This window comes from Mesorhizobium yinganensis, assembly GCF_040081985.1.
Classification (GTDB): Bacteria; Pseudomonadota; Alphaproteobacteria; order Rhizobiales; family Rhizobiaceae; genus Kumtagia; species Kumtagia yinganensis.
In genome coordinates, this window is sequence record NZ_JBEBMH010000018.1 from 55,970 (window position 1) to 111,765 (window position 55,796).

Here is a 55,796-nt window from a genome sequence, read left to right on the forward strand (position 1 = left end):
CAGGTCGTGGCCGGCCGAAAACACCTTTCCCTTCGCCGCGATCACCACCACGCGCACCGAAGCGTCGTCGCGCGCCCGGTCGATCTGCGCCTGCAAGGCGGCCATGATCGCCAGCGACAGCGCATTGGCCGGCGGGTTGGCCAGCGTGACACGCAACACACCGGCGTCAAAAGAGGCGGTCACCGGCCCCTCGGCGACGGTCTGTCTGATCGCGACGATCTCGGCCATGTCGATCTCCGTGGCTGGCACCTGTCCCATGTGAAAATAGCGGCCCGGCGGATTGATTGACAGGGCCGTCCGGTATTTTCTGGCGCCCTCGCCGCTGCCGCGCATTCCGCCAGCCAGTCCGATGTCCGCCGAGGGAGGAAAAATGCCGGCAAACACAGCGCTGACCCCGGTGATGACGGCCGGCGAGATCAACGACCTGCTGGTGACAGTCTATCCGCAGCTCAACGAGGGACTCCGCGCCTATGAGGCGGTGTCGGTCTTCCCCGGAGGCTGCACGGTGCGGCTCAACGCGGACCAGCGGCATCTGCGCCCGGGCGACACCGTATCCGGCCCCTCGCTGTTCACCCTGGCCGACATTGGCGGTTACGTCTGCGTGCTCTCGCATGCCGGGCCGGACGCGCTGTCGGTGACAACCAACCTCAACATCAACTTCATGCGCAAGGCGCCGGCCGGGCCTGTCGACGGCCACTGCCGCATCCTGAAGCTCGGAAAAAGCCTGATGGTGTTCGACATCGACATGACCGCGGGCGGCGAGACGGTTGCGCATGCGACCGGCACCTATTCGATCCCGCCGAAGCGGTGAAAAAACCGGTCAGCTTCGCTGCAGGGCCAAGTGCGTGCCCAGCCCGACGAGGATCGCGCCGCCGGCCCGCTGCATCAGTTTTTGCGCGCGGCTGGACTGGCGCAACCGCGAGATGACCGCGCTGGCAAGCATCACGCCGACGACATCCGCGAACGAGAACATCAGGTTGACGATGGTCCCCAGCACGACGAACTGGATCCATACGGGCGCGCCCGAGGCGTCGATGAACTGCGGCAGGAACGCCATGAAGAAGATCGCGGTCTTCGGATTGAGCACCTCGACGGTGACGCTCTCGAAAAACGCACGCCGCGCCGATTTCGGCGCGGCGCCGGGCACCGCGACCTCGCCCCGCGTGTTGGCGCGGAACAATGAGATGCCCAGCCAGATCAGATAGATGGCGCCCGCAAGCTTCACCGCCATGTAGAGCATCGGCACGGCATGGAACAGCACCGACAGCCCGGCCGCCGCGGCCAGAACATGCACATAACCGCCGATATGGATGCCCAGCGACGCCATCAGCCCGGACCAGCGCCCCCCCGCCAGCGTGCGGGCCGCCGCATAGAGCATGGCCGGACCGGGAATGAAGGCGAAGATCGCCGTCGTCGCCAGGAAGGCGATGAGAATTTCAGTCGATGGCATTTTTTGCGTCCCGCGGGCGATCCTGCAATGACGGGTCCGTTACAGGTCTCGACGCCTCATAGCTTAAAATTCGTCGCTCGTGTTGGAAACCTTGAGACCGGCCCCGTCCATCCGGTACAAGACTGAAGCCAATCCAATCGAGACCGCGTTTTCGGGTTCTTCCGGATGCTCATTCCCCTTTTCTCCCAAAACTGCGACCTGGTCGGCTGGATGCAGCCGCAAAAATTCCTGTTCGACGCGGACATGGCCTATACGGCCTTCATCACCAACGGCCATGCCTGGTCGGCGCGTTCCGGCCGCTGGATCGGCCCGGTCATCGGCCCGCATGTCTTCGACACAGATGGCCAGCCGGTTGCCTGGAACCCCGGCGCGCCGCTGCGCGGTTCCGGCCGGCCGCTGAGGCCGGTCAACGTGGTTCGTGCCGTCAGCCCCGTGCGCCCGCCCAAGCCGGTCGCGCCGCCGCGGCCGCTGACGGCTCCTTCCCTGCCCGGCGGCTGGTCGCAGTTCAGCTTCGCCGAATGGCTGGTCTCGGCCGATCCGAAACCGATGGAAATTACCGAAATAGAAATAGGAGAAACAGTCGTCGCGGAGGTTGCGAAGAAGACGGATGAGATGGAGCAACGAAACGATACCAGCTCGATCGGGTCCACCTCCCTATAGCGCGAACGCCGTTCCCTGCCGGTCTCCGCAGAAACAGTATTGAACCGAGCTTGGACTATGCTATCGCTTGTACATGTTCAAATCGTTGTTGACTTCCTTTTTGGCTCTTGTCGGAGGGACCGCCACGGCGCCCGCTCAAAGTGCCTTGAATCATGAAGCATTGGAAGAACTTGCGAGGCAAGGTGTTTTTAAGGCTCAGTACGTGATCCCGCTTCAATTGGAGGATCACCCTTTGTTCGTGCTTCTCAAACAGCAGGGATTATTCGATCTTACCGGGGACATGAACCAACTGATGCTCCCTGTGGAACGAGATCTAGCGGCTAGGATGGGGGTATCGCGATACGCAGCGACACCACTGCCATCTTATTTAGAAGGGGTGAGGACACAGCTCGACAAAATTTGGGCGGCATCGCTCGCAAACGATACGGGTCCGCAAAGTCAGGCCGCGTTGACACGGGCCACGAAGGAAACTGTCGAACTGCAATCCGTGCTAAAAGCCGCTCTAGCAACGGGGCATCTCTATGTAGCCGACTGATATTGTCTGCGGTAAAATAATACCTCTTTTTTCATATATCTGATTTTAAAGCGTTTTTGACTTTCATCGGCCCATTCTCAGACTTGACGCGAAAACAGCCCTCGCCTATAGACCGCCCTGTAAACAGCGGTCCACGGGCCGCCGTTTCGTTTTTGGTCGACGGCCCGCCCGTCGCGCCAAAACAAGCAACAAGAAACGCCTTCCCCGTGAAGGTCCCAACGAAAGCAGACACAATGAAAACCTTTTCGCAGAAGCCCGCGGAAGTGGTGAAGAAGTGGGTGCTGATCGACGCCGAAGGTCTGGTCGTCGGCCGTCTCGCCTCCGTCGTCGCCAACCGCCTGCGCGGCAAGCACAAGCCCACCTTCACCCCCCATGTCGATGACGGCGACAACGTCATCATCGTCAATGCCGACAAGGTCGTCCTGACCGGCAAAAAGTTCACCGACAAAGTCTATTACTGGCACACCGGCCATCCCGGCGGCGTCAAGGAGCGCACCGCGCGCCAGCTTCTGGAAGGCCGCTTTCCCGAGCGCGTCCTGGAGAAGGCGATCGAGCGCATGATCCCGCGCGGACCGCTCGGCCGTCAGCAGATGAAGAATCTCCGCGTCTATAGCGGCGCCGAGCATCCGCACGCAGCACAGCAGCCCGTCGCCCTCGACGTCGGCGCGCTGAACAGCAAGAACAAGAAGGTTTCCTGATCATGGCTGAGCTCACCTCGCTCGCAGACCTCGGCACGGTTGCCGCCACAGCGCAGCCCGCCGCCCCCTCTTACGTCCAGAAGCTGGACAAGCAGGGCCGCGCCTATGCCACCGGCAAGCGCAAGGACGCCATCGCCCGCGTCTGGGTCAAGCCGGGCTCCGGCAAGATCATCGTCAACGACAAGGAATTCGCAGCCTATTTCGCGCGCCCGGTCCTGCAGATGATCCTGCAGCAGCCGATCGTTGCCACCAACCGCGGCGGCCAGTTCGACGTCGTCGCCACCGTCACCGGCGGCGGCCTCTCCGGCCAGGCCGGCGCGGTGCGCCACGGGATCTCCAAGGCGCTGACCTATTACGAGCCCGGCCTGCGCGGCGTGCTCAAGAAGGGCGGCTTCCTGACTCGCGACAGCCGCACCGTCGAGCGCAAGAAGTACGGCAAGGCCAAGGCCCGCCGCAGCTTCCAGTTCTCGAAGCGCTGATTTTTGCGGGGTTCGCCCCGAACGTCGCGATCGACCTCGAAAGCCGCCCGCCTGGGCGGCTTTTTCGTTTGAGCCCAGGCGCTTGGCTCGCATTTGGAACAAGTCTTGCTTCGCACTCCGCCGAGAGGCGATTGTCCCGATCCGGGACAGTCGTGAGCATCCTGCGGGGGTCGGCCTTGATCGTATCGCTTCAATATCTGCGCGGCATCGCCGCCATGATGGTCGTGGTCTTCCACGCCTTCGACGTGTTCGCGCGCTTCGGCGCCGGCGACGAGACGGAACAGTTCATGGTCGGGCTGGCCGGGGTCGACATATTCTTCGTCATCAGCGGCTTCATCATGTGGACCATGGCCGAAAAGGCCTATCCATCGCCGGGTGAATTCATCCGCAAGCGGCTGATCCGCATCGTCCCGCTCTACTGGGCGCTCACCCTGTTCCTGGCGGCCGTCGCGCTGGCCAAGCCCGACCTGTTGTCGACGGCGGTGTTCGACCCGGCCCATTTCGTCGCTTCGATGCTGTTCATCCCGTGGCCCCACCCCAAACTCGATGCCGCGGTGCCGCTTCTCATTCCCGGCTGGACGCTCAACTACGAGATGGCTTTCTACCTCATCTTCGCGGTCTGCCTGTTGATCTCCAAGCGCTGGCGTCTGCTGTCGCTGGTCGGCGCGCTGACGGCGCTCGCCGCAATCGGACCGTTCATGCCGCAAGGCGGCGCTCTCGGCTTCTACACGGATACGCTCGTGCTCGAATTCGCCACGGGCGCGCTGCTGGCCTGGTTCTGGCTGCGCGGCTTCACGATGACGCCTGCGATGTCGCTGGCGCTCGTCATTGCCGGCTTCATCCTGCTATGGCTCGGTGTCGGCTCGACCCTGCCGCGCATCGTCAGCCTGGGCCTGCCCGCGACGATGGTCGTCGCCGGCATGGTCTTCGCCGAAGCGCGGCTGCGCAAGCGGCCGTTCCAGCCGCTGCTGATGATCGGCGACGCCTCCTATTCGATCTACCTGTCGCAGGGTGTGGCGCTGGCCGTGTTCACCAAGCTGTGGACCACGGCCGGGTTCGGCGGCGACGGATGGCAGGCCGCTGCTTTCCTGGCGATATCGGTGCTGATCATGACCGTCGGCGGCATCGTGCTCTACCTGCTCATCGAAAAGCCGATGCTGGCCTGGATGACCTACCGGACGGGACGCCGCAACCGGGCAGGCTTGCGGCCGGGTCTGGCCAAAGCGGCGCGTTCCAGCCGCTCGGCTGCATAGCGGGTTCGTAGGTGGCTTGACTCCCCCCGCCGGCAGCGGCACGGGCCAATGTTTTTGTAAGACTTCGCCTCTAGGGTCTGGCGACGATCAGCCCGGATGACGGCACGATGGACATCGCGATCGTCGGCACGGGTTTCGTCGCCGACTACTATATGACGACCCTTCCCAACCATCCCGGCCTCCGGCTTGCCGGGGTCTTCGACCGCTCGCCGGCGCGGCTCGGCCAGTTCCGCGCTTTCCACAAGGTTCGAGGGTACGAGTCGCTCGCCGCGCTGCTTGCCGACCCGCAGGTCAGAATCGTCGTCAACCTGACCACCCCGGAAAGCCATTTCGAGGTCTCGCGCGCAGCTCTTGAAGCGGGCAAGCACGTCTATTGCGAAAAGCCGCTGGCGATGGATTTGCGCGACGCCGCCCATCTCGTCGATCTTGCCGAACAAGAAGGCCTGACGCTCGCGACTGCTCCCGCCAATGGGCTGAGCGATGCCCATCAACTGGTCGCCGCCGCGCTCGCCGAGGGCCGCATCGGCACGCCGCGCCTCGTCTATGCCGAGATGGAAGACGGGCCGGTCTTTCGCGACAAATGGGCGACCTGGCACTCGCGTTCGGGGGCACCGTGGCCCGGCCTGCACGAGTTCGAGATCGGCTGCACGCTGGAACATGCCGGCTACGCCCTGTCATGGCTGGTGTCGCTGTTCGGCGCTGTCGAATCCCTCACCGCGTTTTCGGCCGTCACCTTTCCCGACAAGGGACCGGAAACGGAAAAAATCACAATGGCGCCCGACTTTTCGGTCGGCTGCCTTTCCTTCCGCTCCGGCGTGGTCGCTCGCCTCACCTCCGGCCTCGCCGCGCCGAAAGATCGCTCGCTGACGATTTTGGGCGACAAGGGTTCGATCACGGTGCGCGACCTGTGGGACAACCGCTCCGCCGTCTTCGTCGAGGAGACCGGCGCGCCGCGAAAGCTGGGCACGCGCATCGTCACGCGGCTGGAGGCGAAGCTTGGCCGCTTTATTTCGTGGAAGCCGACGCCCGGCCAGCGTTTGCCCTATCCATCCGCCTCACGCGCCGCTCTGCCAAATTTCCCCTCGCAGATCGATTTCTGCCGCGGCATCGCCGCCCAGGCCCAAGCCATCGAAGCCGGCGAGCAGCCGTTTTTCGCCGGCCGCCGCGCGCTGCACATCACCGAACTGGCGCTGGCGCTCAACAACGCGAACACCCTGCCGCAGCCTTACAGGATCGTGACCGAGTTTTAGGTCGTCTGCCCGTAGACTGTTAAGCCGACAGGACAGAAGGGGGACGCTGTCCCGCCAACCTCTACATCAGCCCGACAACATCACCGGCAAACGGCCTCGTCAAAATTCAATTCGTCAGAACATACGGACGCCGGAACCCGTTCTGCTCCAGCCACTCGATCGCAGCCTTCGGCTCATCCGTCTGGATGACCGTCGCGCCGTGCTCGGCCCAGAAACCGAAAACCTCTTCGGGAAAACCGGCCTGCACGGCCAGTTCGTCGCCGCGCCCCCGTCCGGTAAAACCGCTCGGCAGGTTGACGATCGGATAGGTGTTCACCCACAGATGCCAGTCGCCGCGCGCCGCCACCGCGCGCATCCGCGCCGAGAAAAGCGCGCCGCCATCGTCCGGCAACCGCCGCCGGTCGCCACGCCAAGTCACCATCTCAACCATGTCGGCGGAAAATGCCCGCGTCACCGTCTCGACGAAACGCGGGTCCTCGACCGCGTCGTCGGCGATGATCGGCATGAACCGGAACCCCGGCCCCGCATCCGCCACGGCCGCCTTCACCGCCGTCAACCGCGTGGCGGAAAAAATATTCTCCTTGAGGATGAGTTCACCTTCCATGCCGAGCCCACGCGCGACCGCGACCATGCCGGCGATATGATCAGCACCGAGCTTGTTGTCGATGTTGACCAGCACCTGGCCCCTGGTCACCTCCAGCATCTCGGCCAGCGTCGGCACGACTTCCTCCGTGACCTCGCCGCTGCCCTCGACCTTGAGATGGCACCTCCTCAAATCGGCGAGCGTGCGCGCCGCCACCTCGCCCTTGCAGTCGGTCGTGCGCTCCAGCCCGCTGTCGTGCATCACGACATATTCGCCGTCTCCGGACATGCGCACGTCGAGTTCGACGATCTCGACCCCGAGCCCGATCGCGTAGCGCACGCCGGCCCTCGAATTCTCCGCCCAGCGGATGACGCCGTTTTCCTTCCAGCCGCCGCGATGCGCGACGACCATGACGTGATCGCGCCAGCGATTGGCATTTTCATACCGGTCGAGAATCTGCTGTACCCGCCCGCCCTCGGCCAAAGCCGGTATTGGCAAGGCGGCGAGCAGGCCGAGGGCCAGGGCGGCGATGAAAGGGCGGCGCACTTCGATTCGCTCCCGGTTCATGCGGATTGCGGCCAGATAGCCGCCAGCCGTGACAGGCCGGTGAATGCAGCCGGCTTACGACGGCGCGGGATGTGTCGAGATTCAGGTCAGGCTCAGTCGAAAATGGTGGCGGTCGGGGTCGCGAAGCGACGAGCGGAGCGTACCTCAGTACGTGAGCACCGGAAGCGCAGAACGCCGCCATTTGCAGGCCAGCCTCACCTGAATCTCGGTACATCCCGGCAATTTTTCGGTTGCACCGCCGTCTTATTCCGCCAATACCTTGCCGCGCGAAACACGAGGGAGATTTGAAAGCATGACGGGATCCGGCATCGATCACGCCTTCACCGCCCGCTCCAACACCGGCCGCGCCGGCGATCCGACCTATGCGGGAGCGCTCTCCTTCATGCGGCGGCACTACACGAAAAACCTCAAGGACGCCGACGCCGTGGTCTGGGGCATCCCGTTCGACGCGGCCGTCTCCAACCGCCCCGGCGCCCGATTCGGGCCGCAGGCAATCCGCCGCGCCTCGGCGATCATGGACAACGACCCGCAATATCCGTTTCACCGCGATCTGTTCGAAAACCTGGCGGTGATCGACTACGGCGACTGCCGGCTCGACTACGGCAACCACCAGAAGACGCCGGCGACCATCGAGCGCGAGGCGGCGAAGGTCCTGAAGTCCGGCGCGTTCCTGCTGACACTCGGCGGCGACCACTACGTCACCTGGCCGCTGCTGAAGGCCCACGCTGCCGTGCACGGACCGCTGGCGCTGGTGCAGTTCGACGCCCACCAGGACACCTGGTTCGACGAGGACAGGCGCATCGACCACGGCTCCTTCGTGGCGCGCGCCGTGCGCGCCGGTATCGTCGATCCGGACCGTTCGATCCAGATCGGCATCCGCACCCACGCCCCCGACGATTTCGGCATAAAGATGCTCTTCGGCCATGACGTCGAGGAGATGCGGGCTTCCGACATCGCCTACGCCATCGTCGAGCGCACCGGCGGCCACAAGGTCTATGTCACCTTCGACATCGACTGCCTCGATCCCGCTTTCGCGCCGGGAACCGGCACGCCGGTGGCGGGCGGGCCGTCTTCGGCAAAAATGCTGTCGGTGCTGCGCCAGCTCGGCCAGCTCGATATCGTCGGCGCCGACGTGGTCGAGGTTGCGCCCGCCTACGACCATGCCGATATAACGGCCATCGCCGGCTCGACGGTGGCGCAGCACTATCTCGGGCTGCTCGCCGAGCGGAAGGCAAGGCTGGCCGACATGAACAACAACAACGGCGTGCACCAGGGCCACGGAATCTAGGGTCTTCGGGTTTCAGGCGCTACGGACCTGAGCCTCATACATCCCTGATCGAACTTCAGGACTCGAACGGAACCGCAGGAAATGAAACCGAAAATCTTCATCGACGGTGAACATGGCACGACCGGCCTGCAGATCCGCGCGCGGCTGGCCGGCCGTGGCGACCTCGAGGTCATCTCCGTTCCGGTCGAGCGCCGCAAGGATATTTCCGCGCGCGCCGAGTTTCTGAACGCCGCCGATGTCGCGATTCTCTGCTTGCCCGACGACGCCGCAAAGGAAAGCGTGGCGCTGATTGAGAACGACACCACACGGGTCATCGACGCCTCGACCGCGCACCGGGTCGCCGCAGGCTGGACCTACGGTTTCGCCGAGATGGACAGGGAGCAGGCAAAAGCCATTGCCACCGGCAAGCGCATTGCCAATCCCGGCTGCTGGCCGCAGGGGCCGATCGCCACGCTGCGCCCGCTGGTCAAGGCCGGCCTGCTGCCCGCCGATCTCGCTGTCTCGATGAACGGCATTTCCGGTTATTCCGGCGGCGGCCGCACCATGATCGAGGACTATGAGAAGCAGGGCGGGGACGCGCCCGAATTCTTCCCCTACGGCCTCACCTTCCAGCACAAGCACGTGCCGGAACTCAAGAAATATGCTGGACTTTCCCGCGACCCGCTGATGCAGCCGGTGGTCGGCAATTTCGCGCAGGGCATGATCACCATGGTGCCGCTGCAGCTCGGTACGTTGGAGCGCGTGCCGAAAGGCGCGGAGCTGCACGCGGCAATCGCCGACCATTATGCCGGCCTCGACGGCGGCGACGTCGAAGTGGCGCCCTTCGCAGCCACCGAGCGCCTGCCGGAGATCGATCCAGAGCGCTACAACGACACCAACACGATGAAACTCTACGTCTTCGCAAACGACGCCAAGGCGCAGGCCGTGCTGCTGGCCGTCTACGACAATCTGGGTAAGGGCGCGTCGGGCGCGGCGGTGCAGAATCTCGACCTGATGATCGGGGCATAGGCGGGCCGCCTTTGGACGTTGCCTTCTTCCCCACTTCCTGGCACCTCTCCGACCCCGTCCTCATCGCCGAAACCTTCTCCAGCCGCATCTGGAAGGTTTTTCGCGCTGACGGCTCGCCGGCGGTCGTCAAGGCGCTGAAACCCTTCGACGATGTCGAGGACGAACTGCGCGGCGCGCATCTGCTCAAATGGCGCGACGGACACGGCGCGATAAGGCTGTTCGGCTTCGAGGGCCGGCAGATGCTGGTCGAATATGCCGGCGAACGGCATCTTTCCGCTGAAATCGATGAAGCTGGCGACCATGCCGCCACCGAAATCGCCGCCGAAGTCATGGCCAAACTGCACGACCCGTCGGTAGAACCGCCGCCCGCCGAACTGCAGCCGCTGCGCGACCGTTTCGCCGCGCTGTTCGACAAGGCGAATGCCGCCTGCGATGGCAAGGCGAGTTCGGAGGCAGTCGCCGACAAGTCCGGCCTCTACGCCGAGGCTGCCGCGACGGCTGAACGCCTTCTCTCGGACCCGCTGGACATCAGGCCGCTGCATGGCGACCTGCACCACGACAACATCCTGCTGTCGCCGCGCGGCTGGCTGGCCATCGATCCCAAGGGCGTGCTCGGCGACCCCGGCTTCGACGCCGCCAATCTGTTCTACAATCCGCTCGAACGCGACGACCTCTGCCACGACGAGAATCGCATCGCGTTCATGGCCAAGGTGTTTGCCAGGACGCTCCAGCAGGACGCACGGCGAATCCTCGACCACGCCTTCGCCTATGGCTGCCTCTCCGCCGCCTGGCATGCCGGCGACGGCAACACGCTCGACGAGGAGCGTGAGCTTTCGGTGGCGCGGGCCGTACGGATTGTGTCGGCAAGGATGTGAACATCGACGGGCTTGCCAAGCCGGACCGCGAGCGCTGCGAACAAGCCGACGGCCGTACAATCTTCACGAACCACTACAGCAAGTGCAAAAAACCTACCGCTCCACCGGCAGCGGACACGCGCCCTTCGTGCCTCGCCAATGCGCGGCCGCAAAGCCGAGCGCGATCAGCGCAAGCCCCTGATGGGTCAGCGCGGCATGCAGATCGACCTGCGTCAGAAGCGTGGCGATACCCACCGCCGCCTGGAGCAGCACAAGATGGAACAGGACGAGCGCACGGCGGGCATGCATGGTGCCGGGCTGCACACGGCGGGTGGCGATCATGTGCCAGAGGGCCGCGGCCAGCACGATATAGGCGCCGAGCCGGTGGATGAACTGCACCGTCTTTGGATTTTCGACCAGATTGCGCCAGATCGGCTCGATGATGAAGAGGTCGCCGGGGACGATGCGGCCGTCCATCAGCGGCCAGGTGTTGTAGGAAAGCCCCGCATCCAGCCCGGCGACCAGTCCTCCGAGAAAGATCTGGACCAGGATGAGCAAGATCAAAATGCCGGCAAAATGCTGGGTCCGCCGGTCCGCGGGGGGAGCCGAATGCGGCGCCAGCCCGCGCGCAACGAGCATGGTCGCGGCGAAGATGATCGAGGCGACGGTCAGGTGAGTTGCGAGCCAGGCCGGGTTGACGCTGGTACGGCCGGTGAGCCCCGAAGCCACCATCAGCCAGCCGATGACGCCCTGAAGCCCGCCAAGCAGGAAAATGCCTGCCAGCTTCGGCGCCAGCCCGCGCTCCAGGCGGCGCGTCGCCCAGAAGAAGGCGAAAGGCAGCGCGAAAAAGATCACGCCGGCCCAGCGCGCCAGCAGCCGGTGTGCCCATTCCCACCAGAAGATGCGCTTGAAGCCCGCCAGATCCATGTCCGCGTTCAATTCCTTGAACTGCGGAATCTGCTGGTATTTCAGGAACTCCTCCTGCCACTCCGCCTCGCCGAGCGGCGGGATCACGCCGTGGATAGGCTTCCACTCGGTGATCGACAGGCCGGACTCGGTGAGCCGCGTGGCGCCACCCACCACCACCACGGCAAAGATCACCACCAGCGCCACATAAAGCCAGCCACGCACCAGCGCGCGGTTGCGCAGCAGCCGGACCCGATCGGCTGCGGGATTGTCGGCGAGAGGAATTGCAGTCATCGGCGGACGATCCGGCCTCGATTTTTCGCGCGAGTGGTGGACCAGCAAGCCGCGTCATGCAAGCCGGGCCCACGCGACAAGCCGTCGCGTGCGGCTTTTGGTGCCTAGGACCAGTTGCGCCGGCTGCCTGGGCGGCCTATCCAGCGGAAGGGAAAACATATGCCGATCCGCCTCAAAAAACTCATCGGTGCGATCCTGCTGGTCGCCCTCGTCATCGTTTATGCGCTGGTCGCCACGATGATCGCCGTGGCGCAGCTTTCGGAATCCGGGCCGCTGGTGCATCTCGCTTTCTTCCTGTTCGGCGGACTGCTGTGGATTCTGCCCGCCATGGGCATCATCAAATGGATGATGCTGCCGCCGCGGCCCTGACGGACCAGAGCTATCCGACCTCCCCGATCTGTCATCCGGTCGCACCGCCTTTGGTGTGGAAATTCTTGCGTCGAGCATTCCTTCACCATTTGCGGTTAGGGTCTGGCGGTCGCGGAGGGTCGCGACGCGGAGCCGGTCTTGCCCCAACTTGAGCGCGAAGGATCGAAGGATGGCTGACGCCGTGGCCGCGGCGCAGGTTCCAGCCGGCGCCTCGCTCTCGGCGCCGCGCAGCAATGCGCATGAGATCGACATCCGCATTTCAGGTGCCTCCGTTGAAGCGTTCGCGCAGTACGGGAAGCTTGATTCCTGCGCAATTGGCACTCCGGCCCAATCCCTCGCATGGGTCAGCGCCTGGGTCGCCACGGCCGCACCCGATTGTGTCTTCGCCACAATCGTCGAAGCGGGAGACCCCGTCTTTTCGCTCGCTCTGGAAGTCGTCCGCAAAGGCCCCTGCCGCATCGCCCGTTTCATGGGCGGCACCCACGCCAACGGCAATTTCGCCCTCGCATTCCCGCGCTGGCTGGCTGGCGAAAAGTCAGCCGAGATCAATGCGCTGATGACGGCGATCGGCCGCGACCGGCCGGATATCGATGTGGTCGTGCTGGAGCGCCTGCTGCCGGAATGCAGCGGTTTCGCCAATCCCCTGCTCGCTCTACCATGCATCAACAGCCCGAACATCTCGCTGGCAGTCAATCTCGAAGGCGGCTTCACTAAACTGGTCGCGGGGCCGAGCGGCAAGCGCAAACGCAAGAAACACCGGACCCAGGCGCGCAAATACGAGTCGGCCGGCGGTTTTCGCCGCATCGAGGCAAATACGATTGACGAAGTCGACCGGCTGCTCGACGCCTTCTTCGCGATGAAGGCATCACGCTTCCGGAAGGCAGGCATCGTCAATGTCTTCGCCGAGGCGGAGGTGCAAAACTTCTTCCGAAAACTATTCGGCGATGCGCTTCCCCGCACGCCAAAACCTTTCGCCCTGCATGGGCTGGAGGTCGGCGGAAAACTGCGCGCAGTAACCGGGGCGAGCCTGTCCGGCCAAAGGCTGATCTGCGAATTCGGCTCCATCGCGGACGACGAGATGATGGTCGCCAGCCCCGGAGAATACCTGTTCTTCGAAAACATCAGGGAAGCCTGCGAACAGGGTCTTGCCGTTTACGATTTCAGCGTCGGCGACGAACTCTACAAGCGACTGTGGTGCGACATCGAGATCCGACATTTCGACGTGCTTGCTCCACTGACGGTCAAGGGCCGGATGACTGCCGGCTCGATGCGGCTGACCGCCGGGTTCAAGACGTTCGTCAAGAACAATCCGACCGTCTGGCGGCTTACCAAGCTGCTGCGCAGGCGAACCATCGGCAGGAAACCCGCCCCACCCGATTCCGACGAGGATTGATCCTCAGGCGGCCGTGCGGTCCGGCTCGGGCGGATTGACGTAATCGGCCGGCGTGACCAGCGTCAGCCCCTCATAGCCACTGGCCGCGAGGTCGTCGCGCGCCGCCAGAACGTCTTCGGCCGGCTCGATGACGCTCACCAGAACCTCGGTTCCTTCCGAGACCAGCCGGCGGATGCTTTCCGCGCCGGCCGGGCCGCATTCGACGATCACCACGTCGTAGGCGGCGGAGAGCGTGTCCATGATCGCCGGCAGCCGCTCCACCGAACGCATGGCCTTGCGCTGATCGGCTGTGCCGACGGGAATGACGTGGCAGTCGGAATAAAGGTCGGAATGGATGACGTCGATGAACTTCGCCTCGCCGGCCAGGAGATCGGTGATGCCGGGAAGTTCTTCTTCGCCCAGCATGGGCCGCGACGCCGCGCCCATCGCGGTCAAATCGACAAGGAGCACACGCAGTCCCGCATCCGCCACGCCGCGCGCCACCATGACCGCGCTCGCCGCCGCCTCGTCGCCTTCCGGCGAAACGAACAGAGCACGCGAGGCGCCGCCGGCAATCAGCATCTCGGCGGCTTCCTGCGCCGAGACCTGGCCATGGCTCTGCCCGCCGTCGATCTCGCCGCCCTCTGACCCGGCGACCGGCGCCTCGACCGGCATGGGCTCCGGCATACGGATCTGTTCGACGGGTTCGAAATAGGCGCCCTCCGCGGGCCGCATGGCGCGGCCGGAGAACAGTTCGCGTAGCAGGATGCCAATGCTCATCAGCAACAACGAAGCCGCGAAAGCCGCGCCGACGATCGGCACGACCTTCGGGAAATACGGATCGACGGGCGTGACGGCGCGCGAGAAGATGCGCGCATCGGCTGGCAGATAGTCGCCGTCACGGCGCGAGGCCGCCTCGCGGTAGCGTGTCAGGTAGGATTCCAGCAGTTCGCGCTGCGCGGCGGCCTCGCGTTCCAGCGCCCGCAACTCGACCTCCTTCTCGCCGACGCGCGACGATTCGGCCTTGAGCCGATTGAGCTCGGCAACCAGTTGGCCTTCGCGCAGCCGCGCCGATTCGGCCGTGCTTGACAGGCTCTGCAGGATCTTCTGCGCCTCGGCTTCGACCTGGCGGTCCAGATCGGCCAGTTGCGAACGCAGCGCCCGGATGCGCGGGTGGTTGTCGAGCAGCGTGGTCGAGAGGTCGGCGATGTCGGCCCGCAATTGCACCTGGCGCTCGCGCAGCCGCTGGATCAGGTTCGATGACACCACGTCCGGAAAGGCGTCGAGCGAGCCGTTGCGCAGGGCCAGCCGCACGCTCTCGGCATTGGCCTCCGCGGCCGCGCGGTTGGCGCGCGTGCGCGAGAGCTCCGTCGAGAGTTCGGCGAGTTGCTGGGTGGCGAGCGCGGCGTTGTTCTGGCCGATCAAGAGATCCGACTGCGAGCGATACGCCGCAACCCGCGCCTCGGCTTCCTTCACACGCGCCGTGAGCGCCTGGATTTCCGGCTCCAGCCATTCGGTCGCGGCGGTGTTGGACTGGAGTTTTGCCTCGCGGCTGAACTGCAGATAGGCGTCGGCGATGGCGTTCGGAACGGCAGCCGCGAGTTTCGGATCCTCCGAGGAAAACTCGATGGCGATGACGCGCGAATTCTCGACCCGGTAGACCTTGAGTTTTTCACGGAAGGCTTCCAGCACCCGCTCTTCGGCGGGAATCTCGCCGGGGTCGCTCTTCAGGCCGGCGAGAACCAGCAGCCGCGTGAAAACCGACTGCCCCGCGGCCGCGTCGAATTCCGGCAGGCTGGCGAGGTTGAGCTTCTTGGCGACCTGAGCCAGCAGATCGGTCGAGGTGATCACCTCGACCTGGCTGAGCACGCCCTCCTGGTCGAGCAGCGGCCCGCCGCCGGCATCCTGGCCGCTCGGGCGCGTGAACACCGATTCGCGCGTCTCGATGAGCAGCCGCGTCTCGGCCTTGTAATAAGGCGTGGCGAGGGAGGCGAGGACGAATGCCACGGCCGAAACCACGATGGCGACCAGCAGAATGATCTTCCAGGCCTTCGCCATGCTGGCGAAGAGCTTTCCGAGGTCGACATCGACATCCCTGGCGCTCGAATTCACGGCTGACATACGTCCAACTCCGGCTGCCCGTCAGATGCGACCGTAAAGAACTATGGTAACTCACGCGTTAAGATATGGTCTACACGGCGCATTGGCCACCGGCCCGCCCCGCCCACGGCGAGGCCAAAAATGCTCGCCTGACGGAGTCGTCACGGGGCACCTTTACGCCGTGTTAACCCTAACCATTCGATAACGGCGGACATCCGAATGCGCCTGAAAGTTAAGGCGCTGACCGAGGGCAGTTCGTGGCCATGAAGACCTTCATCTTACCCGTGCTGGCCCTGGCCTTGGCCGTCGGCGGCTGCTCGGGTTACCGGCCGACGCCGTCGGCCTTCCATGCGGTATTGAACGAGCCTTACCGGCTCGGCGCCGGCGACCGCGTCCGCGTCACCGTCTTCGAGCAGGACAGCCTGACCAACACCTACAGCGTCAACTCCGCCGGCTTCATCGCCTTCCCGCTGGTCGGCTCGGTCCCGGCGCGCGGTAGCTCCGTGCAGGAACTGGAAGCGGCGCTCGCCGCCAAACTGCGCGAGGGCTTCCTGCGCGACCCCGACGTCTCCGTGGAAGTCGACCAGTACCGCCCCGTCTTCGTCATGGGCGAAGTGGGCGCGGCCGGACAATATTCCTACGTCCCCGGCCTTACCGTCCAGAAGGCTGTGGCCATGGCCGGCGGCTTCACGCCACGCGCCAATCAAGGTAGCGTCGACATCACCCGCGACATCAATGGAAAAGTCATGACCGGACGTGTCCTCACCTCGGATCCGCTGATGCCGGGCGACACCGTCTACGTACGCGAACGCCTGTTCTGACCGGGCGACGCGGCGCCCGTGGCTCCTCCCCTCCGGATCGTCCACTGCTTCCGGTCGCCGGTCGGCGGAATCTTCCGCCATGTCCGCGATCTGACCGAGGCGCAGGTCGCCGCTGGGCACAAGGTGGGCATCGTCTGCGATTCCAACACAGGCGGGGAATTCGAGGAAAAACTGTTCGCCGGCATGATGGACCAGTTGGCGCTGGGCATCCACCGAACGCCGATACAGCGGCACATCGGCCCCGGCGACATCGCCGCGGCCTGGAGAACATTTAGGATCATCAAGGAATTGCAGCCGAACGTGATACATGGGCATGGCGCCAAGGGTGGCGTCTACGCCCGTCTGTTCGGCTCACTGTTGCGGGTTTCCAGGTCTCGCGTAGCCCGCCTCTATTCACCGCATGGCGGAAGCCTGCACTATGACGAGAACACGACGACGGGGAAGGTGTTTTTCCTGCTGGAGCGGCTGATGAGCCGCTTCACCGACCATCTGCTGTTCGTCTCGGAGTATGAGCGGCGCGCCTATCGCCGCAAGGTCGGCGAACCGCCGATCCCCAATACCCTGGTCCATAACGGGTTGCGCGCCGCCGAGTTCGCACCGGTCGCACCGGTCGCCGGCGCCGCCGATTTCCTCTACATCGGCATGATGCGCGACCTCAAAGGTCCCGACCTCTTCATCGATGCGCTGGCCCAGGTGGAGATGCGCACCGGGCGGACGGTGACGGCCGAGATGGTGGGCGCGGGCGACGATCTGCCGAAATATTACGAGCAGGTGGCGCGGCTGGGGCTTTCGGAGCGTGTCCGCTTCCATCCCCCGATGCCGGCCCGCGAGGCATTCGCGCTTGCCCGCACCATCGTCGTGCCGTCGCGCGCCGAGGCGATGCCGTATGTCGTCCTGGAGGCGCTCGCCGCCGGCATGCCCATGGTGGCGACGGGGGTCGGCGGCATTCCGGAAATATTCGGTGCCGATTCGCCTGCGCTCGTCACCCCGGATGCGGCGGAACTCGCAGGCAAGATGGTGCAGGCGCTCACCGAACCCGACTTATTCGCGGCGTCGATGCCATCCAGCGACGAGTTGCGCGCCCGCTTCGGCGCCGACGTGATGGCGGCACGCATCGAGCAGGCCTATCGCGAGACGCTTGCCGCATAGCTCAGTCGCACGATCGTCATTGCCAACGGCGCCGCACTTCCTCAAACTGTCCCCGTAACTTCAAGGGATTATTAGGTCGCGGCCGCTAAGGTCGGGCAATTCCTCGCGGACAATTCAATGGCAAAGATCGATCCAGCCGAGCGCTTCTCGCCGGACGCCGTACGTAAGGCTGAAGGCGGTGAAAAGAAGCCGGGACCCGTAAAACTCGGCAAGATCGCGCAGCAGGTCGCCGCCCAGTACCGGCGCGATACCATGTCGCCTGTGATGGTTGCCGGCGTCCTGCGGCTGGTCGAATTCGCAATCCTCTTCGTCTCAGGCATGGCTCTCTTTGCCTACTATGTCGGCCTGTCGACGCATCTCTACTGGCACTATCCGGTGATCATCGCCTGCGTATCGCTGGCGACCGTCATCGGCCTGGAGTTCTTCGATTGCTATCAGGTGCCGGCGCTGATGCGGCCTACGAAATATGTGGGCCGCATCGCTCTTGTGTGGGCCGGCGCCTTCGCCATCGTCGCGATTGCCGGCTTCGTGTTCAAGATTTCCGAGGATTTCTCGCGCCTGCTCTTCGGGCTCTGGTTCGTCGTTGGCCTCGGCCTGTTGCTTGCGGTGCGGATGGTCATGGCGAGGATGATCCGGCGATGGGCGCGCAACGGGCGCATGGAGCGCCGCGCGGTGATCGTCGGCGGCGGCAACGCGGCCGAGGGCCTGATCCGCTCGATCGAGCAGCAGCCCTACAACGACATCCGCATCTGCGGCATCTTCGACGACCGCGACGACAAGCGCTCGCCGCCGATCGTCGCCGGCTATCCGAAGCTCGGCAACATCGCCGAACTGATCGAGTTCGCGCGCATCGCCCGCATCGACATGCTGATCGTGTCGCTGCCGCTCACGGCGGAAAGCCGGGTGCTGTCATTGCTGAAGAAGCTGTGGGTGCTGCCGGTCGACATCCGCCTGTCCGCCCACAACAACCAGTTGCAGTTCCGGCCGCGCTCCTATTCCTTCATCGGCTCGGTGCCGCTGCTCGACATATTCGACAAGCCGATCAACGATTGGGACTCGGTCGCCAAGCGCGCATTCGACATCATCTTCTCGATCGTCGGCATCATCGTCTTCTCACCGATCATGCTCTTGACGGCCATCGCCATAAAACTCGACAGCAGGGGTCCGGTGTTCTTCAAGCAGAAGCGCCACGGCTTCAACAACGAGGAGGTCGAGGTCTACAAGTTCCGCTCGATGTATGTCGAGCAGTCCGACCCGACGGCCAAGAAGACCGTGACCAAGAACGATCCGCGCGTCACGCGCGTCGGGCGTTTCATCCGGAAAACCTCGATCGACGAGCTGCCGCAGTTCTTCAACGCGCTGTTCGGCAGCCTGTCCCTGGTCGGCCCGCGCCCGCACGCGGTGGCCGCGCAGTCGCATAATCTGCTCTATACCGAAGTCGTCGATGGTTACTTTGCCCGCCACCGCGTAAAGCCCGGCGTCACCGGCTGGGCACAGATCAATGGCTGGCGCGGCGAGATGGACACCGACGAAAAGATCAAGATGCGCACCGAATATGACCTCTTTTACATCGAGAACTGGTCGCTCTGGCTCGATCTGAAGATCCTCGTGCTGACGCCCATCCGCCTGCTCAACACGGAAAACGCCTATTGAGCACGGTCGTCCAGCCCGTCTCCGCGGGCGCGGTCAATGCCAAGCTGGTCCAGCTCATCTCGGCCGGCGCGGTGGCGCTCGGCATCCTTTTGTCCGGTTTCGTCATCAACGAGCCGGCGCCCTACGAAATCTACATGGCCGGCCTGATCGCGGTGTGGGCGCTGTTCGGCCTGCGCATCTCGCGCACCGTCGCGCCGCTGCTGGTGCTGCTGGTCGTCTTCAACATCGGCGGCATGATCTCGATGACGCAGATGGACGATCTGGCGTCGACGCCGCTGTACATCGCCGTCTCGCTGTTCCTGGCCTTCACCGCGGTGTTCTTTGCCTCGGTCACCGAAGCGCAGCCGGGGCTTTACCGGGTGATCTTCGTGTCCTACGTGATCGCCGCCGTCGGCACGTCGATCCTCGGCGTGCTCGGCTATTTCGGCGCCTTCCCCGGCGCTGAAATCTTCACCAAATACGAGCGCGCGGCCGGCGCCTTCCAGGACCCGAACGTGTTCGGCCCCTTCCTGACGCTACCCGGCATCTGGCTGCTGCACCGGCTGATGACCGGCAGCGTCGCAAAGATGCCGCTGCTTGCCCTGCCGCTGCTGATCATCGTCGCCGGCATCTTCTTCTCCTTCTCGCGCGGCGCGTGGGGCCTGTTCGCGGTCTCCGCGATCCTGCTGGTGACCGGGCTTTTCCTGCAGAGCAGCAACGGACTGTTCCGGCTGCGCATCGTCGTCATGACCATCGGCGTCATCGCATTGCTGATCCTGGCGCTGCTGATCGTCCTGCAGATCCCGACCGTGTCGGAACTGTTCACCACGCGCGCGCAGCTCGTCCAGGACTATGATTCGGCGCGCCTCGGCCGCTTCGCCCGGCACCTCCTGGGTTTCGAGATGGCGATGGAGCATCCGCTCGGCATCGGACCGCTGGCCTTCGGCCTCATCTATGGCGAGGACACGCACGACATCTGGCTGAAGGCGCTGCTCGATTATGGCTGGCTGGGCTTTGCCTCCTACCTGATCCTGATCGTCTGGACGCTTGCCGGCGGTTTTCGCATCCTCTTCCGCGACCGGCCATGGCAGCCCTATCTGCTCTGCGCCTATGTCACGCTGATCGGCCATATCGGGCTGGGCACCGTGATCGACACGGACCACTGGCGGCACTTCTACCTTCTGCTCGGCCTGATCTGGGGTGCGATGGCGCTTGAGGCGCGGCACCAATATGCGCTTGCTGCGCGGCGGCCCTATTTGATGAAATAGGCACCCGCGTATTTCTGCAATTGCGCCTTGTGCATCAGCGAGCGGTCGCCGCCGCCGTCGAACATGAAATTCTGCTTTCCGCCCGGCACCGACGTCGTCGTCAGATGGTCCGGCCCGATCGGCGAGGCATGGCCGGACTCATGCAGCATCGTCACTGAATCGCTGGTCGGCCCCACCATGCACCAGGGCAGCCAGGGACCGGCATCAACCGTCAGCCCGTTGGCCGGAAACTTGAAATTGCAGAAGATCACCGGCAGCCGCTGCTTGCGCGGTTCCACCGCCTGGTCGTCGAATTTGGCAGCGCAGCGGTTGCGCAATTCGTTGTAGCCGTCCGGATGCAGAAGCCCGTCCTCCTTCACCGGAACTTTTACTGCGAACTGATCGGTCATTTCGCCGTTCGCGGGGATCAGGCTGAGCTTCATGCCGTGCTCGGCCAGCATCTTGCGCATCGTCGTGATGCAATCCTTGTGAATGGCGCCGAAATAATTGTCGCCCCAGAACAGCGTAAGCCGCACCTCGAGCCCGCCCGGCACGATGTAGTCCGTTTCCCAGCCCGAGCTTCCCATGGTGTCCTCCCAAGCGCCGTCGGGCGACAGGACCCGCAGCGCGTGCCCGATGCTACAACGAAGCGGGCCTGGACGAAATGGCAGGAAATCCGGCTCGTCCGGGACGCAAAGGGTTCGCTGCGAGCGCCGTTGTCAGCATCCGTCAGGATTATTTTTCCGAAACCTTTCCCCACCCTTCGCAACCTCGCCGATAATCCTCGCCGCCCGTGTCGGAAAGGAACGGCTGTGTTGGCGATGGACTGGAATGCGGCGATCGACAAGAACCGGGAAGCGCTGAAGCGCATCCTCGCCATGCTCGTCGCCATGGCCGGGCTGAGCGGCGGTGTCAAGCTTGGCGCTGAGGCCGGAATGGCTGCCGGTGCCGGGCATGGCGCCGGGGAGCTTGGCGCCGGTGAGCCTGGCGCCGGTGAGCCTGGCGCTGGGGGACAGTTTTTTTTCTTTCCGCGGAAGGGCGCTGCCGCTTCAAGGCGGGCGCGGGCGGAAAAAAACAAACTGTCCCCGGCACTGACCCTCCCTCGCCGCCTCCACCGCGCCGTTCTCAGACTGCTGCGTCCGGCAGAGGCAGCGGCTCGACGCCTGATCATCGTGGCGGCGCGGGGCCTTATAATAACCTTGCCGCCACTGCGTCCGCGAACACCGAAACCGAAAAACCCGGAACCGCTGCTGCGCGGCTTCGGCATCGCCGTCACCCTGTCGCGCGATGATCTCAGGCGTGCCGCAGCCGCCAGGCGCGCAGCGGAAATCCGTGCCGCCCGCCCGAAACGGCTCAGCCTGCCGCTGCTCGATCCGCTGCGAGACCCGTTCCGCGTCCAGCGCCGCTACCAGCCCGCGCACACCGTGCCGCGCATTCTGTTTCCCGGCGTCGCCGATCCATCTTCCTTCCCACGACCGCCATCGCCTCGCGATCCTATAAACGCGGCGCGTCTGGCGCTTCGCCTGCAAGCGCTGGCTGCCGCGCTGGACGACCTGCCGGGCCAGGCAAGACGTTTTGCCCGCTGGAAGGCGCGGCGCGACGCGGCCCTCGCGCGAGACAGGGACGCAGGCAAAGCAGGTACACAAACCGCAAGCCGTGGCGCGGCCAGTTCGTACAGCAAAGGTCGCCGCGCGAATTGGATCCGCCTCAGTCCGCTGAAACCCGGCCGGCCTCCGGGCTGGAGCCGAAAGCCCACCCATGACGTCCACGAGGTCTTGGACGTGGTCCATGGGCTCGCCATGTGGGCGCTGGAGCCTGCCGACACGTCATGACCGGCGTCATTCCGGACAATGCAAACGCAGGCATCGACGGCCGGCGCGGATTTTTCGCGGTCTGGCGACGATCCCTGCTGTCCGCGAGGACGGCCGCATGTTGGCCGGCCCCTGCCCCCCTAGATATACCTCTGCATGAAGCGCACGCCGGCCTTGTCGGCATATTTCCTCACCAGTTCGGCGCTCTGGAGGATTCTTCCATCCTTCGAGGAAGCCGACAGTTTGACCTTGTGCTCCTCCGCCGCCGCCCGCAGCCCGAACAGGCAGTTGGAATACTCCATCTGTGCGACCAGGCGGGGCCTGGAGATCGGGTGGGAGCCTTTGTGAAGGGTACTCGTGTCGACCAGGAAAACCGTTCCGGCCGGCCCGGTTATCTTGACTTCGCGCGACAGCAGGCCCGCCTTGTCGAGCTCCTTGTCGCTGTAACGGCGGGCTTCCCAGAAACCGCCTGGCCGCTTGCGATGGGTGGCCGGAATAAGAGTGTGCGGCCCGGACTCCATGTCGACATCCGTCAGATAGATGAAGAGTTTTACGAAGGAGAGCCGATCCATATCGTGGTGATAAAGTTGCGCGATCTTGGAATAATCGGCACGGCTGGCGAGTTTCACCGTCGAATTGAGAAAAGCCACCGGCACATCGAAGATCGGCGGAACACCGAGATAGGAATGGGCGATCGACGTGAAGATCGGATCGCTGGCGAGAAGATACATTTCCTCGAACGTCATCAGCCAGGCCGATTTCGACTTGAGCTGCGGCGGCGCGCCCTCGTCGGCCCGCATGGCGGCTGCAAAACCGTCGCCGTACTGTTTTTCCAGACCGGCCGAGAGCTTCGCCTTCAGCCGTTCGATGACATCGGGCGGTGCCAGGAACGGCGCCTTCCAATAGGCATTCTTCTGGAGCGCGGCGACCGCGTCTTTGACAAGGCTGTCGGCATCCGGAACCTGGAAGATGGTCTGGGAGAGATCATAGCTGCGCGACGGCACATGCTTGCGGAGCAGGCCCCCGATCAAGGCATTGCTGCGGCCGCGCGTGACCGAAAAGCCGGTCCGCATTTGCACATACATGTCGTAAGTCGAGTTCCGGTTCTTGACGAAGGTTTGAAAATCTCCGGCGATATCGCGCAGAATCGACGTATTGGGGCGCTCCCGGTTCAAAAGCTGCCGAAGAATCCAGGTTGGCCGAACGGATTTCGCGGTTTCGGAAAATTCCTTCGCCACGGCGGCTTCCGCAAGAAAGGCATTGTCCCGTTCCGCAATCAAGGCACGATCGTCTTGAGCCATTCCGCAACCTTTGTCGATATTCCCGTCCTGGCATCCCCGAATGTTCCATCCGCATGATGGATATCCGATGACACGACAGCCATTCCGCCGCTCTGTATTGCAATTCCAGCAATGTCGATAGGGAAAGAACAATACGCTGGAGAAAAGGCACCGTATCGTTGTTTGGTCGGAGTGGCGGGATTCGAACCCACGACCCCTTGACCCCCAGTCAAGTGCGCTACCGGGCTGCGCTACACTCCGGACCGCGCAAAGCCCTATAGTCTCACGGGTTCGGGCGCAAGCCCGAAAAGTGCCGACGATATGGAAAGGAAACATAACGGCACGGCAGAGGCATCGGTGGAAACAGGAGCACCCGGGGAGATACCCACGATTTTGTCCCCCAACCCCCACGTTCCGTGCAAGACTACGGCTCTGGTGCCACGGGAACCCGGCGCCCATCTTCGCCGTTCCGAGGCCAGCAAAGGAGAGAGCGCTTATGACGCAGGTGATCTATCGCGTGGTGGAGCATGACGGGGGCTGGGCCTACAAGGTCGGCGATGTTTTCTCGGAGACGTTTCCCACGCACGCGGATGCGCTGGCCGCTGCTCGCATCGCCGCTTCCGAGCAGCAGCTCGGCGGCAAGACCGAAGGCATCGAGTTTCAGGATGCCGAGGGTAAATGGCATGAGGAAGTCGCCAGCGGCGGAGACCGGCCCAGCACCGATGTAGAGGACGAAGGCAGATAGCCGGCGGTTTCGTCAGCCTGGCTCTCGGATGGACGGCCGCCAATGTGTAGCGACGTTACCGCACCTGATCGAGCAGGCGCTTGCATTCAAGCAGGTCGAACAGAGCTTCCTGAAGAAGCGCGCGGTTGTCGCGCGACAATTTTCCGGAATCGGAGGACACCGGCCCCTCCTCTTCCGCCTTGCCCAGGCCGAAGAAACGCCGGCTGGGTTTCGCCTTCGGCTCTCCAACCAGGAGTTCGTCTTCGCCGCGCGGCTGAGCGGCTGGCGTGAGCGGGATCAATGCCGCCTGCTTGCGCTGGGCAATCGCCTCGATCGCCGCCATGTCGCCATTGCCGACCGAAACGAGGAACTGGTTGCCGTTCTCGCGCAGCAGCTTCTGGACGCCCTTGATGGTGTAGCCCTGATCGTAGAGCATATGCCTTATGCCCTTGATCAGGTCGACGTCCTGCGGCCGATAGTAACGCCGACCGCCGCCGCGCTTCATCGGTTTGATCTGGTTGAAACGTGTCTCCCAGAACCGCAGCACATGCTGCGGGAGGTCGAGATCCTCGGCCACCTCGGAGATCGTGCGGAATGCGTCGGCGCTCTTTTCCATGGTCACCATCCGGTCTGCCGCGGGAACGGCCTTCCGGAGCGCATCGGCGGCGTCCGGCTGGCCGAACCGATTCGCGATTCATTTCAGTCCTTTGTGGACGGGATTTCAAGACCCGCAGGAATCGCGCAGCCAGCCTTCAACCGGCATTGGGCCGACGGACTACTTTCCGGCCTTGGACTTCAACTGATGGGACCGCAGGATGCGGTTCTTCAAGACGTTCGACGCCTTGAAGGTCATGACGCGCCGGGGAAGGATCGGAACCTCCTCGCCGGTCTTGGGATTGCGGCCGATGCGCTCGTTCTTGCCCCGCACATGGAACGTCGCGAACGACGATAGCTTCACCGTCTCGCCGCGCACGATCGCCTCGCAAATCTCGTCCAGCACGGTCTCCACCAGCTCGGCGGACTCCGTGCGGGACAGCCCTACCTTCCGGTAGACGGCCTCAGACAGATCGGCGCGCGTAAGTGTCTTTCCCGCCATGACTTTCCGGCCTCCTCCATCCGCCATCTTCGGAGCCGGTGGACGTTAGGAAATTGCCTAGATGAGGTCAAGAACCGAACCGGCCGGTTCGCGCAAATGAATCAAACCGGTTTAATCATTTGCGGGCCTTTCGGTACTGAATCCGGATTCAAGCGCCGACGCGATCCGCGCGGTCGCACCCGCCGGCCCCGCGTCGCCACTCGACCGAATGGAAAGCTACCAGCGGACCAGCACGGCGCCCCAGGTGAAGCCGCCGCCCATCGCCTCCAGCATCACCAGATCGCCCTTGCGGATACGGCCGTCCTTGACGGCGACGTCGAGCGCGAGCGGCACGGAGGCGGCTGAGGTGTTGCCGTGCAGGTCGACCGTGGTGACGACCTTCTCCTCGGCGATGCCGAGCTTCTTCGCCGACGCGTCGATGATGCGCTTGTTGGCCTGGTGCGGCACGAACCAGGTCAGGTCGTCCGCGGTGATGCCGGCCTGCGCGAACGTCGCCTCGATCACGTCGGTAATCATGCCGGCGGCATGCTTGAAGACCTCCCTGCCCTCCATACGCAGATGGCCCACCGTTCCCGTCGTCGACGGGCCGCCATCGACGTAGAGCTTGTCCTTGTGGGTGCCGTCGGAGCGCAGGCTTGCCGCCAGCACGCCGCGGTCGGCGACGCTGCCCTCGCCTTCATGGGCTTCCAGCACCAGCGCGCCGGCGCCGTCGCCGAACAGCACGCAGGTCGAGCGGTCGTTCCAGTCGAGGATGCGGGAAAAGGTTTCGGCGCCGATCACCAGAGCGCGCTTCGCCAGTCCGTTGCGGATATGGCCGTCGGCGGTGGCGACCGCGTAGACGAAGCCGCTGCACACAGCCTGCAGATCGAAGGCGAAGCCATGGCGCATGCCGAGGCGATGCTGGACCTCCACCGCCGTCGCCGGAAAGGTATTGTTCGGGGTCGACGTGGCGAGCACGATCAGGTCGATGTCGTCCGGCGTCAAGCCGCCGTCGGCAAGGGCGGCGCGCGCCGCCGCCTCGCCCAGCGAGGCCGTCGTCTCGTCGGCGGCGGCGATATGACGCTGTCGAATACCCGTGCGCTGCACGATCCATTCATCGGACGTGTCGAGCGTCGCAGCGAATTCGCTGTTCTTCATGATACGGCGCGGGAGTGCGGAACCGACCCCGCGCACGACGGATCTGATCATATGGTGTCCTGTTACCTGGTCTCTTCCGGTGCAGGCACCGGCGCACGGGGCGCCGACTGCGGATGCCGCGCATGGAAGAGATCGAGATCCGCCTCGATCCGGTCGAGCAGCCGATTGCGGATCATGTCGTATGCCAGTTCGATCGCCGAAGCAAAACCCTCGTCGTCTGCGCCGCCGTGGCTCTTCACGACGATGCCGTTGAGACCGAGGAACACGCCGCCATTGGCCTTGCGCACGTCCATCTTTTCGCGCAGCCGGTCGAACGCGCCCTTGGCGAAGAAATAGCCGATCTTCGCCATCAGCGTCCGGCTCATGGCCGCGCGCAGATAACCTGAGATCTGCCGGGCGGTTCCTTCCGCTGTCTTCAGCGCGATGTTGCCTGAGAAGCCCTCGGTGACCACGACATCGACAGTGCCCTTGCCGATGTCGTCGCCCTCGACGAAACCGTGATACTGCATCGACGCGAGGTTGGCATCGCGCAGCAGCCGGCCTGCCTCCTTGACCTCTTCCTGGCCCTTGATCTCCTCGACGCCGACATTGAGCAGCCCGACGCTCGGACGCTCGATGCCGAATACGGCGCGCGCCATCGCCGCGCCGAGAATGCCGAAATCGATCAGCTGGTGCGAATCGGCGCCGATGGTCGCACCGACATCGAGCACGACGCTCTCGCCGCGCAAGGTCGGCCAGATCGCAGCGATGGCCGGCCGCTCGATGGTCGCCATGGTGCGCAGGCAGAATTTCGACATGGCCATCAGAGCGCCGGTGTTGCCGGCCGAAACGCAGGCATCCGAATCGCCGCTCTTCACCGCCTCGATCGCCCGCCACATGGATGACTTCCAGCGGCCGTGGCGCAGTGCCTGGCTGGGCTTGTCGTCCATGCGAACGGCGACATCGCAATGAATAAACTGGGTGACGGCGGCGAGCGCCGGAAAATTATCGAGTTCGGGACGCACCACGTCCGTGCGGCCATAGACCAGGAAATTCACGTCGGGCCGCCGCTTGGCGACCTTCGCGAGGGCCGGAATGACCACCGATGGCCCGTGGTCGCCGCCCATGGCATCGATGGAAATCCTGATCACGCGGCGTTCATCTCGCTTTCGTGGCACATCGCCCGGCAATTCATCGGGCCGGATGCCGTGGGAAAATAGCGGTTTTGCGCCGTCATACAACGGAATTCGGGAACGGCAATCCGCGAATTCAGGAATCAGGAAAGAGTTTCCTGAGCTTTTTCTGCAACTCGCCCTCCTCCAGCCCGCGCTCGGCATCGGGTTCCGGCAATGCGGCGGGGAGGCCTTGTTTGCGCGGATAGGGGTCGATGCCGAGGCCGAAAAACTCCTCGGCAAGCGCGCCGACATCGATGCGGTCACCGGAAAAGGTCTCGGGACTGTCCGGGCCATCCACGTCGATGAGGATTTCACCGCCGAGGCCGAACGATTCGCGGCCGAGCTTCGAATCCTCGGGCAGGAACACGGCCGACACCTCCTCATCGACCTTGCCGTCAACCGGGTCGAGCGTCACCACACAGGACTGGACGATATCGGCCTCCACACGGCCCCTGACCTGGACGCCGTTGCGCTTCCACGATGTGACGACAAGATCGGCGCGAAGCCGTTCCACCGAAACCAGTCCGTGGATTTTTGCGAGCGCCTCGCGCTGCGCCGCTGTCGCCTCGATCACCACCGGCATGCCTCTCTTGGGCAGGCGCGCGACATTGACCTCGAAGCTGATCGGGCTCTTTTCGACCGGATGTTTCATGGGATCAACGGATAGCGGTGGCCAGAGGGCTGGGGAATTCAAGCGTTCCGGCGCATATGGACCGCACGTCCTGGCTGGCAAGCAGATCGTGCACGGCAAACGCGTAGTCGGCCAGATCGGCCGCATGGGTCCATCCGACTGCATCCGGCCGTATGTTGCGAGCCAGCGCCGCGGCCAGTTCTCCACGGTTGCCGGCATCGAGCGCCGCCTCGTAGGAAGCGGTCCGGCCGTAGAACATGCGGGCGAGTTTTTTCATCCGCTTCGGCACGCCCATATCGCCGATGCCGAGTTCGCGCAGCGAATGCTCCACCTCGGTGAAGAAGTCATCGATCAGTTCCTGCGCGATCTCGCGCGCCACGCCGGTCTCGCCGCGCAAGCGGTGCTGGAACAGGAACATATGCAGGGCGATCATCTCGAATCGGCCGAGCGGTGTATCGGGCACATCCCATTCGGAAAAAAATGTCTCGCGCCGCGCCGCCGCCACGATTTTCTCATAGAGCGCGCTGACGATCTGGCGGTTGCGGGCGCGTTCGCCACCGAACAGCCGTTGGAACATGTTCACTACTCCCCGGCACGCGCTTTGGCGGCTGGTATTGTTTGCATCGTCGCCCAAGCTGGTTTACCGCATCTGCGGGGCCGCGCAAGGCGCAGCCGGGAGGTGCGGCCAGGATGGAGTTGTCGTTGACGCGGATGGAATTCAAGAGGGGGCCGACATTGCGCCATATCGGAATTGCAGGCCTGCTTGGTGCCACCGCGGTTCTCTCGGCCTGCAACACGAAATCGACCCTGGGCAATCTTTCTCCCGGCGAGACCCTGACGCAGGGCTACGTCATCGACCAACAGCAGATCGATTCGGTTCCTGTCGGCTCCAGCCGCGAACAGGTGCTGCTGGCACTCGGCAGCCCGTCGACGACGGCTACCTTCGACAACGAGGTCTTCTATTATATCTCGCAGAAGCGTTACCGGGCGGCAGCCTTCGCCAAGCCGAAGCTGATCGAGCAGCGTATCCTCGCGGTGTATTTCGGCGACGACGGCCGCGTCACGAACATAGCCAACTACGGCATGCAGGACGGCAAGGTTTTCGACTTCATCTCGCGCACCACGCCGACCGCCGGCAAGGACCAGAACTTCATCGGTCAGATCCTGGCGGGCGCAACGGGCATGCCACAATCGCTGCCCGGCCAGAACCCGGCGGGTCCATAAGCCGCCTCGTAAGCATCTGACCGCCGGAAACGGCGCTCAGCGAACTCTGCAAATCAAAAGACCCGCGGGATCGCTCCCGCGGGTCTTTTGATTCTAGCTTTTGATTCTAGCTTTGACAGCCGCCGGGATCAGCCGTGCGCGAGCACGGCCAACAGCAGCAGCGCCACAATGTTGGTGATCTTGATCGCCGGGTTCACGGCCGGGCCGGCAGTATCCTTGTAGGGATCGCCAACGGTGTCGCCGGTCACCGATGCCTTGTGCGCGTCCGAGCCCTTGAGGTGTCTCGTCCCGTCCTTGTCTACGAAACCGTCCTCGAACGACTTCTTGGCGTTGTCCCAGGCGCCGCCACCGGAGGTCATGGAGATCGCCACGAACAGGCCGTTGACGATGACGCCGAGCAGCGAAGCGCCGAGTGCCGCAAAGGCCGAAGCCTTGGAGCCGGAGATCAGCAGCACGCCGAAATAGACGACGAGCGGCGCCAGCACCGGCAGCAGCGACGGGATGATCATTTCCTTGATCGCCGCCTTGGTCAGCAGGTCGACGGCGCGGGCGTAGTTGGGTTTCGAGGTGCCCTTCATGATGCCCGGGTCCTCGCGGAACTGCCTGCGCACTTCTTCCACGATCGAACCCGCCGCGCGGCCGACGGCCGTCATGGCGATACCGCCGAACAGGTAGGGGATCAGGCCACCGAAGATCAGGCCCGCGACAACGTAGGGGTTCGACAGGTCGAAGGAGACCGCACCGATATCCTTGAAGTACGGGTAGAGCGTCGAGCCCGCCTCGTTCGCTTTGGCGGCGAAGAACTGCAGGTCGTAACTGTAGGCCGCGAACAGCACCAGCGCGCCGAGACCGGCCGAGCCGATCGCGTAGCCCTTGGTGACCGCCTTGGTGGTGTTGCCGACCGCGTCGAGCGCGTCGGTGGACTGGCGCACTTCCTTGGGCAGGCCGGACATTTCGGCGATGCCGCCGGCATTGTCGGTGACCGGGCCGAAGGCGTCGAGCGCGACGATCATGCCGGCAAGGCCGAGCATGGTGGTCACCGCGATCGCCGTGCCGAACAGGCCGGCGAGTTGGAAGGTGGCGATGATGCCGCCGACGATGACGATGGCCGGCAGCGCCGTCGATTCCAGCGAGACCGCGAGGCCCTGGATGACGTTGGTGCCGTGGCCGGTGACCGACGCCTGGGCGATCGAGACCACCGGGCGCTTGCCGGTGCCGGTGTAGTATTCGGTGATCACCACGATGAGGGCCGTCACCACGAGGCCGATCAGGCCGCAGGTGAACAGGTTGGCGCCGGTGATCGTCATGCCGTTGGCGGTGCCGATATCGCCCCAGCCGACGGTGAGCGAGGTCGCAGCACCCAGGCCGACGATCGACAGCAGGCCGGTGACGATCAGTCCCTTGTAGAGCGCGCCCATGATCGAGCCGTTGGCGCCGAGTTTTACGAAGAAGGTGCCGACGATCGAGGTGATGATGCAGGCGCCGCAGATTGCCAGCGGATAGAGCATGACCGCGCCGAGATTGGCGGCCGCGCCGAAGAAGATCGCGCCGAGCACCATGGTGGCGACGACGGTGACCGCATAGGTCTCGAACAGGTCGGCCGCCATGCCGGCGCAGTCGCCGACATTGTCGCCAACGTTGTCGGCAATGGTCGCCGGATTGCGCGGATCATCTTCCGGGATACCGGCTTCCACCTTGCCGACGAGATCGCCGCCGACGTCCGCGCCCTTGGTGAAGATGCCGCCGCCGAGGCGGGCGAAGATCGAGATCAGCGAGGCGCCGAAGCCGAGGGCCACCAGTGAGTCGATGACGACACGGTCGGCCGGCGCGTAGCCCAGCGGGCCAATAAGGATGAAATAATAGACGGAGACGCCGAGCAGAGCGAGGCCGGCCACCAGCATGCCGGTGATGGCGCCCGACTTGAAGGCGATGTCGAGGCCGGCTGCGAGGCTGTTGGACGCCGCCTGGGCGGTGCGCACGTTGGCGCGGACCGAGACGTGCATGCCGATGAAACCGGCGGCGCCCGAAAGCACCGCGCCGATCAGGAAGCCGATCGCCGCGGTTCCCGACAGGAGCCACCATGCAAGCAGGAAGACCACAACGCCGACGATCGCGATCGTCGTATACTGGCGGGCGAGATAGGCCTGCGCACCCTCGCGGATGGCGCCGGCGATTTCCTGCATGCGAGCATTTCCCTGGTCGGACGCAAGCACCGACTGCGTCGCCCAGAAGGCGTAAAGCACGGAAAGCAAGCCACAGGCGATGACGACGTAAAGCATAGTCATTGCCAATTTTTCCCTGATGGATGGTCCGAAAGAACCCCTCCCCGGACCGTTGCGACGGGACCGGCAGCCGAGCAGGCAAATCCGATCCTCCACAGCGGCTTATGCGAAAGTAAGCCGCTATCGTCAAGGTTTTGTTCGGTTTTTGCCCGGTTTTCGCCCAAAAGATTGCCAATGCGCGGTTGGCTTCAGGCAAGTTCTTCAAGTTAGATCGATTGAAATCCGAGGGAGAAAGGCTGCCTCAGTCACGCTCCAGGTCACGGTCGGGCTGGACGACATAGATCAGCACCGCAAGCATCGTCATGTAGAACCGGAACGCGGACTCCTGCCCGTTCCAGGTGCTGGACTGCCACATGGCGAACCATTCTCCGCCGATCACCATGAAGCCGAAAAACCAGACGAGAAAACCCATGGTGACTGCGATCACGGCAAATTTCTTGGCTCTGTCGAAGTCGCGCCCGCTGGCATGACGCGCCCGCCACAGTTCAAGCGCGGCGAGCAGAAACAAGGAACAGGTCAGCGCCTCACCGGCGATGATCAGCCAGTAGCCGGCCGTCCACAGAGCTGGGTTGGTGATCGACCGGTACGTCAAGACGTTGCCGGGGAAAATGGTGTCCATGGAAAGCACATGCTGGACGAAGGCGAAATTCGAACCGTAATCCGTGACGTTGCCGAAGACGACGAGGAAACAGAAAGCTGCGAGGCAGAGCAGCATGACGATCTTCGACAGACGCAAGGTCACGATGACGACTCCTGGTCAAGGCTCGGAGCGATCAATCGCCGAGTCCCGCGTCAAGCGCAACCTTCAGACATGGTAGGAATCGGTGCCAGCTATCGTTCCGTGCGTCGGAACTCTTGTGCATGCCCACCAAACATCGCTCGGCGAAATCAACGCGGCCACACCGCCGCGATCTCGTCCACATGCGCCGGGGCATAGTCCCAAGCCTCGACCGTTACATTGATGCGATTTCGGAGCGGGACAGTACCAACCTTTTCAGGCCGGTGCGTGTGGGCATGAAGGTGCCTCGCACCCCGGAAGTAGCCGTTCCACTCCTCGATCGGATAGTGAAACAGGACGAAACGTCCCGCCGGCGTCTCCACCTCAAGATATTTTTCGGACGAAGCCCAGCGTTTCTGCTTGCGGGTCAAGGTATGGTCGTGGTTGCCGTGAACGAGATGTATCTGACCATTGAGGCGGTCGAGCACCTCGTCATGACGCCTCTGGTTCTTGAGGAAGCCGAAATCGCCGAGATGAAAGACGGTGTCCTTCGGCCCGACCTTGGCGTTCCAGCGTTCGATCATTGCCTCGTTCATCTCTTCGACGGAGGCGAACGGGCGGCGTGCCATGCGGATGATGCCGGCGTGATCGAAATGCGTGCAACCCGTGAAGAACATGTCTCCGAAGTTCCGGCGGACGAAGCCTTTTCAGATCGCCCGGATATGCCCGTGCCGCGTCCTCAGCACCAGCAGCGCCACGAAGCACACCATCGTCACCGGGAAGATAATCCAGTTCAGCATCTCCCAGCCCCAGGCATTGTAGACCGCGCCGGACATCAGCGAGGCGAATGCGACCGAGCCGAACAGCACGAAGTCATGCAGGCCCTGCACCTTACCCTTCTCCGAAGGACGGTAGGTTGCGGCAACCATGGCGGTGGCGCCGATGAAGCCGAAATTCCAACCGAGGCCGAGCAGGATCAGCGCCGACCAGAACTGCCAAAGCGCTATGCCCGACAGTGCGACGACGCCACAAAGCATCAGCAGCATCAGGCCGAACGCCATGATGCGTTCGACGCCGAAGCGGTGGATCAGCCGGCCGGTGAAGAAACTCGGTCCGAACATCGCCATCACGTGCCAGGAGATGCCGAGCGTGGCGTCGTCCGGCGAAAAACCGCAGCCCACCATCGCCAGCGGCGCGCCGGTCATGACAAAACTCATGAGCGCATAGGCGCCGACGGCGCAACCCAATCCGACGATGAAACGCGGCTGACTGACAATCTTCCCCAGTGGGCGCGCGGCGGCATGGTCCGCACCGTGGGTCGAGGCCGCATGCGGTCGGACGCGCAGGAAGGAAAGGATAAGCGCACCGACCGCCGCCAGAACGAGAATGGACGCGAAGGAGCCAGCAAACATGACCGGCGCCAACAATTCACGGGTATGGATGACGATCTGCGGCCCCAGGATGGCGGTGATGATGCCGCCCGCGAGAACGAAGGAGATAGCGCGTGCCTTGAATTCCGGCGGCGCATTGTCCGCCGCCGCGAATCGGAACTGCTGCACGAAGGCCCCGCCGAGGCCGATGATCAGCAGGCCGAAGGCGAACAGCCAGAAGGCGCTCTGGTACAGCGCGAAGGTCGCGACGAGGCCGCCCAGCGCCGTGATGGACGTCCCGAGCTGAAAGCCGTTCTTCTGGCCGAAAGCCTTGATGATGGCCGCTGCCGGCAAGGCGCCCAGCGCGACGCCGACATTGAAGCCGGTGACCGGGGCAGTCGCGAGCGATTTGTCGGCGCCGAGGAGGTAAAAGCCCGCCAGCCCCCCGAGCGAGATGGCGATGGGCGCGGCCGAGCCGACGATCGCCTGCGAGGAAGCCAGGATGATCGCCGTGCGGCGTGCTTCCCGCTCGGCGACGGCGTCTGTCACGGCGCATCCCTCCCGCGGCCCTCGCCACGCACCCGGCGGGCGACGCGGTCGAGCACCGCATTGACCAGCTTGGGTTCCTCGTCCTCGTAGAACGCCTTGGCGATATCGACATATTCAGAGACGATAACGGCGACCGGCACGTCCTTGCGTTCCATCAACTCGAACACGCCGGCGCGCAGGATGGCCCGCAACGTCGAATCGAGCCGCGACAGCGGCCAGTCCTCCGTCAGCGCCTGCCGGATGACCGGATCGATGTTCTTCTGGCTTTCGACGACACCCGACAGGATCGCCCGGAACCATTGGGCGTCGGCCTCACGGTAGGTGGCACCGTCGACTTCCTTGCCGAGCCTAAAGGCCTCGTACTCGGCCGTTATCTCCAGCAGGCCGGCGCCAGCGACATCCATCTGATAAAGCGCCTGCACAGCGGCGAGCCGCGCCGCCCCGCGCTTGTTTGCCTGCCGGGCGGGAGGAACGTCGCGTTCTGTCGGGTTGGACACGGTTCAGCGGGCTCCGAGCCGTTCGCGCAGCGCGATCATGGTCAGCGCCGCGCGGGCGGCGAAACCGCCCTTGTCGCCCTCGCTGCGGCGAGCGCGAATCCAGGCCTGTTCCTCGTTCTCGGTGGTCAGGATGCCATTGCCGATGGCCAGCGATTCGTCGACGGAGAGGTCCATCAGGGCACGCGAGGATTCGTTGGCGACGACGTCGAAGTGATAGGTATCGCCGCGAATGATTACGCCCAGCGCGACATAGCCGTCATAGGCCGTCCCGCCCTCGTCTGCGCCGTCGAGCGCGAAGGACACGATTGCCGGAATCTCGAGCGCGCCGGGCACCGTCACGACGTCATAGGTCGCGCCGGCCTCATCAAGGGCAGCCTTCGCCCCGTCGAGCAGCGCATCAGCGAGCGCATCGTGAAAACGCGCCTCTATGATCAGAAGGTGTGCTTTCTCCGGTTGGATGAAAGCCTTGCCGTGTTCAGAAATACCAGCCATGTCGGTCTCCAAGTCGCGGCTGACTTAGGCCGAACGGCAGTCCGCCGCAAGCAGCCACGAGCCGATTTCCGGTTGACCCTTCGCACGAGACGCGGCTACCCGATCTCCAGCATCAGCGCACGGTGATCGGAGACTTCGGGTTCGTCGACGACGGTGAATTCCAGCACGTCGACGTTCGGCGTAACCAGCATGTAATCCGCAAAACGAGTGGGCTTATCGTAATATGACGTTCTCGTGTCGGTGTAACCCTGCGATACGACCAGGTCGCTCAGGCCCAAGCCGCCGAGAATCTCGAAAGTCGAACTTCCGGGGAGGACGTTGAAGTCGCCGCAGACGATCAGTCTTTCGCTGGCGCGCGCGATCCTGCCTATCAGGCGCGCCAGGGCCTTCGCCTGCTGTTCGCGTTCCGACGTATCGGCCTTGCCGGCGAGATCACGCAGCCCGTGCATATGTGCCACCGTGAGTGCCGATCCATGATCTGGATCGAACAGGCGGACGCAATGCGCGTTGCGTGCCCGCGGATGCTCGCCCCAGCCCTTTGCCGCGAAATCACCATGGACGAAGTCCTGTGCTTGGCCGATGACCGGAAGCGATTTGCGGACGAAGGTGGCGAGCCCGAACTGTGACGGGACCTTAATGTCGCCGTCGAAAAGATCACCCGCCGCGACCGGACAGAAGATGGCTTCGTGCCCAGTCAATGCCTCGTATATCTCTTCGAACAGATTGGCCCTTTGGGCAAGTTCGAGCCCCTGATCGCGATAGGTCAGCCATTCGGCCTGCGCGCCTTCAGTCCGCACAACCTCCTGCAGGCAAAGGACATCCGGATCGGCATCGGCGAGAAAGCGCATCAGCGGCCCGTACAGCCTGCCGCCCCAAGCATTCAACGAGACGATGCGCAGCGGCATCCCGATTTGCCTTCAATGACAATGAGTCGACGGCAATAATGCGGGTTCGCCGGAGTTTGTCGAGGTGCAGGCCTGCCGCGACCCGCGGTTGGTCGTCAAAGCCCTTCCTTCGCCGCCTCTGCCAGCCGCGCCGCATATCGCGCCATGGTGTCGACCTCAAGATTCACCTGATCGCCGACCTTGCGCTCGCCCCATGTCGTGACCGCGAGCGAGTGATGGATCAGCAGCACATCGAAGCGGCGACCCTCCACCTTGTTCACCGTCAGCGACGTGCCGTCCAGCGCGACCGATCCCTTCGGCGCAATGAACTTCGCAAGGTCCGCCGGCGCTTCGAGGGTGAAGCGGACCGCCTCGCCTTCGTCTTCGCGCGCCACGATCTCCGCCATGCCGTCGACATGGCCGGAGACGATGTGGCCGCCCAGTTCGTCTCCGATCTTAAGCGCCCGTTCCAGATTGACCCGCGCACCTTCCTTCCAGGCCGATGCCGTCGTCAACCGCAGCGCCTCCTCCCAGGCCTCGACCTCGAACCAGCGCTGGTTCGCGCCTTGCTCCGGAAGTTCGACCACAGTCAGGCACACGCCACCGGTCGAGATCGACGCGCCGATGGCGATGGTCGCCGGGTCGTAGCTGGTACGCACGCGCAGGCGGACGCCCATGGGCAGCGGCCGCGCCGCCTCGATGGTGCCGATGTCGGTGACGATGCCGGTGAACATCAGTCGATCCTTTCATATTCGATCAGCCGGTCGTCGCCATAGCGGCCGCTCCCGACGATCTCGAAACCGGGCGGAACGGCCGTCTCCGTAACTGGCGATGCTATGCCGTCTTGTCCAAACGTAGATGTTCCGACGAAAAGCGAAATGCGGTCGACCAGCCCGGCATCGACGAAACGCCGGGCGGTTTCCGCTCCGCCCTCAAGCAGCACGCTCTTGAGCCCGATGATGCCGAGCACGCGCAGCACCTCACGGGGATCGAAGCGGCCGCGGTAGTCGGACACGACCGTCTGAACGACCGCGCCCTTTTCGCGCAAATCATCCGCCTGGCGCCGCGAAGCCTTCTCGCTGGCCAGGATCAGCACGGGATGGCGAGCCGCTTCCGCGAACAGCCGCGCCACAGGAGGCGTCCGCGCAAACGGGTCAAGGATGATGCGCGTCGGCGAGCGTTTTTCCAATCCGGCAAGACGTACCGTCAGAAACGGATCGTCCTCGGCGACCGTGTTGACGCCGACCATGATCGCTTCATGCTCGACCCGCATCATCTGCACCGCGCGGCGCGCGATGTCGCCGGTGATCGACACTTGGCCCGCGCCCCGGCGGCCGATCATGCCGTCCGGGGAAACCGCGAGCTTGAGCGTCAGAAAGGGCCGGCCCCTGCCCTTCAGCGACAGGAAGCCTGCCATCGCCCGGCGCGCCTCGGCTTCCAGGCAACCGGTCACAACCTCTATGCCGGCCTTCTCAAGGATCGACACGCCGCGGCCCGCGACACGCTTGTCCGGATCGAGCGTCGCGATGACGACACGCGCCACGCCTGCGGCAACCAGCGCATCGGCGCAGGGCGGCGCCTTGCCGATATGCGAACAGGGTTCCAGCGTCGCGTAGACGGTGGCGCCGCGCGCTGCATCACCAGCCTCCCGCAGCGCCTGCAGCTCGGCATGGGGGCGGCCGCTCAGGGCGGTCACGCCGCGACCGACGATCGTCCCGCCTTCAGCCTGCGGCCGCACCACCAGCGCGCCCACCGACGGATTTTCGCCGGTCAGGCCTTGATGCCAGAGCGACAACCGGATTGCCGCCGCCATGAAACGGCGATCGGCTTCCGTGGCCAGGGAAGCAGATTCGGCCATGACCAGCATCGGTCAGCCGGCGTCCTCGTCGGCCTTCAATTCGCCGAGCACGTCGTGAAAATCCTTGGCCTCGCGAAAATTGCGGTAGACCGAGGCGAAACGGACATAAGCGACGTCGTCGAGCGACTTCAGCGCCTCCATCACGAGGCGGCCGATCTCACCGGAAGGAATCTCGGTCTCGCCGCTGCTCTCCAACTGGCGCACGATGCCGGTTACAGCCCGGTCGATGCGGTCTGGATCGACATTGCGTTTGCGCAATGCGATCTCGACGGAACGCAGCAGCTTGTCGCGACTGAACGGCACCTTCCGCCCGGATTTCTTGACGACAATGAGATCGCGAAGCTGCACGCGCTCAAAAGTCGTGAAGCGGCCGCCGCAATCCGGGCAAACGCGCCGGCGCCGGATCGCCGCGCCATCCTCGGCAGGCCGCGAATCCTTCACCTGCGTGTCTTCGGATTGGCAATAGGGGCAGCGCATGAGGGAACCTTGGGTCGAAAACTTGTGCGTGGAGGCTTTAAAGTGTTTTGCGACGGGTTGAAAGCGGGCAGCGAACTACGCCTGCCCTTGCCTCATGTAGCGATTCCAGCGTGTACGACAATGGTTGCGCCAGCAGCAATTATTGTGTTTACATTAATGGTTGAAGTCGGAACGTGCGCGTGAAGTTCGAATGGAACGAGTTCAAGGCGAAACGGAACAAGACGAAGCATGATGTCGGTTTCGAATTGGCTCCTTCTTTCGATTTCGACAGCTCCGTTCATATCCTCGATGACACGGCGACTATGGCGAGGAGCGTTGGTTGGCGATCGGCCTGATCGGCTTTGGCATCTACGTTCTGGTTTTCACCGATCGTGGCGATGACGTTATTCGAGTGATCTCACTGCGAAAGGCGACGAAAGAGGAGATAAAACTCTATGTCCAGGGACAGAGTTGAAAATTCGACACTACCGCCCAGCCTTCGTGGCAGAGAGCCAATCGATTCCCATAAGAGGGCCGAGGCGAAAGCGCTCGCCCTTTCCGGCTTGGAGCGCATGACCGATGAGGAAGATGCGCAGATCCGCGCCGCGGCGGAATCGGACCCAGATGCGCCGCCTGTCGAGGAAATCCTGCGCCGCAAGGCGGGTCGGCCACCCCTAGCTCAAACCAAGCGGTCCGTGCACTTGCGGCTCGACGAGGATGTCGTCCGCTACTTCGAAGCCGGCGGCAGGGGTTGGCAAACTCGCGTCAATGCGGCTCTGCGAAAGGCGGCCGGGCTATAGTAGCCTTCTATCCCTCACCCCAGATACGGATAAAGCGGAAAACGCTCCGTCAGCGCGACGACCTTCTGTTTCACCGCTGCCTCGACGCCGGCGTTGCCCTCGTCGGAATTGGCAACCTTCAGACCGTCCAGCACCTCGGTGATCAGACTGCCTATCTCGCGGAACTCCGCCGGGCCGAAGCCGCGCGTCGTCCCGGCCGGGGTGCCAAGGCGCACGCCGGAGGTGACGAAGGGCTTTTCCGGGTCGAAGGGGATGCCGTTCTTGTTGCAGGTGATGTTGGCGCGGCCGAGTGCTGCCTCGGCGCGCTTGCCGGTCGCGTTCTTCGGCCTGAGGTCGACGAGCATCAGGTGGTTGTCCGTGCCGTCCGAGACGATGTCCAGCCCGGACGATTTCAGGCTCTCGGCCAGCGCCTTGGCATTCGCCACGACGTTATGGGCATAGGTCTTGAAGTCCGGCTTCAGCGCCTCGCCGAACGCCACGGCCTTGGCGGCGATGACATGCATCAGCGGGCCGCCCTGCAAGCCCGGGAACACCGCCGAGTTCATCTTCTTGGCGATCTCCTCGTCGTTGCAGAGGATCATGCCGCCGCGCGGGCCGCGCAGGGACTTGTGGGTCGTCGTGGTCACGACATGGGCGTGCGGCAGTGGCGATGGATGCGCGCCACCGGCGACGAGGCCGGCGATGTGGGCCATGTCGACCATCAGGTAAGCGCCGACCGCGTCGGCAATCTCACGGAACCGCTTCCAGTCCCAGACGCGCGAATAAGCGGTGCCGCCGGCCAGGATCAGCTTTGGCTTGGCCTCATGCGCCTTCCTCTCGATCTCATCCATGTCGAGTAGGTGGTCGTCCTTGCGCACCCCGTAGGACACGACCTTGAACCATTTTCCGCTCATGTTGACCGGCGAACCGTGGGTCAGGTGCCCGCCCGAGTTGAGGTCGAGGCCCATAAAAGTGTCGCCGGGCTGCAGCAGCGCCAAAAATACCGCCTGGTTCATCTGGCTGCCGGAGTTGGGCTGGACGTTGGCAAAGTTGCAACCGAAAAGCTTCTTGGCGCGGTCGATCGCCAGTTGCTCGGCAACATCGACGAACTGGCAGCCGCCATAGTAGCGCTTGCCGGGATAACCCTCGGCGTATTTGTTGGTCATGATCGAGCCCTGCGCCTCGAGAACGGCGCGCGACACGATGTTTTCCGAGGCGATCAGCTCGATCTCATGGCGCTGGCGGCCAAGCTCCGAGCGAATGGAGCCAAAAATTTCCGGATCGGCTTCCGCAAGCGGCGTCGAGAAGAAAGTGTCGAGGTGATCTGAGGTGGCGGAGGCGACGGCCATGATGGGCAAATCCTCGAAGGGCGCAGCAGCGCGTAAGCGGTAAGGACCAGCGGCCCATTACTATAGACGAACGCCGACCGCTACACTCTTTGCGGCATATCCCGCCCTGCTTTGGCACATGCCGAAAATGAAAAGGCCCGCCAACGCGTGGCGGGCCTAAAGTCACAGAAAATCACCAAGCGGTCGCGCTCCGACCGGAGCGCTCTCGGGCGCGGTGCAAGCGGCGATCAGTTCGCGGCCTTGGCCTTTTCCTGCTCTTCCTTGAGCTTCTTGGCAAAGTCCTCGTTGTTCTTGGAAACGAAATCCTGGAGCTTCTTCTGGCGGTCGGCGAGATCCGACTGCTGCATCGCCGGACCATCGTAGGCACCGGTGAACCCTTGCAGCGAGACCTTCACAGGGTTCGGCTGATTCTGGAAATTGATGGAGGTCAGCGTCAGGTCATTGCCCTTCTTGAAAGAATTGACCAGCGCGTCCGAAAGCTGAATCTCGGCAACGCAACGGTCGGGAAAGCAGATGACGTAATCGAGCTTCTGTGCCTTACCGCCATTGACCTGGAGGCCGATGCCCGGAGGTACGAGGCGACCGGTCGGCACCGTCACCTGGAAGACCTTGCGGTTGACCTTGCCCTTGATCTCGATGAGGCTGAGGCCGGTCACAAGCTGACCGTTCGAAGCGGTAACCATGTTCTGCACGTTGCAGATATCGACCTCCTCCTGCTTCGTGCAGGCCTTGAACCAGCCCTGCGGCGCCTGTTGCTGCTGCGCCGAAGCAGGCGCCAGGCCCGCGGCGAGCAAACCGGCGACGCCTGCTGACAGCACCGAAAGACGGAAGCGGTCGGTCTTCGAGCTCGTCATATTGTCCTTTTCCTCTCAAACGATCCGGGAAACGGCAGTTTTCGCCGTGTATTGCCGCTACCTGTTGCCCAAATACGGCAACAGCATGACTCGGGCACGGGTGTTACATCGGTCGCGCCCGTAAATCCAGCCCGTCCGCCGCAAACAGTCGATGGGCCGACACGCCCATACTGCCGACATCATGCTAGGGTGAAAAACGAATCATAGCGATCCCTCCGGAACTTCGCATATGCGCCGCACATTTCTCGCGCTCTGCGCCCTTGCAGCCGTGCTCACGCCGGCAGCATCAACGGCAGAGCCCCAACATGCGATCTCGATGCAGGGCGAGCCCGCGCTTCCCGCCGATTTCACGCATTTCCCCTATGCCAATCCCGACGCCCCCAAGGGCGGCGACGTCACTTATTGTGTGATCGGCAGCTTCGATAACCTCAACCCGTTCATCATCAAAAGCCTGCGCACCACGGCGCGCGGCATGATCGACACGATCTACGGCAATCTGGTGTTCGAGCCGCTGATGCAGCGCAATGCCGCCGAGCCTTTTTCGCTCTACGGGCTGCTGGCGGAATCGATCGACATCACACCGGACCGCAAGGTGGTGGCCTTCAATCTCAATCCGAAGGCAAAATGGTCCGACGGCCAACCGGTTACGCCGGAAGACGTGCTGTTCACCTACCAGGTCTATACGGAGAAGGGCCGCCCGCCCTACAGCGACCGTATGAAGCGGATCGAGAAGCTGGAGAAAACCGGGCCGCTGTCGGTGCGCTTCACCTTCAACGACAAAGCCGACCGCGAATTCCCGCTGATCATCGCGATGACGCCGATCCTGCCCAAACACGCTTTCGATAAGGACACATTCGACCAGACCACGTTGAAACCTCTTATCGGCAGCGGCCCGTATACGGTCGACAAGGTCGTGCCTGGCGACCGCATCATCTACAAACGCAACCCCGACTATTGGGCCCGCGATCTGCCTTCGAAGCGCGGCTTCGACAATTTCGACCGGATCGACATCGAATATTTCCTCAACGACAACGCGCAGTTCGAGGCTTTCAAGAAGGGCATCTGTTCGGTCTATGCCGAGGCCGATCCGGTCAAGCTCAAGCGCGACTTCGACTTTCCCGCCCTGACGGACGGCCGCGTGAAGATCGGCGAGTTCAAGATGGGTATCCCGCCCGTCGTCACCGGCTTCCTCTTCAACACGCGGCTCCCGAAATTCTCGGACGTTCGGGTACGGCGGGCGCTGGGCATGCTCTACGACTTCGAATGGGTCAACCGGAACATGTTCAACGGCCAGTTCCAAAGGACCGCAAGCTATTGGCAGGATTCGGAATTGTCGGCACTCGGCCGCCCGGCCAGCGACAAGGAGAAGGCGCTGCTGGCGCCCTTCCCCGACGCGGTGCCTGCCGACATCATGGACGGGACGTGGCGGCCGGCGGCGACCGACGGCTCGGGACGCGACCGCGCCGTTTTGAAGGCTGCGCTCGACCTGCTCAAATCGGCCGGCTTTTCGCTGAAAGGCAGCACGCTGGTCGATCCGTCCGGACAGCCGTTCACCTTCGAGATCATGACGTCCTCCGACAGCGAACAGCGGCTGGCCGCCGTCTATCAGCGGACGCTGGCCCGAATCGGGATCGGCGTGACCATCCGCGCGCTGGAAGCGGACCAGATCCAGTCGCGCAAGCAGCGTTTCGATTTTGAAGTGCTGATCGGCGTGACGGGTTTCACCGGCACCTTGTCTCCAGGCATCGAGCAGACATTCAAGTGGGGATCGGAATCGGCGAATGTCGAGGGCTCGTTCAATCTTGCCGGCGTCGCCAGCCCGGCAATCGACGCCGTCATCGAGGCGATGCTGAACGCTCGCGACAAGGATGATTTCGTTGCCGCCGTGCGCGCGCTGGACCGGCTGCTGATCGCCGGCGCCTATATGGTACCGATGCAGTACAACCCCAACCAATACCTCGCCTACTGGACCTATCTGGACCACCCTGCCGAGACGTCGCTCTACGGCTACCAGTTGCCGGTGTGGTGGCGGAAACCTAACTAAGGCGGGAACCCACGGCCGCATGACAATCCGCGCGACGGTATTCCGGCCCGAGCTAGGAGATTTAAGATGAGCGAACGCCAGACGGTCAGCATCGACGTGGTATCGGATGTCGTCTGCCCCTGGTGTTATCTCGGTCAGAAACGGCTTGAGAAAGCTGCTGCGAGCCTGCCCGAGATCGATGTCGAGATAAGCTGGCGGCCGTTCCAACTCGATCCGACGATCCCGCCCGAAGGCAAGGACCGCAGGCAGTACATGATGGCGAAATTCGGCAGCGAGGAGCGCATCCGCCAGATCCACGCCCGCATCGAGCCGCTGGGCGAGGCAGAGGGCATAGACTTCGCCTTCGACGCCATCAAAATCTCGCCCAACACGATCGACGCGCATCGCGTCATCCGCTGGGCGGCGAGTGCCGAATCCGGCGTGCAGAACGCCGTGGTGAAGCGGCTGTTTTCGCTCTATTTCGAGGAAGGCCGGAACATAGGCGACCGTGTTGTGCTGGCCGAAGCGGCCCGCGATGCCGGCATGGATGCGACCGTCGTGGAAGCGATGCTGGCAACCGACGCCGACCGCGAAGCCGTCGAGACCGAAGTGGCGACCGCCTCGCGCATGGGCATTACCGGCGTGCCGTGCTTCCTCCTGGAAAACCGATACGCGGTGATGGGCGCGCAGGATACCGAAACGCTCGCCGACGCGATCCGCCAGGTGGCGGCGGAGAAGCGCCGCGGTGAACTGGGCAAGGCGGAAGCGCGTGCCTAGGCAATATTTTACCCCGCCGATCGGCGGGATAAATGATCTCGTGGCACCTATTACGACGGCACCTCCGGTGCACCGGCCGCGTCGACTCTATTTGTCTCGAGATTGAATTGCCTTAGGCGCCGATCAAAGCACTCCCGTCGTACTTCCCATTCGAAAAAGCAGCCGAAGCCGCTTCGCTCGCTTCAGGCCGCGCGGTAAATCAAACGGTTCGAACATCGATCGATGAATGCTGACAATTGGCTTGGCAGCCATCGAAGCTGACGTTACGTTACCGTTATCATAGGCCAGTACCCAAACAAGTAGGGAAGGCGCGCGATGATCGAGATTACCGTCAACGGTGCGAAGCATCAGGTCGACGTCGTGCCAGAGATGCCTTTGCTCTGGGTCTTGCGCGACGAACTCGGCATCACAAGTCCAAAATACGGATGCGGAATAGCACAATGCGGGGCCTGCACCGTGCAGGTCGACGGCTCGGCCGTCCGTTCCTGCCAGGCGAGGATCGCGGATGTCGCCGGGAAGCAGGTGACCACCCTCGAAGGTGTCGGCAAAGGCGCGTTGCATCCGGTTCAGCAAGCCTGGATCGAGCACCAGGTCCCGCAATGCGGCTACTGCCAGACGGGCCAGATCATCCAGGCAATCGCGCTTCTTGAACTCATTCCCGAGCCAACCGACGAAGACATCAACAACGTGATGTCGGGAAACCTGTGCCGTTGCGGCACCTATGAGCGCATTCGCGTCGCCATTCATGCGGCCGCCGCAAAGATGGGAGGCAAATGAGATGGATACTTTGCCGAACCTCTCCCGCCGCGCTTTCCTTGTCGGCTCGGCGGCGATCGCCGGCGGCGTCGCCTTCGGCTCATACGGCCATGCGCAGCAGGCCGCCTCCGCGGCCGGCGCCGTGAACCCGCTGGCTGCCGGCCTCGGCCCGGATTCGGCGACGTTCAATCCCTGGGTCGAGATCAGCCCGTCAAAGATCACGCTGATCGCGCAGCATTGCGATATCGGACAGGGCGTCGGATCGATACAGACAATCCTGATCGCCGAGGAAATGGACCTCGATCCGGGCCAGTTCGAGATCCGTTTCGCGGGACCCAGTCCAGCTTATTTCAATACCGGTTTCGCCGACGAGTTCTCGGGCTTCATGGCGCCGGATCGAAGCGAGGCCGCCGAAAAGGCGCGTGCGGCTACATATGAATGGCTGAAGGGCGCCGGCTTGCAGATGACCGGCGGCTCGAGCACGATCCCGGATAGCTACAAGAAGCTGCGCGTCGCCGGCGCGGTGGCGCGCGAGACTCTGAAGGCGGCGGCCGCTAAGCGCAGCGGCATCGCGGTGGCCGATCTGCGCACCGAGGCCGGCCACGTCATCCTGCCCGACGGAACCAAGATCGCCTATGTCGATCTCGCGGCGGAAGCGGCAAAGATTCCGCCGGTGATGGACGTCGGTTTGCGCGATCCGTCGCAGTGGCGGATGATCGGCAAGCCGATGGAGCGGCTCGATATCCGCTCGAAGGTGACCGGCGAGATGAAATTCGGCATCGACGAGACGATGGACGGCATGGTCTATGCCGCCGTCAGGCTGAACCCCAACAAGGGCCAGCCGATCAAGTCGTATGACGCGAGCAAGGCCCAATCGATGCCGGGGGTCCAGAAGGTCCTCAAGATCTCGAACGGCGTGGCGGTGATTGCCAGCAACAGTTGGTATGCCATGAAGGCGGCCGAGGCGATCGACTGCGTATGGGAGCCGGCGAAATATCCGGCCGAGCAGGCCGATCACTGGAAGGTGCTGGGCGAGACCTTCGCGCCGGAGTTTCTGGGCAAGCAGTGGCGCAATGACGGCGACATCGGCACGGCGTTGAACGAAGGCACGACCCTGGAGGCCGAATATCGTGCGCCTTACCTGGCGCATCAGCCACTCGAACCGCTGAACGGCATCGGCATCGTCACCGACAAGGGAATGGAGATCTGGGTCAGCCATCAGTCGCCGCAAGCGGTGCAGTTCAACGCCGCGGGAGCCATAGGCATCAAACCTGAACAGGTAACCTTTCACAATCTATGGGCCGGCGGCAGTTTCGGGCATCGTCTTGAATTCGAGAACGTCAAGGTGCTTGCCGAGATCGCGAACCAGATGCGCGGAACGCCGGTAAAGCTGGTTTTCTCGCGCGAGGAGGATTTCCTCCAGGATATTCCGCGGCAGATCGCGATGGCCCGCTGCAAGGGGGGCGTGAAAGACGGCAAGATCGCGGCCGCCGACATTCAATTGGCCTCGACGATGCCGTTGAACGGGCTGCTTGAACGGACAACGGGCGCGGTGCCCACCGACCCCGACGCGCAGTTGGCCGTCGGCATCTGGAACGTCTATTACGACATCCCGAATTACCGCGCGACAAGTTATGAGGCGCGAGGGCTGTCGCCATGCACCACATGGCGTTCGGTGGGCGCTTCGGCCAATGGCTTTTTCACCGAGAGCTTCATCGACGAACTGATCCATGCCGCGGGGCTCGATCCGCTCAAGGCGCGGATCGAGATGTGCAAGATACCAATCTATCGCAAGATCCTGGAAACAGTCGGCGAGATGGCTGATTGGAAGGGCCCGCTCGGCAACGGCAAGGGGCGTGGGGTCGCCTTCGTCGAGGCATTCGGCACCGCGGTCGCGGAGATCATCGAAGTGACCGCGACGGAGAAAGGCATCAAGATCGACAAGGTCTGGGTTGCCGCCGACGTCGGCAAGGTTGTCGATCCGATCAATTTCGAGAATCAGGTTCAGGGAGGCGTGGTCTGGGGCTTGGGTCACGCGATGAACTGCGAACTGACCTATGCGAATGGCGCAGTGCAGCAGACCAACTACAATCACCACGAGGCCATGCGCATGTATCAATGCCCAGTCATCGAAGTGCGTGGACTGGAGAACGACTACACCGTTCGCGGCATCGGCGAACCGCCGGTTCCGCCCGTCGCTCCGGCGCTCGCCAATGCCATCTTCGCGGCCACGGGCAAGCGCATCCGCGAAATGCCCTTCAACAAATTCATCGATTTCGTCTGAGGCGCGAGCATGAACAAGCTGCTAATGATAGTGGCGTTGGCCGGCTCGGTCATCGCACCGGCAACAGTCATGGTCGCAGAGGAAAGCCTGTCCGCCAAGGATGTGCTCCCGGCCGGCAGCGTCAGCCAGGCCGACGGCCTTGCCGCCTGGAGCCGCGTCGAGGCGGTGATCACCCATCCGCGCTGTGCGAATTGTCACGTCGACGAAGGGGGCATACCGCTGTGGACGCCGGCGGGAGAGACCAAGACGAGGCCGCATGGCATGAACATCCACGCCGGCATAAGCCGTATCGGCGCCGAATCGATCGCCTGCTCCACCTGCCATGTGACCTCGACCCTGGCCAATCCTCCGGCGCCGGCGCCGCCGCACGCCGGCATCGACTGGCAACTCGCTCCCGTCGAATTCCTCTGGGTTGGCAAGACGGGCGCCGAAATATGCGCGCAACTCAAGGATCCCGAGCGCAATGGCGGGCGCGATGTTGCGGGCCTGATCGAACATCTGCGCCACGATGCGTCATTGAGCGGCTTCATCCCACGCGCGTGGGAACCGGGCCAAGGCCGCAGCACGCCGCCCGGCACCTTCGAGGAGCATGTGAAGGACGTGGCCGAATGGGGTGCGGCCGGACAGCCTTGTCCGCAATGACCGAGCCGATGACCTGCGTGTCGATCTCTCTGGCGTAGCAGGCAGCCCTTTTTCTTCGCAGAACCGACGGCGGGGCCTAGCCTCTGCCCTACGCCGCCTTCGTCGCCAGCCGCGCCAGTTGCGCCATCACCACCGCCGAGCCCGCGAGACGCTTCTCCGGGTTTGGCCAGTCGCGGATGAAGACCACGCTCTGGTCGGGCCTGATCTTCGCCATCGAACCCTGCTCGCCGATGTAACGCACCAACCCGGCCGGGTCAGCGAATTCGCGCTTGCGGAAATGTATGACGACACCCTTTGGCCCCGCATCCAGCTTCTCGACATTGGCCCTGCGGCAAAGACCCTTGATGAAGACGATCTTCAACAGATGCTCGACCTCCTGTGGCAGTGGGCCGAAGCGGTCGATGAGTTCGGCGGCGAAGGCATCGATCTCCTCCGGCGTGTCGAGATCGGCCAGCCGGCGGTAGAGCGCCAGCCGCAGTTGCAGGTCGGGAACGTATGTCTCCGGGATCATCACCGCCGTGCCGATGGCGATCTGCGGCGACCAGTCGCCGTCCAGAACTTCGCCGGAACCGCGGATTTCGGCCACCGCCTCCTCCAGCATCTGCTGGTAAAGCTCGAAGCCGACCTCCTTGATATGGCCGGACTGTTCCTCGCCCAGAAGATTGCCGGCGCCGCGAATGTCGAGGTCGTGGCTGGCAAGCTGGAAGCCGGCGCCCAGCGTATCCAGCGACTGCAGCACTTTAAGCCGCCGGTCGGCGGTATCGGTCAGCTTGCGGTTGGCGGGCAGCGTGAACAACGCATAGGCACGGGTCTTGGAGCGCCCAACGCGGCCGCGCAACTGGTAGAGCTGTGCCAGACCGAACATGTCGGCGCGGTGGACGATCAACGTGTTGGCAGTCGGGATATCGAGACCGGACTCGACGATGGTGGTCGACAGCAGCACGTCGTACTGGCCGTCATAAAAGGCGTTCATGATGTCGTCGAGCTCGCCCGGCGGCATTTGGCCGTGCGCCGTCGCCACCTTCAGTTCCGGCACCGAGGCGTGCAGAAAGTCCCGCACCTCGGCGAGGTCGGCGATGCGCGGCACGACGTAAAAGCTCTGGCCGCCGCGATAACGCTCGCGCAGCAGCGTCTCGCGCACCACCAAGGGGTCGAAGGGCGAGATGAAGGTGCGCACCGCCAACCGGTCGACCGGCGGCGTGGCGATCAGCGACAGTTCGCGCACGCCGGTCAGCGCCAGTTGCAGCGTGCGCGGGATCGGAGTCGCCGACAGCGTCAGCACATGCACGTCGCTCTTCAGTTCCTTCAGCCGCTCTTTGTGCTTGACGCCAAAGTGCTGCTCCTCGTCGATGATCAGCAGGCCGAGCCGCTTGAAGGTGATCGAGGAGCCGAGCAGCGCATGCGTGCCGACGACGATGTCGACGCTACCGTCAGCCAAGCCCTTTTTCGTTTCCGCGAGTTCCTTGGCCGGCACCATGCGCGAGGCCTGGCGCACCACCAGCGGCAGGCCGGAAAAGCGCTGGCTGAAGGTCTTGTAGTGCTGGCGCGACAGCAGCGTCGTCGGCACGACGACAGCGACCTGAAAACCCTCCATCGCGGCGAGGAAGGCGCCGCGGAGCGCCACCTCGGTCTTGCCGAAACCCACGTCGCCGCAGATCAGCCGATCCATCGGCTTGCCAGCGGAAAGATCGTCCATCACTGAATCGATCGCCCGCTGCTGGTCGTCGGTCTCCTCGTAAGGGAACCGCGCCGCGAACTCACCATAGACGCCTTCCGGCGGGCTGAACACAGGCGCGCCGCGCATCTGACGCTCCGCGGCAAGCTTGATCAACTGTCCGGCCATGTCGAGCAGGCGGCGCTTCAGCTTCGCCTTGCGCACCTGCCAGGAACCGCCGCCGAGCTTGTCGAGCGGCGTCTCGGCCGCGTCGGAGCCGTAACGCGACAGAAGTTCGATGTTCTCGACCGGCAGGAACAGCCGGTCGTCGCCGGCATAATGGATCTCCAGGCAGTCATGCGGCGCGCCGAGCGCTTCGATGGTCTTCAGCCCGACGAAGCGGCCGATACCGTGCTGCACATGGACGACGACGTCGCCCGCCGACAGCGAGGCGGCCTCGGCGATGAAGTCGGCGGCGCGCTTGCGCTTGGTCCGCCGGACCAGCCGGTCGCCCAGAATGTCTTGCTCCGCAACAACGACAAAACCGTCGGCCTCGAAGCCGGATTCCAACGGCAGAACGGTCAACCCGGCCTGCCCGGCGGTCAGTTTCTCGACATCGGCGAGCGTCGAGACCGGCTTCAGATTGCCCAGTCCGTGCTCGCCAAGGATCTGCGAAAGGCGGTCCAGGGAACCGTCCGTCCACCCCGCAACCACGACCTTGCGTTTGGCGGCCCGTAATTCGGAAATGTGATCGACCGCTGCCTGAAAAACATTGGCGTTGGGATCGGCACGCTCGCGCTCGAAACTGCGGCCCTGGCGCGAGCCGGCATGCAGCACTTTTCTGCCGCCGGCGTCGGGCGCGGCGAAAGGCGTGAATTCGGCCGACAGGATGTCGGGCAGTGCCGCCGAGACATCGTCCGGCGACAGGTACATTTTCCCCGGCGGCACCGGGCGGTACGGCACGGCGTCCTTCATCGCGCCGTCCACCTGCTGGCGGCGCGCCTGGTAATAATCCTCGATCAGTTTGTAGCGTTCACCGATCGCCTCGCGCGCCAGATGATCGAAGACGAAGGGTGCGTCCGGGAGATAGTCGAACAGCGTCTCCAGCCCATCGTAGAAGAAAGGCAGCCAATGCTCCATGCCGGCGAAGCGCCGGCCCTCGCTGACTGCCGCATAGAGCGCGTCGTCGCGGTTCGGCGCGCCGAATGCCTCGATGTAGCTGCGGCGAAAGCGGCTGATGGTCTCCGGCGTCAGCGCCACCTCGCTCATCGCCTGCAAGGTGATCTCGGTGCGCTGGCCGGTGGTGCGCTGGCTGGCGACGTCGAAGGCGCGGATCGAATCCAGCGTGTCGCCGAAGAAATCCAGCCGCAGCGCTTCCGCCGCCCCTGGCGCGAACAAGTCCAAAATTCCGCCGCGCACCGCGAACTCGCCGACCTCGCGCACGGTTGCCACGCGGTCGAAGCCGGAATTTTCCAGCCGCGAAATCAGCGCCTTCATGTCGACCTGATTGCCAGTCTTGGCACGAAAAGTCTGCGCCTCGACGGTGGCACGCGGCGGCAGGCGCTGCACCAGGGCATTGGCTGTGGTCAGGATCACGGCGCGATGCGGCTTCCTGGCCAACACAGCCATGGCGGCCATCGCCTCGACGCGGCGCGCCGTCGCATCGGCGCCCGGCGAGACGCGGTCATAGGGCAGACAGTCCCAAGCGGGAAATTCCAGTACCGGCAGGTCGGGCGCGGCGAACGCGAGCGCGTCGACAATCGCCGGCAGGCGCTGGCCGTCGCGGGCGACGAACACCGTCACGCCGTCCGGAGCCGCTTCTTGCGACAACGCGGCAAGCGCGAAGGCTTCAAAACCTTCCGCAACGCCGTCGACGAGGACCGCGCCCGTGCTGCCGTTGCGCAGGCCGAGGGGATGGATCAGAGGCATGGAATCAGCTTTGGAACGTCATCGCCTGGCGGAAGGCGACGATTTTTTTGAGGATTTCGTTTCCGTCGGGGATCGGCTGCTCGCCGGTCGCCCATGGCAAAAGCACCGTGTCGGAAATGTCGAGGAGCGCTTCATATTGGTCGAGTTCGGCGCTGGTCAAGTCGGCGATGCGCGCATCGGCAAAGGAACCAAGGATCAGGTCCATCTCGCGCATGCCGCGATGCCAGGAGCGGAAAAGCAGTTTTCTCCGCCTCGCATCCAGCCCGTCGCTCGATCGTGTGGTTCCGGTCATAGGACGCCCTTTCGCCGCGCCGCGCATATAGCGTGGATAGACGGTGGTGTCAGCCTTGCGCTGTCAGCAGTCGTGCTTAACATCCTGGCGGTGAACAGCGTGCATCTCCCTACACTTCCCTATCCTGCTGGATGTGCCTTGCATCCGCCAATTGCCGCGTCGCACTCCGTCCAACACCCCTCATCCGACCTCGCTTCGCTCGGCCACCTTCTCCCACAAGGGGAGAAGGGAGAGCGCTGCCGCTTCGCCTCCGCAAATCTCCAATGCCGGCGATTAGCGGTGAGACCAGTGCGAAACTCCCCCTTCTCCCCTTGTGGGAGAAGGTGGCCTCGCGAAGCGAGGTCGGATGAGGGGTGCTGGACGGAACGCGACGGTCAAAGCTGATGCGCCCTTCCCTGCTCGATCCGCTGTTCGTCCCCATCACCTCGCTCGACGGCGTCGGCCCGAAGGTCGCCACGCTTATCGAAAAGGTCGTGCCGGCCGACCTCACCGCCCGCGAGGCGCGTGCCGGCGATCTTTTGTTCACGCTGCCCAGCAGCATCATCGACCGCCGCAACCGGCCGGGCATCGCACTTTCCGCCGAGGGCGCCATCGTGACGCTGGATGTGCGCGTCGACCGCCACCAGCCGCCGCCGCGCGGCAACCGCTCGGCGCCATACCGTGTCTTTGTCCATGACGACACCGGCGAGATGGCGCTGACCTTCTTCCATGCCAATGCGACCTGGCTGGAGCGCACTTTGCCGGTCGGTGAGCATGTCGTGGTCAGCGGCCGGATGGAATGGTTCAACGGCCGGCCGTCGATGGTGCACCCCGACCACATCGCATTCGCCGACAAGGCGGAGGGCCTGCCGCTGGTCGAACCGGTCTATCCGCTGACCGCCGGCCTGCATGCGAAGGTGCTGCGGCGCGCCATCGGCCAGGCATTGGCGCGCTTGCCGGCGCTGCCTGAATGGCAGGACGCCGAACTGATGCGCCGCCAGACTTTTCCAAGCTTCGCCGACGCGCTGCGCCGGATCCACAACCCGGCCGATCCTATCGACGTATCACCAGAGGCCTCCGCGTGGCGAAGGCTTGCTTATGACGAAATCCTCGCGGGCCAGGTGTCACTGGCGCTGGTGCGCGCCAACGTGCGCAAGCGCGCCGGGCGTCCGCTGACCGGCGACGGCGCCCGTATCGGGGCGCTGCGCGACGCCCTGCCCTACCGGCTCACCGCCTCGCAGGAGCAGGCGCTCACCGAAATCGACGCCGACATGGCAAAACCCGACCGCATGCTGCGCCTGCTGCAGGGCGATGTCGGCTCCGGCAAGACGGTGGTCGCCCTGCTCGCCATGGCGCGCGCTGTCGAGGCCGGCGGACAGGCGGCGCTGATGGCGCCGACCGAAATTCTTGCGCGCCAGCATTTTTCGACCATCGGCCCACTGGCGGAAAAGGCCGGGCTGGCGGTCGCAGTCCTCACTGGCCGCGAAAAAGGCCGTGAGCGCGCCGGAATCATCGAGGGACTGGAGAACGGTTCGATCGACATCGTCATAGGCACCCATGCGCTGTTCCAGGAGACGGTTCGTTTCCGCGACCTCGCCTTCGCCGTCGTCGACGAACAGCACCGCTTCGGTGTCCACCAGCGGCTGGCGATCACCGCCAAGGGCGAGGCTCCCGACATGCTGGTGATGACCGCCACCCCCATCCCGCGTACCCTGGTTCTCACCGCGTTCGGCGACATGGACGTGTCGCGGCTGACCGAAAAGCCGGCGGGCCGGCAGCCGATCCGCACGGTCACCCTTCCTTTCGAGCGCTACGACCAGCTGGTCGGGCGGATTTCAGACGCGCTGGCCGAGGGCCAGAAAATCTACTGGATCTGCCCGCTGGTCGAAGATTCCGACGAAGTCGAACTCACCTCCGTCGAGGAACGGCACGCCGCCCTGCGCCAAGAATTCGGAGCGCGGGTCGGGCTGGTTCATGGCCGCATGTCGGGCCGCGACAAGGATGAGGCGATGCGCGCCTTCAAGCAGGGCGAGACGCGTGTGCTGGTCGCCACCACCGTCGTCGAGGTCGGCGTCGACGTCCCGGACGCCACCATCATCGTCATCGAGCACGCCGAACGATTCGGGCTCGCGCAACTGCATCAGTTGCGCGGCCGCGTCGGGCGCGGCTCGAAGGCGTCGACCTGCGTGCTGCTCTACAAGCCGCCGCTTGGCGAGACGGCGACCGCCCGCCTATCGGTGCTGCGCGAGACCGAGGACGGTTTCCGCATCGCCGAGGAGGACCTGAAGCTCCGCGGCGAAGGCGAACTTCTGGGCACGCGCCAGTCCGGCACGCCCGGCTTCCAGATCGCCCGGCTGGAGGTCCATGCCGACCTGCTGGAGATTGCGCGGGACGATGCCCGCCTGGTCCTGGCGCGCGATCCGGCGCTGGAATCGGAGCGCGGCAAGGCGATCCGCGTGCTTCTTTATCTCTTCGGCCGCGACGAGGCCGTGCGCTTGCTGCGTGCCGGCTGAACGGGCTCGTCCTTTGAAACAGGTTCGGTCAAGGAAGCGGCAGGCTGTTTCGTCCTTGGCTCTTCGGCGAGCGAGGCATCGGCCGGCACGGCTGCCGCCTTTTTTCCGGCCTCCTTCGCCCGCACCAACTCGAAGCCGTCCTTCAGCGCCTTTATGGACGCGAACTTGCCCTTGCTTCGCTCGATCTCCCCGGCTTTTTCGCGGCGTGTGATCTCTTTGATCGCGGCCGACGGATCATCGAAAGGAATGCCGGAGAGGCTTGGTCCCAGGAACTCCCACCATTTCAGCGACTTCAGCCGGGCGACCAGACCGTGATCGGCAAAGCGGTTGCGGATCAGCCTGGCCGGAACGCCGCCGACGACGGCATAGGGCTCCACATCACGGGTGACGACAGCGCCGGCCGCGATGACTGCGCCATTGCCGATCTTGACGCCTTTCAGGATCATCACATTCGACCCGATCCACACATCGTTGCCGACGATGGTATCTTGCCCACCAGCGTCATCGTCCGGCCGTTCGAGCGTGACGAAATCTTTCATTGGCGGAAAGAACGAGAATTTGCTCTTCTGGTATTGGAAGGACGATGTGCCCAGCCAGGTAGTCGGATGGTCCGGCTCGCCGATACTGAAATTCGCGCCGATGCTGCAATAGCGGCCGATGACGGGATTGCCGCTCACATAGGCAGGGCGCATGAACGAGTAGGCGCCGATGCGCATTCCTTGGTAACACCAGAGATCCTGGAAGCGGACGGGCGCTTCGAACTGCAGCTTGCGCCCGGGGTTCAGCTTGCATTTGCCGGTGAACACGATTCCGTGCTCGACCGCGTCTGCCAGCGACTTGAGCTCTGTCTTCGTCCATCTCGAATCCGTCAATCGGCACGATCCCTCAATTGGTGCCGCGTTTGCGGTTGGCCACCGCAAGTTCGGCAAGCGAAATATCGATAGGCTCGCCCGCCACCGTGACCGGCAAGCGCTTGTATGGCGGCGCGACCAGGCCGGCCGAGACGATCAGCTTGGCGCCGTCCTCGATGCTCATGTCTAGCAGCACAATCTCGGAGCGATAGACATACATCAGGAAACCCGTAGTCGGGTTGGGCGTGCAAGGCATGAACACGGCGACGAGCGGATCGCCGGGCTTGTCCAGCCTCGCATTGATCTCGGTGTCCTTTTCCCCCGCGACGAAGACCAGCGACCATACGCCCTTGCGCGGATATTCAACCATCCCGACCGTGCTGAACATGTCGCTCTTGTGCGAAAGCACCGTCTCGAAAATCTGCTTCAGCGCCTT

Annotated in this window: 56 protein-coding genes and 1 tRNA gene (2 of these 57 running past the window's edge); 27 read left to right on the forward strand and 30 right to left on the reverse strand. The window is 63.8% G+C overall.

Annotated features, from left to right (window positions below):
- A protein-coding gene (locus tag ABMA59_RS25650) for an enoyl-CoA hydratase (protein WP_349008286.1) crosses the window boundary here: on the reverse strand, window positions 1-228 show its start. 594 nt of this gene lie to the left of the window's left edge; only the first 228 of its 822 coding nucleotides appear in the window; it begins with the start codon at window positions 226-228; its stop codon lies beyond the left edge, outside the window.
- A 142-nt stretch (window positions 229-370) separates the two neighbouring features.
- On the opposite strand from ABMA59_RS25650, the gene ABMA59_RS25655 reads away from it, so the two are divergent.
- Window positions 371-811, forward strand: a complete 441-nt coding sequence (locus ABMA59_RS25655) for a PaaI family thioesterase (protein WP_349008223.1) — start codon at window positions 371-373, stop codon at window positions 809-811.
- Between the two features lie 9 nt (window positions 812-820).
- Here the strand turns inward: ABMA59_RS25655 and ABMA59_RS25660 are convergent, their stop codons facing one another.
- Entirely contained in the window at window positions 821-1,450 is a 630-nt protein-coding gene (locus ABMA59_RS25660; protein WP_349008224.1) for a LysE family translocator, read from the reverse strand.
- A gap of 165 nt (window positions 1,451-1,615) precedes the next feature.
- Between ABMA59_RS25660 and ABMA59_RS25665 the strand changes: the two genes are divergently transcribed.
- From ABMA59_RS25665 to ABMA59_RS25690, 6 genes are all read left to right on the forward strand, one after another.
- A complete protein-coding gene (locus tag ABMA59_RS25665) occupies window positions 1,616-2,110 on the forward strand; it encodes a 4-fold beta flower protein (protein ID WP_349008225.1) in 495 nt (164 codons plus the stop codon).
- Between the two features lie 67 nt (window positions 2,111-2,177).
- A complete protein-coding gene (locus tag ABMA59_RS25670) occupies window positions 2,178-2,645 on the forward strand; it encodes a hypothetical protein (RefSeq protein WP_349008226.1) in 468 nt (155 codons plus the stop codon).
- A gap of 233 nt (window positions 2,646-2,878) precedes the next feature.
- Window positions 2,879-3,343, forward strand: a complete 465-nt coding sequence (rplM, locus tag ABMA59_RS25675; protein ID WP_349008227.1) for a 50S ribosomal protein L13 — start codon at window positions 2,879-2,881, stop codon at window positions 3,341-3,343.
- 2 nt (window positions 3,344-3,345) lie between these two features.
- Entirely contained in the window at window positions 3,346-3,822 is a 477-nt protein-coding gene (gene rpsI / locus ABMA59_RS25680; RefSeq protein ID WP_349008228.1) for a 30S ribosomal protein S9, read from the forward strand.
- 176 nt (window positions 3,823-3,998) lie between these two features.
- Window positions 3,999-5,075, forward strand: coding sequence for an acyltransferase family protein (locus ABMA59_RS25685; protein ID WP_349008229.1), 1,077 nt, complete (start codon window positions 3,999-4,001; stop codon window positions 5,073-5,075).
- Between the two features lie 107 nt (window positions 5,076-5,182).
- Entirely contained in the window at window positions 5,183-6,325 is a 1,143-nt protein-coding gene (locus ABMA59_RS25690) for a Gfo/Idh/MocA family protein (protein ID WP_349008230.1), read from the forward strand.
- A gap of 106 nt (window positions 6,326-6,431) precedes the next feature.
- Here the strand turns inward: ABMA59_RS25690 and ABMA59_RS25695 are convergent, their stop codons facing one another.
- Complete coding sequence (locus ABMA59_RS25695; RefSeq protein WP_349008231.1) at window positions 6,432-7,454, reverse strand: glycerophosphodiester phosphodiesterase family protein; 1,023 nt, start codon at window positions 7,452-7,454, stop codon at window positions 6,432-6,434.
- Between the two features lie 313 nt (window positions 7,455-7,767).
- On the opposite strand from ABMA59_RS25695, the gene speB reads away from it, so the two are divergent.
- The 3 genes from speB (at window position 7,768) to ABMA59_RS25710 (ending at window position 10,646) form a co-directional block, all read left to right on the forward strand.
- Entirely contained in the window at window positions 7,768-8,763 is a 996-nt protein-coding gene (speB, locus tag ABMA59_RS25700; RefSeq protein ID WP_349008232.1) for an agmatinase, read from the forward strand.
- An 81-nt stretch (window positions 8,764-8,844) separates the two neighbouring features.
- Window positions 8,845-9,771, forward strand: coding sequence for an N-acetyl-gamma-glutamyl-phosphate reductase (gene argC, locus ABMA59_RS25705; RefSeq protein WP_349008233.1), 927 nt, complete (start codon window positions 8,845-8,847; stop codon window positions 9,769-9,771).
- A gap of 11 nt (window positions 9,772-9,782) precedes the next feature.
- Window positions 9,783-10,646 (forward strand): aminoglycoside phosphotransferase family protein, encoded by an 864-nt coding sequence (locus tag ABMA59_RS25710; protein ID WP_349008234.1) that lies wholly within the window; start codon window positions 9,783-9,785, stop codon window positions 10,644-10,646.
- A gap of 93 nt (window positions 10,647-10,739) precedes the next feature.
- On the opposite strand, the gene ABMA59_RS25715 is transcribed toward ABMA59_RS25710, so the two are convergent.
- Complete coding sequence (locus tag ABMA59_RS25715; protein ID WP_349008235.1) at window positions 10,740-11,825, reverse strand: COX15/CtaA family protein; 1,086 nt, start codon at window positions 11,823-11,825, stop codon at window positions 10,740-10,742.
- Window positions 11,826-11,984: 159 nt separating this feature from the next.
- On the opposite strand from ABMA59_RS25715, the gene ABMA59_RS25720 reads away from it, so the two are divergent.
- Both ABMA59_RS25720 and ABMA59_RS25725 read left to right on the forward strand, forming a co-directional pair.
- Window positions 11,985-12,194 (forward strand): DUF2842 domain-containing protein, encoded by a 210-nt coding sequence (locus ABMA59_RS25720; protein WP_349008236.1) that lies wholly within the window; start codon window positions 11,985-11,987, stop codon window positions 12,192-12,194.
- Between the two features lie 169 nt (window positions 12,195-12,363).
- Window positions 12,364-13,587 carry a GNAT family N-acetyltransferase gene (locus ABMA59_RS25725; RefSeq protein WP_349008237.1) on the forward strand — a complete coding sequence of 408 codons (1,224 nt, stop codon included), beginning with the start codon at window positions 12,364-12,366 and terminating at the stop codon, window positions 13,585-13,587.
- 3 nt (window positions 13,588-13,590) lie between these two features.
- On the opposite strand, the gene ABMA59_RS25730 is transcribed toward ABMA59_RS25725, so the two are convergent.
- Window positions 13,591-15,687: a GumC family protein gene (locus ABMA59_RS25730; protein WP_349008238.1), complete on the reverse strand. Its 2,097-nt coding sequence runs from the start codon at window positions 15,685-15,687 to the stop codon at window positions 13,591-13,593.
- Between the two features lie 242 nt (window positions 15,688-15,929).
- Here ABMA59_RS25730 and ABMA59_RS25735 point away from each other — a divergent pair, with 242 nt between their 5' ends.
- The 4 genes from ABMA59_RS25735 (at window position 15,930) to ABMA59_RS25750 (ending at window position 20,536) form a co-directional block, all read left to right on the forward strand.
- Window positions 15,930-16,487, forward strand: coding sequence for a polysaccharide biosynthesis/export family protein (locus tag ABMA59_RS25735; protein WP_349008239.1), 558 nt, complete (start codon window positions 15,930-15,932; stop codon window positions 16,485-16,487).
- Window positions 16,488-16,505: 18 nt separating this feature from the next.
- On the forward strand, window positions 16,506-17,636 hold the full coding sequence (locus ABMA59_RS25740; RefSeq protein ID WP_349008240.1) for a glycosyltransferase family 4 protein: 1,131 nt from the start codon (window positions 16,506-16,508) through the stop codon (window positions 17,634-17,636).
- A gap of 117 nt (window positions 17,637-17,753) precedes the next feature.
- Window positions 17,754-19,289 (forward strand): undecaprenyl-phosphate glucose phosphotransferase, encoded by a 1,536-nt coding sequence (locus tag ABMA59_RS25745; protein WP_349008241.1) that lies wholly within the window; start codon window positions 17,754-17,756, stop codon window positions 19,287-19,289.
- Window positions 19,286-20,536, forward strand: coding sequence for an O-antigen ligase family protein (locus tag ABMA59_RS25750; protein WP_349008242.1), 1,251 nt, complete (start codon window positions 19,286-19,288; stop codon window positions 20,534-20,536). Before ABMA59_RS25745 ends, ABMA59_RS25750 begins: the two co-directional genes overlap by 4 nt.
- Here the strand turns inward: ABMA59_RS25750 and ABMA59_RS25755 are convergent.
- Window positions 20,521-21,102, reverse strand: coding sequence for a hypothetical protein (locus tag ABMA59_RS25755; RefSeq protein ID WP_349008243.1), 582 nt, complete (start codon window positions 21,100-21,102; stop codon window positions 20,521-20,523). The genes ABMA59_RS25750 and ABMA59_RS25755 overlap by 16 nt on opposite strands.
- Window positions 21,103-21,336: 234 nt before the next feature.
- Here ABMA59_RS25755 and ABMA59_RS25760 point away from each other — a divergent pair, with 234 nt between their 5' ends.
- A complete protein-coding gene (locus tag ABMA59_RS25760; protein WP_349008287.1) occupies window positions 21,337-22,347 on the forward strand; it encodes a hypothetical protein in 1,011 nt (336 codons plus the stop codon).
- A 119-nt stretch (window positions 22,348-22,466) separates the two neighbouring features.
- Here ABMA59_RS25760 and ABMA59_RS25765 read toward each other — a convergent pair whose 3' ends face one another.
- Window positions 22,467-23,627: a phytanoyl-CoA dioxygenase family protein gene (locus ABMA59_RS25765; protein WP_349008244.1), complete on the reverse strand. Its 1,161-nt coding sequence runs from the start codon at window positions 23,625-23,627 to the stop codon at window positions 22,467-22,469.
- A gap of 163 nt (window positions 23,628-23,790) precedes the next feature.
- A tRNA-Pro gene (locus ABMA59_RS25770) sits at window positions 23,791-23,867 on the reverse strand.
- Between the two features lie 235 nt (window positions 23,868-24,102).
- Here ABMA59_RS25770 and ABMA59_RS25775 point away from each other — a divergent pair.
- Window positions 24,103-24,351, forward strand: coding sequence for a DUF2188 domain-containing protein (locus ABMA59_RS25775; RefSeq protein WP_349008245.1), 249 nt, complete (start codon window positions 24,103-24,105; stop codon window positions 24,349-24,351).
- 55 nt (window positions 24,352-24,406) lie between these two features.
- Here the strand turns inward: ABMA59_RS25775 and ABMA59_RS25780 are convergent, their stop codons facing one another.
- From ABMA59_RS25780 to ABMA59_RS25805, 6 genes are all read right to left on the reverse strand, one after another.
- Complete coding sequence (locus ABMA59_RS25780) at window positions 24,407-24,946, reverse strand: MerR family transcriptional regulator (protein WP_349008246.1); 540 nt, start codon at window positions 24,944-24,946, stop codon at window positions 24,407-24,409.
- A 159-nt stretch (window positions 24,947-25,105) separates the two neighbouring features.
- Entirely contained in the window at window positions 25,106-25,426 is a 321-nt protein-coding gene (locus ABMA59_RS25785) for an integration host factor subunit alpha (RefSeq protein WP_349008247.1), read from the reverse strand.
- 216 nt (window positions 25,427-25,642) lie between these two features.
- Window positions 25,643-26,614 carry a beta-ketoacyl-ACP synthase III gene (locus tag ABMA59_RS25790; protein WP_349008248.1) on the reverse strand — a complete coding sequence of 324 codons (972 nt, stop codon included), beginning with the start codon at window positions 26,612-26,614 and terminating at the stop codon, window positions 25,643-25,645.
- Between the two features lie 11 nt (window positions 26,615-26,625).
- Window positions 26,626-27,693: a phosphate acyltransferase PlsX gene (gene plsX / locus ABMA59_RS25795; protein WP_349008249.1), complete on the reverse strand. Its 1,068-nt coding sequence runs from the start codon at window positions 27,691-27,693 to the stop codon at window positions 26,626-26,628.
- A 118-nt stretch (window positions 27,694-27,811) separates the two neighbouring features.
- Window positions 27,812-28,369, reverse strand: coding sequence for a YceD family protein (locus ABMA59_RS25800; RefSeq protein ID WP_349008250.1), 558 nt, complete (start codon window positions 28,367-28,369; stop codon window positions 27,812-27,814).
- A gap of 4 nt (window positions 28,370-28,373) precedes the next feature.
- On the reverse strand, window positions 28,374-28,925 hold the full coding sequence (locus ABMA59_RS25805; RefSeq protein WP_349008251.1) for a ubiquinol-cytochrome C chaperone family protein: 552 nt from the start codon (window positions 28,923-28,925) through the stop codon (window positions 28,374-28,376).
- Between the two features lie 134 nt (window positions 28,926-29,059).
- Here ABMA59_RS25805 and ABMA59_RS25810 point away from each other — a divergent pair, with 134 nt between their 5' ends.
- Complete coding sequence (locus tag ABMA59_RS25810) at window positions 29,060-29,572, forward strand: outer membrane protein assembly factor BamE (RefSeq protein WP_349008252.1); 513 nt, start codon at window positions 29,060-29,062, stop codon at window positions 29,570-29,572.
- A 128-nt stretch (window positions 29,573-29,700) separates the two neighbouring features.
- On the opposite strand, the gene ABMA59_RS25815 is transcribed toward ABMA59_RS25810, so the two are convergent.
- From ABMA59_RS25815 to nrdR, 10 genes are all read right to left on the reverse strand, one after another.
- Window positions 29,701-31,857: a sodium-translocating pyrophosphatase gene (locus tag ABMA59_RS25815; RefSeq protein ID WP_349008253.1), complete on the reverse strand. Its 2,157-nt coding sequence runs from the start codon at window positions 31,855-31,857 to the stop codon at window positions 29,701-29,703.
- 238 nt (window positions 31,858-32,095) lie between these two features.
- Entirely contained in the window at window positions 32,096-32,596 is a 501-nt protein-coding gene (locus tag ABMA59_RS25820) for a DUF2165 family protein (protein ID WP_349008254.1), read from the reverse strand.
- A gap of 146 nt (window positions 32,597-32,742) precedes the next feature.
- A complete protein-coding gene (locus ABMA59_RS25825; protein ID WP_349008255.1) occupies window positions 32,743-33,249 on the reverse strand; it encodes a metallophosphoesterase family protein in 507 nt (168 codons plus the stop codon).
- 30 nt (window positions 33,250-33,279) lie between these two features.
- A complete protein-coding gene (locus ABMA59_RS25830) occupies window positions 33,280-34,491 on the reverse strand; it encodes an MFS transporter (protein ID WP_349008256.1) in 1,212 nt (403 codons plus the stop codon).
- Complete coding sequence (gene nusB, locus ABMA59_RS25835; protein WP_349008257.1) at window positions 34,488-34,988, reverse strand: transcription antitermination factor NusB; 501 nt, start codon at window positions 34,986-34,988, stop codon at window positions 34,488-34,490. Before nusB ends, ABMA59_RS25830 begins: the two co-directional genes overlap by 4 nt.
- 3 nt (window positions 34,989-34,991) lie before the next feature.
- Window positions 34,992-35,480, reverse strand: a complete 489-nt coding sequence (ribH, locus tag ABMA59_RS25840; protein WP_349008258.1) for a 6,7-dimethyl-8-ribityllumazine synthase — start codon at window positions 35,478-35,480, stop codon at window positions 34,992-34,994.
- A 95-nt stretch (window positions 35,481-35,575) separates the two neighbouring features.
- On the reverse strand, window positions 35,576-36,385 hold the full coding sequence (locus ABMA59_RS25845; RefSeq protein ID WP_349008259.1) for an endonuclease/exonuclease/phosphatase family protein: 810 nt from the start codon (window positions 36,383-36,385) through the stop codon (window positions 35,576-35,578).
- Between the two features lie 95 nt (window positions 36,386-36,480).
- Window positions 36,481-37,098 (reverse strand): riboflavin synthase, encoded by a 618-nt coding sequence (locus ABMA59_RS25850; protein ID WP_349008260.1) that lies wholly within the window; start codon window positions 37,096-37,098, stop codon window positions 36,481-36,483.
- Window positions 37,098-38,222 (reverse strand): bifunctional diaminohydroxyphosphoribosylaminopyrimidine deaminase/5-amino-6-(5-phosphoribosylamino)uracil reductase RibD, encoded by a 1,125-nt coding sequence (gene ribD / locus ABMA59_RS25855; RefSeq protein ID WP_349008261.1) that lies wholly within the window; start codon window positions 38,220-38,222, stop codon window positions 37,098-37,100. The genes ABMA59_RS25850 and ribD overlap by 1 nt, the downstream gene beginning before the upstream one ends.
- Before the next feature lie 12 nt (window positions 38,223-38,234).
- Entirely contained in the window at window positions 38,235-38,699 is a 465-nt protein-coding gene (gene nrdR / locus ABMA59_RS25860; RefSeq protein ID WP_349008262.1) for a transcriptional regulator NrdR, read from the reverse strand.
- 319 nt (window positions 38,700-39,018) lie between these two features.
- Between nrdR and ABMA59_RS25865 the strand changes: the two genes are divergently transcribed.
- Window positions 39,019-39,153: a BrnT family toxin gene (locus tag ABMA59_RS25865; protein ID WP_349008263.1), complete on the forward strand. Its 135-nt coding sequence runs from the start codon at window positions 39,019-39,021 to the stop codon at window positions 39,151-39,153.
- A 97-nt stretch (window positions 39,154-39,250) separates the two neighbouring features.
- Window positions 39,251-39,478 (forward strand): BrnA antitoxin family protein, encoded by a 228-nt coding sequence (locus ABMA59_RS25870; protein WP_349008264.1) that lies wholly within the window; start codon window positions 39,251-39,253, stop codon window positions 39,476-39,478.
- A 14-nt stretch (window positions 39,479-39,492) separates the two neighbouring features.
- Here ABMA59_RS25870 and glyA read toward each other — a convergent pair whose 3' ends face one another.
- Together glyA and ABMA59_RS25880 are read right to left on the reverse strand one after the other, a co-directional pair.
- On the reverse strand, window positions 39,493-40,806 hold the full coding sequence (gene glyA / locus ABMA59_RS25875) for a serine hydroxymethyltransferase (RefSeq protein WP_349008265.1): 1,314 nt from the start codon (window positions 40,804-40,806) through the stop codon (window positions 39,493-39,495).
- Between the two features lie 227 nt (window positions 40,807-41,033).
- Complete coding sequence (locus ABMA59_RS25880) at window positions 41,034-41,660, reverse strand: invasion associated locus B family protein (RefSeq protein WP_349008266.1); 627 nt, start codon at window positions 41,658-41,660, stop codon at window positions 41,034-41,036.
- Between the two features lie 229 nt (window positions 41,661-41,889).
- Between ABMA59_RS25880 and ABMA59_RS25885 the strand changes: the two genes are divergently transcribed.
- The 5 genes from ABMA59_RS25885 to ABMA59_RS25905 all read left to right on the forward strand — a co-directional run bounded on the left by ABMA59_RS25885 (window position 41,890) and on the right by ABMA59_RS25905 (window position 48,142).
- Window positions 41,890-43,704, forward strand: a complete 1,815-nt coding sequence (locus ABMA59_RS25885) for an extracellular solute-binding protein (protein ID WP_425475986.1) — start codon at window positions 41,890-41,892, stop codon at window positions 43,702-43,704.
- Between the two features lie 66 nt (window positions 43,705-43,770).
- A complete protein-coding gene (locus tag ABMA59_RS25890) occupies window positions 43,771-44,460 on the forward strand; it encodes a DsbA family oxidoreductase (protein ID WP_349008267.1) in 690 nt (229 codons plus the stop codon).
- Window positions 44,461-44,775: 315 nt separating this feature from the next.
- Window positions 44,776-45,237, forward strand: a complete 462-nt coding sequence (locus ABMA59_RS25895) for a (2Fe-2S)-binding protein (protein ID WP_349008268.1) — start codon at window positions 44,776-44,778, stop codon at window positions 45,235-45,237.
- A gap of 1 nt (window position 45,238) precedes the next feature.
- On the forward strand, window positions 45,239-47,500 hold the full coding sequence (locus tag ABMA59_RS25900; protein ID WP_349008269.1) for a xanthine dehydrogenase family protein molybdopterin-binding subunit: 2,262 nt from the start codon (window positions 45,239-45,241) through the stop codon (window positions 47,498-47,500).
- Window positions 47,501-47,509: 9 nt separating this feature from the next.
- Complete coding sequence (locus ABMA59_RS25905; protein ID WP_349008270.1) at window positions 47,510-48,142, forward strand: hypothetical protein; 633 nt, start codon at window positions 47,510-47,512, stop codon at window positions 48,140-48,142.
- Window positions 48,143-48,230: 88 nt separating this feature from the next.
- Here ABMA59_RS25905 and mfd read toward each other — a convergent pair whose 3' ends face one another.
- Window positions 48,231-51,725, reverse strand: coding sequence for a transcription-repair coupling factor (gene mfd / locus ABMA59_RS25910; RefSeq protein WP_349008271.1), 3,495 nt, complete (start codon window positions 51,723-51,725; stop codon window positions 48,231-48,233).
- Between the two features lie 4 nt (window positions 51,726-51,729).
- On the reverse strand, window positions 51,730-52,017 hold the full coding sequence (locus tag ABMA59_RS25915) for an FAD assembly factor SdhE (protein ID WP_349008272.1): 288 nt from the start codon (window positions 52,015-52,017) through the stop codon (window positions 51,730-51,732).
- A 383-nt stretch (window positions 52,018-52,400) separates the two neighbouring features.
- Here ABMA59_RS25915 and recG point away from each other — a divergent pair, with 383 nt between their 5' ends.
- Window positions 52,401-54,509 carry an ATP-dependent DNA helicase RecG gene (recG, locus tag ABMA59_RS25920; protein ID WP_349008273.1) on the forward strand — a complete coding sequence of 703 codons (2,109 nt, stop codon included), beginning with the start codon at window positions 52,401-52,403 and terminating at the stop codon, window positions 54,507-54,509.
- Here the strand turns inward: recG and ABMA59_RS25925 are convergent.
- Window positions 54,461-55,381 carry a CatB-related O-acetyltransferase gene (locus tag ABMA59_RS25925; RefSeq protein WP_349008274.1) on the reverse strand — a complete coding sequence of 307 codons (921 nt, stop codon included), beginning with the start codon at window positions 55,379-55,381 and terminating at the stop codon, window positions 54,461-54,463. The two genes, recG and ABMA59_RS25925, sit on opposite strands and share 49 nt — an antisense overlap.
- 13 nt (window positions 55,382-55,394) lie before the next feature.
- Window positions 55,395-55,796, reverse strand: the 3' portion of a protein-coding gene (locus ABMA59_RS25930) for a DUF502 domain-containing protein (RefSeq protein ID WP_349008275.1). The gene runs 327 nt beyond the window's last position; only the last 402 of its 729 coding nucleotides appear in the window; its start codon lies off the right edge, out of view — the gene reads right to left on this strand; it ends in the stop codon at window positions 55,395-55,397.

What these genes read in the sequence shown, in the direction of transcription:
- ABMA59_RS25655 (WP_349008223.1), top strand. Translation starts at nt 371, where the DNA reads ATGCCGGCAAACACAGCGCTGACCCCGGTGATGACGGCCGGCGAGATC.
- ABMA59_RS25660 (WP_349008224.1), bottom strand. Translation starts at nt 1,450, where the DNA reads ATGCCATCGACTGAAATTCTCATCGCCTTCCTGGCGACGACGGCGATC.
- ABMA59_RS25665 (WP_349008225.1), top strand. Translation starts at nt 1,616, where the DNA reads ATGCTCATTCCCCTTTTCTCCCAAAACTGCGACCTGGTCGGCTGGATG.
- rplM (WP_349008227.1), top strand. Translation starts at nt 2,879, where the DNA reads ATGAAAACCTTTTCGCAGAAGCCCGCGGAAGTGGTGAAGAAGTGGGTG.
- rpsI (WP_349008228.1), top strand. Translation starts at nt 3,346, where the DNA reads ATGGCTGAGCTCACCTCGCTCGCAGACCTCGGCACGGTTGCCGCCACA.
- ABMA59_RS25690 (WP_349008230.1), top strand. Translation starts at nt 5,183, where the DNA reads ATGGACATCGCGATCGTCGGCACGGGTTTCGTCGCCGACTACTATATG.
- speB (WP_349008232.1), top strand. Translation starts at nt 7,768, where the DNA reads ATGACGGGATCCGGCATCGATCACGCCTTCACCGCCCGCTCCAACACC.
- argC (WP_349008233.1), top strand. Translation starts at nt 8,845, where the DNA reads ATGAAACCGAAAATCTTCATCGACGGTGAACATGGCACGACCGGCCTG.
- ABMA59_RS25715 (WP_349008235.1), bottom strand. Translation starts at nt 11,825, where the DNA reads ATGACTGCAATTCCTCTCGCCGACAATCCCGCAGCCGATCGGGTCCGG.
- ABMA59_RS25720 (WP_349008236.1), top strand. Translation starts at nt 11,985, where the DNA reads ATGCCGATCCGCCTCAAAAAACTCATCGGTGCGATCCTGCTGGTCGCC.
- ABMA59_RS25725 (WP_349008237.1), top strand. Translation starts at nt 12,364, where the DNA reads ATGGCTGACGCCGTGGCCGCGGCGCAGGTTCCAGCCGGCGCCTCGCTC.
- ABMA59_RS25730 (WP_349008238.1), bottom strand. Translation starts at nt 15,687, where the DNA reads ATGTCAGCCGTGAATTCGAGCGCCAGGGATGTCGATGTCGACCTCGGA.
- ABMA59_RS25735 (WP_349008239.1), top strand. Translation starts at nt 15,930, where the DNA reads ATGAAGACCTTCATCTTACCCGTGCTGGCCCTGGCCTTGGCCGTCGGC.
- ABMA59_RS25745 (WP_349008241.1), top strand. Translation starts at nt 17,754, where the DNA reads ATGGCAAAGATCGATCCAGCCGAGCGCTTCTCGCCGGACGCCGTACGT.
- ABMA59_RS25755 (WP_349008243.1), bottom strand. Translation starts at nt 21,102, where the DNA reads ATGGGAAGCTCGGGCTGGGAAACGGACTACATCGTGCCGGGCGGGCTC.
- ABMA59_RS25760 (WP_349008287.1), top strand. Translation starts at nt 21,337, where the DNA reads ATGGACTGGAATGCGGCGATCGACAAGAACCGGGAAGCGCTGAAGCGC.
- ABMA59_RS25765 (WP_349008244.1), bottom strand. Translation starts at nt 23,627, where the DNA reads ATGGCTCAAGACGATCGTGCCTTGATTGCGGAACGGGACAATGCCTTT.
- ABMA59_RS25775 (WP_349008245.1), top strand. Translation starts at nt 24,103, where the DNA reads ATGACGCAGGTGATCTATCGCGTGGTGGAGCATGACGGGGGCTGGGCC.
- ABMA59_RS25780 (WP_349008246.1), bottom strand. Translation starts at nt 24,946, where the DNA reads ATGGAAAAGAGCGCCGACGCATTCCGCACGATCTCCGAGGTGGCCGAG.
- ABMA59_RS25785 (WP_349008247.1), bottom strand. Translation starts at nt 25,426, where the DNA reads ATGGCGGGAAAGACACTTACGCGCGCCGATCTGTCTGAGGCCGTCTAC.
- ABMA59_RS25790 (WP_349008248.1), bottom strand. Translation starts at nt 26,614, where the DNA reads ATGATCAGATCCGTCGTGCGCGGGGTCGGTTCCGCACTCCCGCGCCGT.
- ABMA59_RS25800 (WP_349008250.1), bottom strand. Translation starts at nt 28,369, where the DNA reads ATGAAACATCCGGTCGAAAAGAGCCCGATCAGCTTCGAGGTCAATGTC.
- ABMA59_RS25805 (WP_349008251.1), bottom strand. Translation starts at nt 28,925, where the DNA reads ATGTTCCAACGGCTGTTCGGTGGCGAACGCGCCCGCAACCGCCAGATC.
- ABMA59_RS25810 (WP_349008252.1), top strand. Translation starts at nt 29,060, where the DNA reads ATGGAATTCAAGAGGGGGCCGACATTGCGCCATATCGGAATTGCAGGC.
- ABMA59_RS25815 (WP_349008253.1), bottom strand. Translation starts at nt 31,857, where the DNA reads ATGACTATGCTTTACGTCGTCATCGCCTGTGGCTTGCTTTCCGTGCTT.
- ABMA59_RS25825 (WP_349008255.1), bottom strand. Translation starts at nt 33,249, where the DNA reads ATGTTCTTCACGGGTTGCACGCATTTCGATCACGCCGGCATCATCCGC.
- ribH (WP_349008258.1), bottom strand. Translation starts at nt 35,480, where the DNA reads ATGGCTGGTATTTCTGAACACGGCAAGGCTTTCATCCAACCGGAGAAA.
- ABMA59_RS25845 (WP_349008259.1), bottom strand. Translation starts at nt 36,385, where the DNA reads ATGCCGCTGCGCATCGTCTCGTTGAATGCTTGGGGCGGCAGGCTGTAC.
- ABMA59_RS25850 (WP_349008260.1), bottom strand. Translation starts at nt 37,098, where the DNA reads ATGTTCACCGGCATCGTCACCGACATCGGCACCATCGAGGCGGCGCGG.
- ribD (WP_349008261.1), bottom strand. Translation starts at nt 38,222, where the DNA reads ATGGCCGAATCTGCTTCCCTGGCCACGGAAGCCGATCGCCGTTTCATG.
- nrdR (WP_349008262.1), bottom strand. Translation starts at nt 38,699, where the DNA reads ATGCGCTGCCCCTATTGCCAATCCGAAGACACGCAGGTGAAGGATTCG.
- ABMA59_RS25870 (WP_349008264.1), top strand. Translation starts at nt 39,251, where the DNA reads ATGACCGATGAGGAAGATGCGCAGATCCGCGCCGCGGCGGAATCGGAC.
- glyA (WP_349008265.1), bottom strand. Translation starts at nt 40,806, where the DNA reads ATGGCCGTCGCCTCCGCCACCTCAGATCACCTCGACACTTTCTTCTCG.
- ABMA59_RS25880 (WP_349008266.1), bottom strand. Translation starts at nt 41,660, where the DNA reads ATGACGAGCTCGAAGACCGACCGCTTCCGTCTTTCGGTGCTGTCAGCA.
- ABMA59_RS25885 (WP_425475986.1), top strand. Translation starts at nt 41,890, where the DNA reads ATGCGCCGCACATTTCTCGCGCTCTGCGCCCTTGCAGCCGTGCTCACG.
- ABMA59_RS25890 (WP_349008267.1), top strand. Translation starts at nt 43,771, where the DNA reads ATGAGCGAACGCCAGACGGTCAGCATCGACGTGGTATCGGATGTCGTC.
- ABMA59_RS25895 (WP_349008268.1), top strand. Translation starts at nt 44,776, where the DNA reads ATGATCGAGATTACCGTCAACGGTGCGAAGCATCAGGTCGACGTCGTG.
- ABMA59_RS25900 (WP_349008269.1), top strand. Translation starts at nt 45,239, where the DNA reads ATGGATACTTTGCCGAACCTCTCCCGCCGCGCTTTCCTTGTCGGCTCG.
- ABMA59_RS25905 (WP_349008270.1), top strand. Translation starts at nt 47,510, where the DNA reads ATGAACAAGCTGCTAATGATAGTGGCGTTGGCCGGCTCGGTCATCGCA.
- mfd (WP_349008271.1), bottom strand. Translation starts at nt 51,725, where the DNA reads ATGCCTCTGATCCATCCCCTCGGCCTGCGCAACGGCAGCACGGGCGCG.
- ABMA59_RS25915 (WP_349008272.1), bottom strand. Translation starts at nt 52,017, where the DNA reads ATGACCGGAACCACACGATCGAGCGACGGGCTGGATGCGAGGCGGAGA.
- recG (WP_349008273.1), top strand. Translation starts at nt 52,401, where the DNA reads ATGCGCCCTTCCCTGCTCGATCCGCTGTTCGTCCCCATCACCTCGCTC.